Here is a 40,861-nt window from a genome sequence, read left to right as displayed (position 1 = left end):
GAAACCGGCCGCCGCAGCGGGCCGGCGATCGAAGAGGCCCCATTCTGCGCGCCAAATTTCGTTGCCGATAGAGCCACTTCACGCGCGCCCGCCGGACCACCTTGCCGCCGCGCACGCGGCCCCAAATGACAACACCCCGCAGGCCGGGGGCATGCGGGGTGTTGTCATGGCGCACGCGGCGCCCGGTCTGGCCGGCTTAGTGCTTGAGGTAGGTGTCCAGCCAGTCCAGCACCGTGTGGTGCCACAGCAGCGAGTTGGCCGGCTTGAGCACCCAGTGGTTCTCGTCCGGGAACATCAGCAGCTTGCTGGGAATGCCGCGCCGCTGCAGGGCCGTGAACGTGCCCAGGCCTTGCGTGGTGGGAATGCGGAAGTCCTGGTCGCCTTGCACCACCAGCATCGGCGTCTTCCAGTTCGTCACCAGGCTGACGGGATTGAACTTTTCATGGTTCTGCGGCACGTTGAAGTAGCTGCCGCCGTTTTCCCATTCCGTGAACCAGATTTCCTCGGTGGCGTAGGCCATGCCGCGCGTGTCGAACACGCCATCGTGGTTGACGATGCAGCGGAAGCCGTCGGACCAGTTACCCTCGATCCAGTTCATCATGTAACCGCCGTAGGAGGCGCCCAGCGCGCAGCTGCGCCCCGTGTCGAGCCAGGGGAAGCGCTGGGCCGCCGCGGCCAGGCCCAGCTTCAAGTCCTGCAGCGGCTTGCCGCCCCAGTCGCCGCTGATGGAGTCGGTGAATTTCTGGCCGTAGCCGGTCGAGCCGTGGAAGTCGATGAACACGGTGGCATAGCCGGCGCCCGCGTACACCTGCGGGTTCCAGCGGTAGCTCCAGGCGTTGCCGAAGCTGCCCTGGGGGCCGCCGTGGACCAGGAAAGCGACCGGGTATTTGGCGCCGGGCGCGGCATTCCAGGGCTTGGTGACGTAGCCGTACACGGTGTCGCCGTTGGCGCCTTTGAACGAGAACTGCTCATATTCGCCCATCTTGACGTCGGCCAGCGCCTGCGCGTTCAGCCACGTCAGCTGCACGGCCTGCTCCGGCGCCGCACCCAGTTTCTGCTTGTACAGCTGGGCGCCCGAGGCCAGGTCGGCGCGCGCCATGACCACCGTGTCGCGCTGCACGTCGAAGCCGTGCACGCTGCCCTTGCCGCTCAGCGCGCTGACCTTGCCGCTGGCCGCGTCGATGGCGAACAGGCGGTGCTGGCCCACGTCGTCGGCCGTGGCCAGCAGCTGCTTGCCGTCCGGGCTCCAGCCATAGTCGGCGATGGAACGGTCCCAGTCGCCGGCCACGGTGCGCCGCTTGCCCGAGGCCACATCCATCAGCACCAGGTGGAAACGGTCCGCCTCGAAACCGGGCCGGTCCATGGCCAGCCAGGCCAGGGTGCGGCCGTCCGGCGAATAGATGGGCTTGCTGTCCCAGGCCGGGTTGTCGGCCGACAGGTTGCGCGGCGTACCGCCGGCGGCCGGCACCTGGTAGACGTCGAAGTTGGTCGACCACGCTTCCGTCTTGCCGGCGATGCGGGCCGAGAACACGATGCTCTGGCCGTCCGGGCTGAAATGGTATTCCGCATGGTCGCCGAACGGCTTGGACGGCACGTCGCCATCCAGCGTGCCGCTCAGGCTGACGGGCGCGGCGCTGACCTTGCCGGTGGCGTCGATGGGCGCCGAATACAGCACGGCGTTGCGGCCGTCGGCCCAGGTGTCCCAGTGGCGCACGAACAGGCGGTCGTACACGTGGCCGCTGGCCTTGGTCTTGGCCTGGGCGTCGAGCCTGGCCTTGCTGCAGGCCAGGTCGGGGCAGTCGCGGAACACGGCCAGGCTCAGGGCCAGGCGGTCGCCCTGGGGCGACAGGCGGAAGTTGTCCACGTCCAGCGGCAAGTCCGTCACCCGCATCGCCTCGCCGCCGCCCAGCGGCAAGCGCCACACCTGCTGCGAGCCGGAACGGGACGACAGGAAGTAGATGGCGTCGCCCTTGGGCGACCATTCGGGGTCGGTGCTGCTGGCGTCGCTCTGGGTCAGGCGCTGGGGCACGGGCTTGGCGGCGCGCAGGTCCAGCATCCACAGCTGGGTGTTGCCGCGGTTCTTGTCCAGGTTGGTGGCACGCACGGTGTACACCACGCGGCTGGCGTCCGGCGCCAGCACCGGCGCGCCCACGCGCTCCATGTTGACCATATCTTCCACCGTGAAGCCGCGCGGCGCGGCCAGCGCGCTGGAGGCCGCCACGGCCGTTCCCAGCAGCAACAGACGTAATGTCATGGGTTGATCTCCGACGTAAGTATCAGTAAAGGCCGGCAGGACGCCGGCGAGCCGGACATGATACCAACTTCGCCATCAACGCGGTAAAAACTGCACACTATCGGGGTGCAGATATTGCTGGTGATCCACGCAAGCGCGCTTAGCGGTTGGGCAGGGCCACCCGCTTGCTTTCCATCATTTCATGGGGGTCGACCGTGCTCACGTTGTTGGTGCTCGAGCAGTCCTTGCGCACGATGGAGGTGCCGGTGGCGGCCTCGCTGCTGCGGCATTTGACGACAGCTGTCGCCGGCTCGGCCGTGGCGACGGTGGTGTCGGCCGGCGCGCTGGCGCAGCCGGACAACAGTGCCGCCGCGACAGCGGACAACAGGGAGAGGCGCAGGGGGATGTGAGACATAGCGATAACCTTCCATTCCGGATTGGGGGGGGATGCAGCGAATTATCATCCTAGCATTATTGAAAAATTCCGATACATATTTTTTCTGCCTGCCGCCAAAACTGTCACGCTGGCCGGCCGGACTACAAAAAGCGGCCGCGCATGGCGCGACCATACCAGCGCGGTGAAAAGTCATGCTAACCTGAAGTCATGGCGGTGCTCCGTGCACGCTTGGACCTCCACAGGATCGGACTATGGCAACTGGCAAGTCGATGCGCGCATGGCTACTGGGTTCGCTGCTGGCAGCGCTGGTGAGCGCGGCGCACGCGGCGCCGCAGGCGCCGCTGACGCTGTGCTTCGAGGACGTGGCGCAGCGGCCATGGAGCGTACCAGCCGCCGCCGGCCTCAATTTCGACCTGCTCAACCGGGTACAGCGCGAACTGGGCGAACAGTTCAGCTACGCGGCCAAGCCGTGGCGGCGCTGCATGGAGGAACTCAGGGCCGGTACGGTGGACGGCGTGATCGCGGCCGCCGACGCGGGGCCGCGGCGGCGCTACGCCATCGTCCCCACGCTGCCCGACGGCAGCGCCGATCCGGCCCGCGCCCTGTACCAGGATGACGTCAACGTGTTCCTGCGGGTGGGCGGCCAGGCCAGCTGGGACGGCCACCAGCTCAGCGCGCCACGGGGCGAAGTGGCCGTGCAGTCCGGCTACCTGATCGGCGCCAACCTGCGGGCCCAGGGCCTGCAGCCGCGCGAGCTGGTCAAGTCGGCCGACGACGGCTTGCGCCTGCTGGCGAGCGGCCTGTTCGACGTGGCCGTGCTGCAGGGCGCGGAAGCGAGCCGGCTGGCCCGCGCCGACCCGCGCTTTCGCGACCGCGTGCAGCAGGCATCCCCGCCCTATGCCGTGCTGGCCTTCCACCTGATGATGAGCCGCCGCGCCTACGAGCGCGACCCACAGCGCATCGAAGCGATCTGGCATGCCATCGGCGCCGTGCGCCAGTCGGCCCCCTATCGCCAGCAGGCGGCCGCGGCCGGCGTGGCGCCGCCGTAACGGCCGATGCGGCACCGGCGCAACAGCGGCCGGCATCGGCCCGCCTGGCACAGAGTGAGGCGCATATTTTTTTGCGATCTTGCCGATAATACTTGTTTTTTCCGGCATCAATCAGGCGCATAATTGCTCGCTCATGCCCCACATTGCGACGCGCTTCCGCCGGCTTAGCGCCCCGCAATACGTTTTACACGCCGGCAATGCAAGCGCCAGGATGGCCAAAAAGTTTGCAGGTTTTTTTACCCAAGTTGTGCCACACGGATAGTTGTGAACAATTGTAAAGAGACGTTGATGGCGTGCCCGACAGCGCTAAGGTGATGTTTTTTTCACCTGGCCCGGCCACCACTCAACGTATGCCTCGCAGCCGAAGTCAGACGTATTCCGGGAAAAGCTATGCTCACTGCAACCTATGTCCTGTTGACCCTGTCAATTGAACAGAAGAAAGAACGTCATTTCATCTCGCGCCTCCTGCACCACGTGCAAACCATGGCGCGCAAGCCGCAGGAACTCGACCCTGTGTACATCCAGTCCCAGCTAGACGAATTGGCCCGCTTCGCCGAAGCGCGCCACCAGCGCAAGGTAGAGGCTTGCCTGATGCCGGCCGTGCGCAACGCCACGGGCGACGCCGGCCCCCTGCTGGCCGACCTCGAATCGCTGAGCCGCCTGGGCAAGACCATGCTGGCGGCCGTGCGCAAATGCCTGCGCCGTGCCATGCGCCGCAGCGCCGTGCACGGCACCTTCCTGTGCCGCACCATCGACATGTATTGCCAGAACCTGCTGCAACGGCTGGACAAGGAAGAGCGGGAATTGCTGCCGCTGGCCCAGCGCGTGATCCGCAGCGAGGAATGGTTCGAAATCGGCAGCATGTTCCTGACCCAGGATGAAGCAGACGGAACGACCGAGCGCCAGCCGGCGCCGCGCGCACGCCCCAACTACCGCGGCGGCCAGCCACAGCTGATGCCGGCCGGCTGAAGCGCCCCGCTGCCTGCCAGACGACACTGGCGCCGCCGCGCGCCGGTGTTTCCCCGCTGACACTCTTGGGCTAGAATCGTGGCCGCATGGCGATCCCATGCTCCCGTTCACCCAACAGAATAGCGAACCTCCACCATGCGTTTTGCTTTGCCTCTTGCCGCCGCCCTGCTGGCGGCCGGCGCCGCGTCCGCGGCCACCCCCACCCCGATCACGCTCGACCAGGCCATGGCCCATCCCGACTGGATAGGCACGCCAGTCGAGGCCGCCTGGTGGGGCTGGGACAGCCGCCACCTCTATTTCAAGCAAAAACGCAGCGGTTCGCCCCTGCGCGACATCTGGCAGGCCGGCACGGCCGCGCCGGCCGTGGTCGGCGACAGCCAGCTGGCCGGCATCGACAGCCCGGCCATGGTGTACAACCGCGACCACTCGCGCGCCGTCCTGCTGCGCAACGGTGACCTGTTCGAGCGCGACCTGAAGACGGGCGCCCTGACCCAGATCGTGCGCGGCAGCACCCCGGCCGCCGCGCCCCAGTACGGGGCCGATGGCGCCCATGTGCAGTTTCGCATCGGCCAGGACTGGTACAGCTGGAGCCGCGCCGAGCGCCTGGTGACGCCGGTGGCCCTGCTGCGCACGGTCAAGGACCCGGACGCCAGGCCGGAGGCCGACCTGCTGCGCGACCTGCAGCTGCGCCTGCTGACCACGGTGGCGCGCCAGAAACAGGAACGGGAGCAGGAACGGGAACAGGGCCAGGCCCAGCGCCGCGCCGATCCTACCCGCGCGCCCCTGCCCGTCTACCTGGGCGACAAGGTCGACATCAGCGGCAGCGCCCTGTCGCCGGACGGGCGCTACCTGCTGGTGGTGACCACGCCGCGCGACAGCGCCAAGGCGCCGCGCGACAAGATGGCCCGCTTCGTCACCGAGTCCGGCTTCGAGGAAGCGGTGGACCAGCGCCAGCGCGTGGCCCACGACGGCCCCGTGCCGCAGACGCTCAAGCTGGTCGACCTGGCCACCCGCACCGTGCGCGAGCTGCCGTATGACAGCCTGCCCGGCATCGCCACCGACCCGCTGGCCGAGCTGCGCGCGGCGCAGAAGCTGCCGGCCCTGAAAGGCAACCGCCCCGTGCGCGTGGACCCGGACGACGGCGTGCTGCAATGGAGCGGCGACGGCAGCCGGGCTGCCGTCATGGTGCGCGCCATCGACAACAAGGACCGCTGGATCGCCACCGTCGACCTGGCCCGCGCCACCCTGGCCAGCGTGCACCGCCTGACGGACCCGGCCTGGATCAACTACCGCGGCAACCACTTCGGCTGGCTGCCCGACAACAGCACCCTGTGGTACCAGTCCGAAGAGAGCGGCTACTCGCACCTGTACACGCTGGCCGCCGGCGGCCAGCCGCGCGCCCTCACCTCTGGCCGCTGGGAAGCGAGCCAGCCGGAATGGACGGCCGATGGCAGCCAGGTCTATTTCATCTGCAACCCCAAGCTGCCCGGCACCTATGAAGTGTGCGCCACCGCCGTCAAGGATGGCGGCCTGCGCGAAGTGACGGCCCTGGGCGGAGTGGAAAACTTCTCACTGTCGCCGGACGGGCGCAAGGTGCTGCTGCGCTACTCGGCCAGCTACCTGCCGCCGCAACTGGCCACCGTGCCGGCCGCCGGCGGCGCGCCCACCGTGCTGACGGACACCCGCTCGGCCGACTTCAAGGCCCGCAGCTGGATCGAGCCGCAACTGGTGGCCGTACCGTCCACCCACGGCGCCGCGCCCATCTGGGCCAAGCTGTACCGGCCGGCCCAGCTGGAAGCGGGCAAGCGCTACCCCATCGTCATGTTCGTGCATGGCGCCGGCTACCTGCAGAACGTCAGCCGGCGCTACCCCAACTACTTCCGCGAGCAGATGTTCCACAACCTGCTGGTGGAAAAAGGCTACCTCGTGCTGGACATGGACTACCGGGCCTCGGAAGGCTACGGCCGCGCCTGGCGCACGGCCATCTACCGCCAGATGGGCCATCCGGAACTGGAAGACTACCTGGACGGCGTGAACTGGCTGGTGGCCCAGCACCAGGGCGACGCCGGCAACGTGGGCGTGTATGGCGGCAGCTACGGCGGCTTCATGACCTTCATGGCCCTGCTGCGGGCGCCGGACGTGTTCAAGTCCGGCGCGGCGCTGCGGCCAGTGACGGACTGGACCAGCTACGAGCACGACTACACCGCCAACATCCTGAACACGCCGGAGCTGGACCCGCAGGCCTACAAGCTGTCGTCGCCGATCGAATACGCGGACCAGCTGCGCGGCAACCTGCTGATTGCCCACGGCATGGTGGACGACAATGTGTTCTACCAGGATTCCGTGCGCATGGCCCAGCGCCTGATCGAGCTGAAAAAGGATCACTGGGAACTGGCCAGCTATCCGGTGGAACGGCACGGCTTCGTGCAGCCGGAGAGCTGGTACGACGAATACCGCCGCATCTACCAGCTGTTCGAGCGCACGCTGAAATAATGGCAAGGGTGTGGCGGCGTTGAAAAATTCACCCTTGACGGCGCCCCACACCCGCCTGCTATAATTGCGGCCCTTGGCCTGGTAGCTCAGTTGGTAGAGCAGAGGACTGAAAATCCTTGTGTCGGTGGTTCGATTCCGCCCCGGGCCACCAAGAACATCCCTCACGCAACGCCCACTCATGCCAGTGGGCGTTTTTGTTTTGTGGATTGCGGCTCCTTGGCTCCGGTCCATTTCCATTTCCATTTCCGGTTCCGGTACGAGAAGTTGCGTCAGAACCTACCCCCATCATGGCGCGCGGAGGCAGACGAAGCGATTTACGCCGACGCGAGAATTGCCTCTTTGATCCAGCCGGCAAAGGCATCCATGGTCGCCAGCGTCCGCGCCGGCAAATGGCGATCTCGGGGATACAGTATCGACACGTCGGGAGCCAGCGTCTCCCACTGCGACAGGATGCGATCGAGCTTTCCTTCACGCAATGCCGGCGCCACCATGAAGTTCAGGCTTTGAACGATGCCCATGCCGGCAATCGCCAATTGCAATCGGGCGTCCGCATCGCCAACGGCTGCGATGGTTTCCGGGTAACACGGCATGTAATTGCCGTCTTCCTCGAACTCCCATTCGAGCCGCTCGCCCGATTGCGGCAGCAGGTGGTCTATCAGGCGATGGCCCGGCAAATCCTGGGGACGCTCTGGGCACCCCATCAGGCGCAGGTAGCCAGGGGAGGCGACCGTCACGCGCCGCGGCCGCCCCAGGGGCCGGCGTACCAGGTCCTGGTCCTCCAGGCCGCCGATGCGCACCGCGAAGTCGATGCCGTCCCGGACAAAATCGCCGCGCTGATCGTTCATGACCAGCTCCACATGGATTTGCGGATGCGCCGCGAACCATTGCGGCAGGCGTGGAATCAGGATGGAGCGCGCCACGGACACGTTGGCGCTCACCCGGACCCGTCCGGCCAGCGCTTGCTGAGCGTTCGTGAGCGACGCCTCCGCCTCGTCAAGCTCGCTGAGCAGGCGCCGGCAGACCTCGAAATAGCGGCTGCCGGCTTCGGTGGGTGCGACAGCCCGGGTGGTTCGTGCCAGGAGGCGCACGCCAAGCGACTGTTCAAGCCGCGCCATCCGCTCCGTCGCGTTGGACGACGACATCCCCAATGCCCGGGCGGCCTTGCCGAAGGAAGCTGCTTCCACAATCCTGACGAACAGGCGCATGGCCGCCAATTGATCGATGCGCATTCTTTACTCGCTTATGCCGAATAATATTTTCGCATTTTACGGTCTAGGCGAGTGGTGAACAACGTCCTACATTACGGTTCATTCCCATACCTTGAGGAGAACCGAATGAACTACACCACTTTGGGCCGGTCTGGATTACGGATTTCGAGGTTGACGCTCGGGGCGATGACGATTGGCGCCGGCACCGGCATCTGGGCCTCGGTGGCCGGGCTCGGTCGCGAACAGGCCGCCCGTCTCATCGGCACAGCGCTCGACCGCGGGGTGAATCTGATCGATACGGCGGACGCCTATTCGCAAGGCCAGTCCGAAACCATCGTCGGCCAAGTGCTGAAAGACCTCGCCGCCGACGAAACGCGCATGCTCGTCGCGACCAAGGTACGGTTGCGCACTGGCCCCGGCCCCAACCAGGCAGGCCTGGGCCGTTCCCACATTTTCAATACGGTGGAGACGAGTCTCAAACGGCTGGGCCGGGATCACATCGATCTGCTGCAATTGCATGACCGCGACCTGTTGACAGCGCTGGACGAAACCCTGCGTGCCCTTGATGATCTTGTGACCCAGGGCAAGATCCGGCACGTGGGCGTATGCAATTTCACGGCGTCGGAACTGGAACAGGCGCACATGATTACCGCACAGGCACATTGGGCCAGGATCACCAGTGCTCAGGTTCACTACTCGCTGGCGACGCGCGACATCGAGCACGAGATCGCGCCCGCGGCGCGCAGGCACGGCATGGCGTTGATGGTCTGGAGTCCTTTGTCCGGCGGCTATCTCAGCGGCAAATACACCGCGCCGGACGGCCGGCCTGCCGGACGCCGTACCCACTTCGACTTCCCGCCGATTGACCCGGCGACAGCCGATCCGATCGTTCACGCGTTGCGTAGCGTTGCCCAGGAATTGGACAGCACACCGTCCCAGGTCGCACTGGCGTGGTTGCTCGGGCGCGAAGAGATAGCAACGGTCATCGTCGGGGCAAGTTCCGCGGCCCAACTGAGCGAGAACTTGAAGGCGGACGAATTGGTGCTGCTCCCCGAACAGCGCGAACGTCTGCACAAGGTCTCTCAACCCAAGCTGCCCTATCCCCACTGGATGCAGCGCCTGCATGACCGGGATCGCCTGTAAGGTAGCGGATGCCACCCGGGTCTTATTCCGGGTTCCGGATTCGAGATGCAAGAAACTCAACGCGCCGATTTGCACCAGGCCGCGCTTGCCTGCCGTCCAGTTCCCGAATGCCGGCCGGCCCGGGCGACCCGCCACCATGGTCCGACAGACCGTGACGTCCTGACGGCGGCGATCGTCACGCCGCCCGTCCCCGCTCCTGTAGCCAGTCCGTAAACAGCGTCACCCGCGAGGAAGCCTGCTTGCGGCCCACCGCAAACGAGTAACACCCCGTCTCGATCGCCGCCCCATGGCGCCGCAGCGCATCGATCTGCAGCATGGCCGCGACGAACGCCTCGGGCACGACCAGCGCCCCCAGGCCTTGCGTGGCCGCCTGGATCGCCAATACCGTGTTGTCGAACTCGCAGGTCGGCGCCAGGGCCTCGGCATCCATGCCATGCGCCCTGCTCCACGCCGGCCACAGGTCGGGCCTGGAGCGGGTGCCGATGCGCGGCAGCTCGCTTAGCCACCCCATGTCCGCCCCCGCGCGCGCGGCCAGGTCCGGCATGAAGGCCGGGCTCGCCACCAGCACGGAACGCTCGCGCAAAAAGACCTGCGCCGGCAAGCCGCGCAATTCGGCCGCGTCGCGCCGCAGGAATACGTCGGCCGGCGAGGCCGGATCGATGTCGCCCTCGACGGTGCGGATCTGCACCTGGAGTTGCGGGTGACGCTGCCGCAACTCCGGCAACTGGGGGATCAGCCAGTGCATCGCCAGCGTCACGCTGGTGTCGACCAGGATGGCGAACTGCCGCTGGGCGCCGCCGTCCGGATTGAGCACCGCTTCCAGCGCCGCCATCTTTCCGCCCACGCTCTCTTGCAGCGCCTTGCCGGCCGGCGTCAGCGTGGCCGCGCCGCCGGCGCTGCGGTCGAACAGCACCTGCTTCAGGTGCGCCTCCAGCGCCTGGATCTGTCGGCTGACGGCGCCCGGCGTGAGGTGCAGCGCCTGGGCGGCGTGGCGGAAACCGCCCTCCCGCACGACGACGCAGAAAACATACAAAGCATTGAGCGGAGGACGGATAGCCATGGGCGCGGGCAAGTGTTGAGAAAAACTCAACCCATGATACCAAAATCTCGTTTGAGCGCCAGCTCAAAAAATTTCATCATTTCAATTTGATGGCGATCGGCGCGGCCGGATTGTGGGCCGATTGCGCCCCAGACGCCGTCCGCGCACGGCCGCCGCCGGCGGCTGGCGCGCTCTGAACGGAAAGGATGAACGATGGGCGAGGCATATTGGTTTTTCGTGGTCATGGTCGTGTTCACCGTCGCCAGCCCCGGTCCCGGCGTGCTGATGACGCTGGACAATGCGATTGCCGGCGGCTGGCGGGCGGCCATGCATGGCGTGCTGGGACTGGCCATCGGCGCGGCCATGATGGCGGGGCTGTGTTCGGCCGGTATCGGGCTGCTCATTCGCTCCTCGCAGCCGCTGTTCCTGCTCCTGAAATACGCCGGGGTCGCCTACCTGTTTTATCTGTCGTACAAGACCTGGCGCCGCGGCCCGCAAACGGTGCCAGGCCATGCCGGCGGCGCGGGGAACGGCGCCAAACGGGCCGCCGGGGCGGGACGCAAGCGCCTGCTGCAAGGGGCGCTATTACAAACCAGCAATCCAAAATCGCTGTTTTTCTTCCTGTCCGTGCTGCCGCAAGCGGCCCAGGGCGCCGGCGGTGAGGCCAGCCAACCGCTGCGGCTGGCGTTGGCGGTCGCGACCTATTGCCTGGTGCTGATCCTGATCCACGCACTGTACGCCGGGCTCGCCGCCCGGGCCGGCACATGGCTGAGCCAGCCCGGCACGGCCCGCCTGCTGTCGCGCCTGAGTGCGCTCATGTTCTGCGCATTCGGGGTCACGATGGTGACCTTCACGCTTTAAGGTCCGCCATACGTCAATAGCCACGCAGCATAAATTCAATACATGACTCCGCAACTGCCTGATCGCCCACGGACAACCGGCCCGCAAGCTGGCGCAGCAGCATTGCTGGCACAGCCAGCAGGTTGGGCGTGTCCAGCACGTATTCCTGGGTGTGCAGTTGAATGCGCGCTTGCGCGCCCTGGATGATGGGCCGCGGACGAACATAGCGCGCAAGCGGAATGCACCATCGGGTGCTGGTGCGCACGAAATTACTTTGCACATCCAGATACAGCGGATGACCGGCAGCCTTATTGGGATTGACGTAAATGTCAAATCTCGCCATGGTCGCCCGTCATCGCGTCAGGATGTTCCGCTAAAAAGCGCTGGAGTTGCTCTGCGGCAGTTCCCTCGGCATCCACCTGGCGCGCGTACGCTTCCAGCGCCTCCCGGTTATCGAGTGCCCACTGGGTGCAATCATCGTACCCCCCCGGTGGCGTCCAACCGTCCGGCGCGGGGACGAGGTGGGGCGCTTGGGGCGGAGCCGTCGTCACCACCCGCACCGGTAGCAGTTCGAACCTGCCGTCGGCATGAAGCACGACGTCATACAACTTGCCCGCATATTTCTTGCCCAGCGAGATCTGGCCGCTGGCGCCCACTTCTTTCAACATATGCCCTCCATGTCTTCATGCGATCATGCGGCACCTACCGGGACGTGTCAATCTGGCGCCAGCGGCAGCCCCACTTCATATGCGGTAGCGCAAACAGCTAGACACGTGTGCGGCGCTATGGCGTCACCAAAACCATCGACATGGCCGATGGGTAGGCGCACCCCGGCAGCGCGCCCGTCGCACCAGAACAAGGCAAGCGCATCCACCATGGTGCGCGCCGCTGCTTTGCGCACCAGGATCTGGCGCCGCCGCACCATCGCGGCGCCCCGCATCACCCGGCCAGCCAGACGGCCCGACTCTTGCTTAGTGATGGATAGAAGTGATTTCAGCACCACGAAATACTTTACCAATCACACCATAATTTCAGGATAGAGGAACAACATGGCATACCTGGCACCTTCAGAGTTCGTCACCAAAATGGTCGATGCGGGCGAGTCCAAGATTTACATGGCCACGCGCGATTCGCTGATCCGCGCCTACATGGCCGGCGCCATCCTGGCGCTGTCGGCCGTGTTCGCCGTCCACTGCTCGGTGCAGACCGGCATCCCGCTGGTGGGCGCGCTGCTGTTCCCGGTCGGCTTCTGCATGCTGTACCTGCTGGGCTTCGACCTGCTGACCGGCGTGCTGGTCCTCACGCCGCTGGCCTGGATCGACAAGCGCCCCGGCGTCACGCTGCGCGCCGTGCTCAAACACTGGGGCGTGGTCTTCGTCGGCAACTTCCTCGGTGCGCTGACGGTCGCCTTCCTGATGGCCATCGTGTTCACCAACGGCTTCCAGACCGAGCCGAGCAAGGTCGGCATGACCATCGCCGGCATCGGCGAGGCGCGCACGCTGGGCTACGCCAAGTTCGGCGCCTACGGCATGCTGACGCTGTTCGTGCGCGGCATGCTGTGCAACTGGATGGTGTCGACCGGCGTGGTCGGCGCCATGATCTCCACCTCCGTCAGCGGCAAGGTGATCGCCATGTGGATGCCCATCATGCTGTTCTTCGCGATGGCCTTTGAGCACTCGGTGGTCAATATGTTCCTGTTCCCGTCGGCCATGCTGATGGGCGGGAATTTCTCCATCCTCGACTATCTGATCTGGAATGAGATCCCTACCGTGCTGGGCAACCTGGTGGGCGGCCTGGCCTTCACCGGCCTCACGCTGTACACTACCCACGTCAAGACCCTGCCAAAACGCGCGCTCAAGAAGGCGGCCTAACTTGCCGCCTGTGCCGCGGGCCGGCCGCACAGCCGCCCGCGGGCATCGCCCTCCATGTCCAAGCAACTCACCATTTCCACCGGCCAGCACTCCTGCAAGGGACGCAAGGACGTCAACCAGGATTTCCACGGCATCTACCTGGCGCGCGGGTCGCAACTGACCTGCAAGGGCATCGCCATCGCGCTGGCCGACGGTATCAGCGGCAGCGACGTCAGCCAGATCGCCAGCCAGTTCGCCGTGACCGGCTTCCTCGACGACTATTACTGCACCTCGGACGCGTGGAGCGTCAAGACCTCGGCCGAACGCGTGCTGGCGGCCACCAACGCCTGGCTCTACGCGCAAACCCAGCAAGGGCGCGGCCGCTACGACAAGGACCAGGGCTACGTCTGCACGCTGAGCACCATGGTCATCAAGTCGGCCACCGCGCATCTGTTCCATGTCGGCGACAGCCGCATCTACCGGCTGCACGGCGCCGTGCTGGAACAGTTGACGGTCGACCACCGCATCCAGGTCGCGCCCGGACAAAGTTACCTGGCCCGCGCGCTGGGCGCGGCCGGCCAGCTCGACATCGATTACCGCAGCGTGCCCATCGAGGCGGGCGACCTGTTCGTGCTGGCCACGGACGGCGTCTACGAATACACGGACGGCGCCGCGATCGCCGCCGCCATCGCGGCCACGCCGCAGCAGCTGGACCTGGCCGCGCAGGCCATCGTCGAACACGCCTACCAGCGCGGCAGCCCGGACAACCTGACCGTGCAATTGGTGCGCATCGACGCCCTGCCCAGCCCCGAGGCCGACGAGCTGGTGCGGCGCTACGCGGCCCTGCCATTCCCGCCGCTGCTCGAAGCGGGCCAGCTGTTCGATGGCTACCGGATCGTGCGCGAACTGCACGGCAGCAGCCGCAGCCACATCTACCTGGCGCATGACCCCGACAGCGGGCAACGGCTGGTGATCAAGGCGCCCGCCGCCGACCTGCAGGGCGATCCGGCCTATGTCGAACGCTTCCTGATGGAGGAATGGGTGGCGCGCCGCATCCACAGTCCGCACGTGCTCAAGCCGGTGCCGCACGGCCGCCCGCGCAACTTCCTCTATCTGCTGACCGAATTCGTCGAGGGCCAGACCCTGGCGCAATGGCTGCACGACCATCCGCGGCCGGGGTTGCCGGCGGTGCGCGCCATCGTCGGCCAGGTGGCGAAGGGCTTGCGCGCCCTGCACCGGCTCGATATGGTGCATCAGGACCTGCGCCCGGAAAACATCATGATCGACGGCGCGGGCATGGTCACCATCATCGATTTCGGCGCCGCCAGCGTGGCCGGCATCAGCGAATACGCCGCTCAGGACGAATACGCCTCCGTGCCGGGCGCGCTGCAATGCATGGCGCCCGAATATTTCCTCGGCGAACAAGGCAGCGCGCGCTCGGACCTGTATGCGCTGGGCGTGCTGGTCTACCAGATGCTGACGGGCACACTGCCGTACGGCGTCGACGTGCCGAAAGCCCGCACCCGCGCGTCCCAGCGCAAGCTGCGCTACGCCCCGGCGCCGCAACACAACCGCGACGTGCCGCCATGGGTGGACGAGGCCATCAGCAAGGCCGTCCATCCGGACCCGCTGCGGCGCTACGACGACGTGGCCGAATTCCTGTACGACCTGCAACAGCCGAACCGGGCCTTCCTCGCCCGCAAGCGTCCGCCGCTGATCGAACGCCATCCGCTGGCGTTCTGGAAAGGGCTGTCGTGCGTGCTGGCCTTCGCGCTGCTGCTGAGCCTGGCCTTCAAGGGGCACTGACGCGCGCACCGTGCCGTTCTGATAACATGGGCGGACCATCAACCATGCTATCCAGCCATCACGAGGAGACGCAAACTTGAACGACCCACACTACTTGCACGGCAGCTGCCTGTGCGGCGGCGTCGCCTACCGGGCCGCCTTGCCGGTGCGCGACGCCAGCCATTGTTACTGCATCATGTGCCAGAAGCAGCATGGCGCCGCGTCGGGCTCCTACGCCAACGTCGGCAGCGCCGGCTTCGCGTTCGAACGCGGCGCCGAGCTGGTGACGGAATACGCCTCGTCCGACCATGGACGGCGCGGTTTCTGCCGCGTGTGCGGCTCCACCCTGTTCTGGCGCAGCACGCAGGCGCCGGACCGCATCGCGGTCACCCTGGGCACGCTCGAGCCCCCGTACGACGGCCCCGTCGAGCGCGAACTGCATACCGACAGCAAGCCCGCCTGGCTGCCCACGCGCTGACAGCGCAGCGCGCCCGGCGCGGCGCGCCACCGGCCATTTAGTGCCCGCCCTCTAAGCCATCGGTTGACAACTGACCGCCAGTCATTAAACTACAAGTATTATGACTAAGGGTCATTTAACCAAGAAGGGGCGTGGCGATGAAACAGGATCTGGCAGGACAGTGGGCACTCGTGACGGGCGCATCGAGCGGCTTCGGCGTGGATTTCGCGCGCCAGTTGGCCGCGCGCGGTGCGCAACTGGTGCTGGCGGCGCGGCGCGCCGAACCCATGCAAGCGCTGGCCCGTGAACTGGCCAGCCAGTACGGCACCGTGTGCGAAGTGGAAAGCGTGGACCTGTCCCAGCCGGGTGCGGCGCACGCGCTCAAGGCCACGCTCGATGCGCGCGGCATCCGCATCGACATCCTGATCAACAACGCCGGCTATGGCCTGTGGGGCCCGTTCCTCGAGCAGCCGCTGGCCCGCACGCTCGACATGATGCAGCTGAACATGGTGGCGCTGACGGAGCTGACCCACGCGTTCGCGCACGACATGGCCCAGCGCGGGCGCGGCAAGATCCTGCTGGTGTCGTCCATCGGCGCCTACCAGGCCACCCCGACCTATGCGGCCTATGCCGCCACCAAGGCCTACGTGCTGCTGTTCGGCGAAGCCTTGCACGAGGAACTGGCCCCCAAGGGCGTGACCGTGACCGTGCTCTCGCCCGGCATTTCGGCCACCAGCTTCCTGGCCGTGTCCGGCCAGCGGGCCACGCTGTACCAGCGCCTGCTGATGATGCAAAGCGCGGCCGTGGTACGCATCGGCTTGCGCGCACTCGACCGTGGCCGCGCCTCCATCGTGCCGGGCTGGCTGAACGCGCTCACGGCCTTCGGCAACCGCTTCATGCCGCGCATGGTGCAGCGCCGCGTGGCCTATCAGCTGATGAAGAACTGAGCAGGCACGGCGGCGCAGCCGGGGAGATCGGCGGCAAGGCCGATTCATTGTAGAATCCGGAGCCATTCAACGCTAAGGAAACCCATGGGACGCCCCGTCCTGACCGAGCAAGACCGGGAGCAGCGCCGCCGCGTGCTGCTCGACGCCGCCCACCAGCTCTATCGCGAGCGCAACGCCCTGCCGCCGGTGGCCGATATCGCCAGCGCGGCCGGGCTGGCCAAGGGTACGGTGTACCTGTATTTCCGCACCAAGGAAGAAATCTTCGTCGCCCTGCTGGAAGACAGCTTCGCGCACATGTTCGCGGCGCTGGCGCCGCTGCTGGCGCAGCTGGACCTGGAGCAGCCCGGCGCGGCGGCCCGCTACGCGCAGGCGTACACGGCACTGGTGCGCAACAGCGGCGACCTGCTGCGGCTGGCCGCGCTGGGCAACACCGTGCTGGAAAAGAATTTGCCGCTGGAAGCCATGCAGCGCTTCAAGCTGAACCTGGCACAGGGCATGACGGCAGCGGGCGCCCTGCTGGAGCGGCGCGCCCGCGCCCGCGCACCCGGCTGGGGCGCCACCCTGCTGCTGCAAACCTATGCCCTGACGCTGGGCCTGTGGCAGGCGCTCGATTTTCCCGACGTGCTGCGCGGTTTCCTGCAACAGCCGGCGCTGCGGGTACTGGAACGCGACTTCCATGCCGAACTGGAAGCGGCCGTCGAGCGGCTGTGGTCGGCCGCCCTCGACTGATCCGGCCGGCGGAAGGTAACACTGCGCCCGGCCGGCGCCGCCATCACCACATCAGGTCGTCGGGAATCTGGAAGGCGGCGTAAGGATCGTCCTCCTCCACTTCGGTGGTGGTCTTGTTGACCCGCACCACCAGCGTCGCATCGCGCTCGGCGATCTTGTCGGCGATCACGCGCGGCACCAGTTCCACCCCGTCGCCCAGGCACACGATCACCAGGCGCCCGGCCACCAGGTGCTCGCGCACCTCGGCCGACACATAGATGCGCTCGATCTTGGTGCCATGGGTGAAGTTGTAGGCGATGTCGCCCTTGCCCTTGTGCTGGCGGTTCTGCTGCACCATCTGGACGATCTGGGCGTGGATGGCCTTCTGGGTGGCCGCCTCGTCGCGCTGGGCGTTCAGCTCGCGGGCCCGCTCGGCGTTCTTGCGCTGGATTTCGAGCGCGGCCAGGCGCGCCTCGTCCACGCTCTGCGCGCCGGTGCGGCGCTCCTCTTTCTTCTGCTTGCTCTTGTCCTGATTGACCTTCTTGACCTTGTTCTTGTCGACCAGGCCGGCCTTTAACAACTGCTCTTGCAAGGAAACCATGCTTACCGCTCCGTAATTAGGGTCGCCGGCCGGGCACTGCCGCCGGCCGGCGCAAAGGCGCTAGCATAGCAAACCTGGCGCCGCCACCGCCAATTGCCGGCCCCGCCACCACAGCGGCGGACCCTAGCCCAGTTCGAACGTCGTGACGCCATACTGGCGCGCCATATCCATCGCCGGCAATCCGCCCGTGTACATGCGCGCCGTCTCGAAGCAGGGCCGCAGCTGGTGGCGGGCGGCCAGCGAGACGGCGGCCGGGTTCGCTTCCGGCACATCGAGGTAGACCGGCACGCCCGGCGTCACCTGTCCCAGCAGGTTGAGGAACAGGGTCTCGGCCTGCACTGCCGTCTCGGCGAACAGGGGGCCGATCTTGTAGCCGTTGCGGCAGGGTCGCAGCACAGCATAGGCGGCCACGCCCTGCTCCCCCGGCAGGCCAACGGCGATGCAGTCCGGCTGCGTGATCCAGCACTGGAGAAAGCGGCTGCGCTCGTCCGGAAAACAGCTGCGGTCGTAACGGTGCACCTCGTCCAGCGGCAAGGACGCCAGCGGCACTGCCGCGTTGTCCACGCCGGGGCGGCCCACGGCTTCGTAGCGGATATTGCGGTGAGCCAGGTGGAAACCGGACTTGGCGTAATTGCCCTGCTGGGCCAGCACCCCGTCCAGGCCGATATTGCGCCCGGCCAGGCGCGCCATGCCGGCTTGCCAGATGGCCATGCCGTAGCCTCGTCCGCGCCACGCCGGCCGCACCATGTAGCCACCGATAAAGCCGAACGTGGTGCCGTATTGGATGGCGAAGATGCTGGCCACCGGTTCGCCGTCCACCAGCCCCAGCAGGAAGCCGCCCGGATCGGCCGCGTGGAAGCAGGCGGCATCGTTCAGGCCGGGATTCCAGCCTTCCTCGGCCGCCCAGTCGAGCACGGTTTCCAGCTCCTGCAGCTGCATGGGACGGATCAGCATCGGTTCGGGCGTCATCATGTGCTCCCATCGGTCGGCGATGTCCTACTGTAGGCGATTTCACGGCGGCGCGCCATTGGCGCACGCAACCGCCAGTCGCCAATCTGGCTGGCCCACCTGCTGCTGCGCGCACCGGCCGCCCATGCCGCGCCCACCTTGACATCCGTCCCCCGCGCACTAGGCTGATTTGATCGGCTACTCCCGGCACGACCATCCGCGACTGCCGCGGGGCGGACGAGAACCAGGAGAGACGCCATGAATGCACAAGAGAACAAGCAACTGGTGATGCAGGGCTACCGGCTGTTCCAGAGCGGCGATATCCGCAAGCTGATGGACCTGTACCACGACGACGCGGAATGGGTCAGCCCCGATTCCGAATACACGCCCTATGCCGGCAGCTACCACGGCAAGCAGGGCATAGGCCAGTTCTTCGCCAAGCTCGACGCGGCCGTCCAGCCGGTCTTGTTTGAAGCGCGCCAGTTCATCGCCGAGGGCGACATGGTGGTCGTCACCGGCGACGCCACCTGGATCGCCAAGCCCACCGGACGCCGCTTCGACAACCCGTGGGTCCACGTGTTTACCATGCGTGACGGCAAGGTAGCCCGCTTCCAGGCCTATTTCGACACGGCCCCCGGCGACCGCGCCTTCCATCCGGAACTGGCCGGCACGGCCGCCACCGTACCGCTGCACCACTGACCTCGTTCCACCTGCGCCCGCCGCGCCGGCCATGCCGGTCCCGGCGGCGCCGCACGCCCATCGCCCACCCCTGCTACACTGCCCCTGCCGCGCGCACCGATGGGCTGCGCCACGGCACACTGTCTACGTCTATTGTCTTCAGGAACCACACCATGTTGAATTTCGAGTATTACAACCCGACCAAAATCGTGTTCGGCGCCGGCACCACGGCCGCCCTGGCGCGGCTGGTGCCGGAAACGGCGCGCGTGCTGTTGCTGTACGGCGGCGCCAGCGCCGAAAAGACGGGCACCCTGGCCGACGTGCGGGCCGCGCTGGGCGACCGCGTCGTACGCGAGTTCGGCGGCATCGAGCCCAACCCCAGCTACGAGACGCTGCAAGGCGCCATCGCCCAGGTGAAGGCCGAGCGGCTCGACTACCTGCTGGCCGTGGGCGGCGGCTCCGTCATCGACGGCACCAAGTTCGTGGCGGCCGCCGCCCTGTACGAGGGCGACGCCTGGGACGTGGCGCACAGCCGCGGCGCCGTCGTCACGCGCGCGCTGCCATTCGGCGCCGTGCTGACCTTGCCGGCCACCGGTTCGGAAATGAACAACGGCGCCGTCGTCACCCGCAAGGCCAGCCACACCAAGCAGCCGTTCCGCAGCGAACACTTGTTCCCCCAGTTTTCCATCCTGGACCCCACCCGCAGCTACAGCCTGCCCCTGCAGCAGGTGGCCAACGGCCTGGTGGACGCCTTCGTCCACACGACGGAGCAATACCTGACCTATCCGGCCCAGGCCCTGCCCCAGGACCGCTTTGCCGAAGGCTTGCTGCAGACCCTGGTCGAGATCGCCCCCCGCGCGCTGGCCGCGCCCGACGACTACGACACCCGCAGCAACCTGATGTGGGCCGCCTCGCTGGCCCTGAACGGCCTGATCGGCGCCGGCGTGCCGCAAGACTGGACCACCCACATGATAGGCCACGAACTGACGGCGCTCTACAACATCGACCACGCCCGCACCCTGGCCATCGTGCTGCCGGCCCTGCTGCACGTGCGGCGCGACAGCAAGCGCGCCAAGCTGCTGCAGTACGGCGCGCGCGTGTGGGGCATCACGGACGGCAGCGAGGACGAGCGCATAGCCGCGGCCATCGCCCGCACCCGCGCCTTCTTCGAAAGCGTGGGCATCCCCACCCGGCTGGGCGGCTACGGCCTGGGACAGGAAGCGGTGGAAGCCGTGCTGGCCCAGCTGGCCGCGCACGGCATGAGCAAGCTGGGCGAACGGCGCGACGTGAGCCTGGAAGTGAGCCGCGCCATCCTGCAGCACGCGCTGTAAGAAGATGATACAGATTATTAAATCAACATTAATAATTTGACATATTTCGTTACTACTGGTTCCCAGGTGGCAGCCACTTATTCTCTGCCGCCGGGAACCGCTGGCTGTACATCGGAGGCGGCAGCTCTATACTGAGCGATGCAGTTATCAAAAACATACTGCTCATCACTCAGTTGGAGGTTCATCATGCGTACTCTACTTGCCCTGGCGCTATTGTGCGCAGCCAGCGGCGCAGTGCCAGCCCAGACCCAGCCGGCCACGTCGGACCCGGCGGATCAGGCATCCATCCCCACCCAGCGCGTAGCGCGCGCCAAGAGCCTGGTTTCGCCACGGGACTTCGTGGAATTCCGGGGCCAATACAGCATGGATAATGGCCAGGTGCTGTCCATCAGCAGCCATCGCCGCCATTACTACGCCCGCTTCGACGGCCAGCCGGCAATGGAGATCGTCGCCGTCACGGCCGATACCTTCGTCTCCACCGACGGCAGGACCCGGATGGCGTTCACGCAATATCCCAACGGCGTCGTCACCGGCCTGACGGCCACCATCGACGCCGGCCCAGTGGTCGCATGGGTCAACCGCTGACCCCGCAAAAGACGGAAAAAAATGGGGACGTACCCCTTTTTTAAGAAATGGGGACGTCCCTTTTTTTTCCTCCTGTTTTCCAAAATGGCAAAATGGGGTACGTCCCCATTTTTCCTGATTTTTTGTGCAGAGCAAAACAAGTTGTGCCGGGGATAGATTGACTGGCGGGCAGCCGGCTGCGATACTGAATTGGACGACCGTACGGCATGCCGTATGCAAGTCGATATCCCCGCCATCGCCGCGCCGGCAGTCAGACGGGCGTCACGGGGCAGATTGCTGCTTCATGCCTGTGTGCCATGACAGAACTACGAGCCTCGCTCAAGAGCAAGCACAAGTTTTCGCTCAACTGGAGCTACCTGAACGCGATCGCCAACGGGATATCGGCCATCGACCTGGGCGGCCTGGCCCTGCGTAACCTGCACGACGCGCGCCAGTTCGTGCGCGAATACGGCTTCGACCTGGACCAGCCGGCCGCCCCGGCCCACATCGCCCGCGTGCACCGGGAAGCGGTCGACTTCATCACCCATACCTTCCTCGAACCAAGCCAGGCCCAGCTCATACCGGCCGCCGTGGCCAGCCCCGACGATCCGCTGCAGCTGCTGGTCTACGCTTCCATGCGGGGCCAGCAGTCGGACTTGCTGCGCATGTGGTCGTGCGCCGTGCTCAAGGTCATGCACGGCATCTTCTACCTGGAGAACAACCTCAAGCTGCGCCACTTCGCCACCATCCGCGAGCAGGTGTTCGCCAGCCTGGACGAGGTGATCCACTGCGACGACGGCGGCCACCACTTCCTCACGGACGGCGAAGTGTGCCTGCCCCTGCTCCAGTTCGAGCGCAAGAACAACAAGGGCCGCCACAGCATCCTGCTCAAGCTGCTGCAAAAGGCCGGCTACCTGGCCGCCGACATCTACGACCACCTGGGCGTGCGGCTGATCTTCAACACCCGCTTCGAATGCCTGCTGGCCCTGCGCACCTTGCAGCGCGCCCATCTGCTCTCCGTCACCAACGTGGACGCCCAGCGCACCCGCAATACCCTGCTCGACCTGGATGCGGCCAAGCAGGTGTTCGCCAAGTACCGGACCGTGCTCGACCACAGCGACGCCTATCCGGACCAGCTGCTGCAGCGCATGGATGCGGAAATGGAACAGCTGGCCAAGCCGCAGACGCGCAGCGACAACCCGCACAGCGGCGCCGGCTTCAGCAGCATCCAGGTCACGGTGCGCAAGATGATCCATTTGCAGCCGGACCCGGCGGCCGACAGCGCCCAGGATTATGACGTAGGGTTCTTCTTCGAATATGAGATCCAGCTGATGGACAAGGCCAGCCACGAACGCAGCCTGAGCGGCCCGGCCAGCCATGAAGCGTACAAGCGGCGCCAGGTGGAGACGGCCCGCCTGCGCGTGCTGGGGCGCGCCCTGCAGGACTGGATCGCGGCCTGCCAGCCGCCGCTGGCGGCAAGCGCGCCGGACGCGGACGCCGTGCCCGCCGCCACAGCCACCGCCGGGCCAGCGCCCGCGGCCTCGGCCGCGTGCGCCGCCGCCCCCGCCTCCGCACTGACCCACTGAGGCGGCGCCGCGCCGCCGGTGTGAACAAATTGACACATTCATGACGCCGGCATCATTCGTTGCTGCATCGCACCATGCTAGAATCGTGCGATCCCCATCCACTCCATGGAACAGCAGATGAAACGTGTGATCTTCAATCAGAAGGGCGGCGTCGGCAAGTCGACCATTGCAGTGAACCTGGCCGCCATCGCGGCACACCAGGGCAAGCGTACCTTGCTGATCGATATCGATCCACAGTGCAATTCGAGCCGCTACCTGCTGGGCGCGGCGGCGGCCGATGTGGCGCCCACCATGGGCGCCTACTTCGAGCAGATGCTGAGTTTTTCCATGTTCGCCAAGGCGGCCAGCCAGTACGTGCACGAGACGCCGTTCGAGAACCTGTCCGTCATGGTGGCCCACCCGGAACTGGGCGACCTGCAGTCCAAGCTCGAATCGCGCCACAAGATCTACAAGCTGCGCGACACGCTCAATGAACTGAGCAAGGATTTCGACGAGATCTACATCGACACCCCGCCGTCCTACAACTTCTTCACCCAGTCGGCCCTGATCGCGGCCGACAGCTGCCTGATCCCGTTCGACTGCGACGATTTTTCGCGCCAGGCCTTGTACACGCTGGTCAACAACGTGGCCGAGATCAAGGCCGACCACAATCCCCGGCTGGCCATCGAAGGCATCGTCGTCAACCAGTTCCAGCCGCGCGCCCTGCTGCCGCAGCGCCTGGTCGACGAATTGAAGGGGGAAGGCTTGCCGGTGCTGGACAACAAGCTGTCGAGCTCTATCCGCATCCGCGAATCGCACGACCGCAACCTGCCCATGATCCACCTGGACGCGCGCCACAAGCTGAGCCAGGAATTCCTCGCCCTGTACCAGGAATTGCAGGCCGCCTGACGGGGCCAAGCCAAGTCAGGCCAAGCCGGGCCAGCCCCGGCCCGGACGCGGCGCACCGGACGACTCGCGCCCGGCGGCGCGCAGCCGGGCGGGCAGCCCCCCTTCCCGGCCCGGCGCCCGGGCCGAACGCCGCACGCCCCGCGGCCAGCCGCAGCGGCTACAGCAGACGACAGACTTATTCTGTCGTCATGTACTTGCTTGGTAACGCGCGCTTACCGTTCGCCCACCGCTTACGCGAATCCGCGCTAGAAAACGCCTCTATCAAAGCCCCGTTGAATTCGTAGTAGTCCGCGTCAAAGCCTTGCTGCCCGACAGCTTGCGTCATGGCTTGCTGGAACTCATTGGCTTGGAGCTTCACTGGAACATCGTATGGGTGCGGTGCTGAGTAAGTGGTATCGATGTGGGCAGCTTCGCACACTTTGACATTGAGCGAATGATAGGACCGGCATTTCGCTGGCCGCGCCGGGTACGCGCTGCACTTGCCATCTTCCAGCAATGGGCAAGGAATATTGGTAGCGATGTGCTCCGCTACGGTCAAAGGGGCAATGCGTTTTCTATTGGCCCGCGCTTGATCCAGCACAAGCCGAATTCGCTCTGGTGCAAAATGTTCCTGCATGAACGTCGCGAGATAATAAATCTCATGTGGCTGCGCCACCACGCGGATGTGGCAGCAGTAGCTACAGCCCGCCTTGCAGTCATGCGCGCGCGTCGCAGTTGCGGCGAGGGCAGCATCGAGCTGCCGATAGAAGCCCATCACCGACGGTCCCGCACGTTCTGATTTGCTCATGCTGCGGCCAGCTCCCTGACTTTCTTTGGACGGCCACCAAGTTTCCCGTTTTCACGCGCGGCGGCCGTCTTGGCGTCGGTGGATGCCTTGCCGCCCACTTTGCCCATCTGTGAAGCCATCCAGCGCTTGGAGCCAAGAAAGCCCTCCAGCAGCGCGGGGATGTAAAGGTCAGCATCGAGTTTGGGGAAGTGCACGCCCAATCCAGAAGGGCTGATCTCAGCATCGACCAAGTCTGCCGGGTGTGCATTCTCCAAACCTTGTACATCACGGGGCGCAAATGCGATTTGCAAACCGGATGCCAAAGAAATCACGATGCGCGAAATACGACGGTCATAGCGCACCGCCACCGCGGCCGGGAAAGCAGCTTTTTTTGCCGCTCCACGACGGTTCGCGGCCTCAAATGTGGTATCAGTAATGTCCATGTATCGCCGTCCATTTAGTGCATAGCTCAGCCAAATCTTTGGCGAGCGCACCGGCAATCTTCCCCAACTCCTTTTGCGAAAAACCATAGTTTTCCCGCAACTCAAGAGGCCCATCTGGGCAATGCAAGTTGCACACTGCTTCACACCCGTTACCTTGAACGTGAACATGAGCAGGCCGGTGATCGTTGGGGTAGATGACCACGCGCAGGCCAAAAATCGTCAGTACAGTTGGCATTGTATCAGAAACCCAAACCGATTGGGTTATTTGACGAGGGTGTCGCCCTCTCGCAGCGCCTTTCGGCACTGCTCAAGCTCCGGGCGGACGGTCGATTTCCCGCTGGCCGCTTCCTCGTAGATGACGCTGCAACCGGCTTAATTGAGTAACCGACCCTGCGGAAAACCCACCAGAGGAATTATGTGCTCGCAGCGGGAACAATCGGGACTTGCAACCACGCCGGCCAAGTCGTGACAGCATGATTGCTATACCTGATTTACCTATGGAGCCACTATGTCAATCGACCTCTTGGCGGCGGCTGGCGGTTCCGGCTGCTGGAAGATGGGGAGGAAGTCGGCGGCAGGGAATTCCCGCCTGTCGATGGCATCGAGGACCACGAGGAAGCGCTAGCCGGCCGGCACCGCCTCCAGCACCGTCGCCGGTTCCGGCTCCAGTTCCCGCAACAATTCCAGGCAGGCCAGGGCCGCCTTGTTCTCCACATCCTTTTCCTCGTGCCAGGCCGACACCGACACGGCCACCACGTTGTAGCCGCGCAGGGCGCGGAACAGCGCCCCCATGTCCGCCAGGCTGGGACCGGCCTTGACGTGGTACTTCAGGGCCGGCATCTGGGCCTCGGCGTCGATCACGTCCGTGTCGAAGTGCACGTAGAGCCGCTCGCGCGGCGACAGGTGCGGCAGGATGGCGCCGATGTCGCAGCGCACCAGGCCGGAATTGGCCACCGCCTCCGCTTCGCCGGGGTCGAGGTCGCGCGCGTCCGACAGCACGATGCGCTGTTCCGGGAACGGCGCCACCCCCACGGCCGAGCGCAGCGCGCCGATGGCGTCGCGGTTGTCGCGCCGCCGGTCGGGCCGGCCCACCAGCATGGCCAGCGGCATGCCGCCCAGGTAGCGGGTCTGGCTGGTGTTCCAGGTGTGGAAGTCGCCATGCGCGTCCAGCCACAGGATGCGGTCGGGCGGCCGGCCCGCCTGCTGCAGCCCGCCCAGCATGCCCAGCGACGACACGCAGTCGCCGGCGATGCTGACAGGCACGTCGCCGGCCCGCACGATGTCGCGCACGGCCGCCGCCAGCCGGCCGTAGATCTTGCCCATGCTGCGCATCTGCTCGCCCCGGTCGGCGATGGCGGTGGCGCGGCACTCGTCCACCTGCACCACCTGCCAGTCGTGGCGATCGAGTTCACACACGCGGGCCAGGCCGTCGCGCCGCTGGCCCATCAGGAACGGCACCAACAGGCGCCGCTTCATGACCAGCCCTCCGGGTCCATGCTGTAGTCCAGCGCGGCCATCATGGCTTGCACCTCGCCCTGGCGGCCCAGCGCCAGCAGGGCCGCCTCGCGCTTCTTCCAGCGCTGGCGGGCCGGCTGCTCGGTGGCCATGGTCACCGGCAGGCGCGCCTCCAGCGCCATGGGCGGCAAGCCCAGGTAGCCCGTGATGCGGGCCATGGCCCCCGCCGGGTCGGCCAGGAAGTCCTCGAAGCGCAGGCGCAGGGCCGGCACCCCGGCTTCCAGCACGGCCCGGTGCGGCGACAGCCACTGGTTCAAACACACCTGTTCCAGCGGCGCGGCCGTGAACTGGCGCCAGTTGGGCGGCAGGTCGAACTTCCACCAACGCCGCCCGAACGGCAGCACGTCCGTGTAGCCGCCGATGCGCAAGTCCACCCCGGCCCAGCGCAAGTCGTGCGAGAAGAAGCCCACCGGCGACTGCCAGCCGTCGATCAAGCCGTTGACGGCCTGGGCGTAGCCGCGCGTGAGGTGGATGTACTTGATGTCGGCGTGGGGGAACAGCTGGCGGTACAGGCCCAGGCGATACACGTCCGGCGGGGTCTTGAACAGCAACACCTTGCCGGCCGCGTCCCCGGCCGTCAGCCGGCGGCGGCTGTGGCGCGGCATGACGAAGGGCGGCTCTTCCAGCTTGAGCGGCACGTCGAAGCCGCCGGCCGCGCCGTCGCGCGCCATGCCGTCGTAGTAGGCCATGCGCCAGCCGTCGTGGCGGAACACCTTGCCCAGCACATATTCCTGCCAGGCCCGCTCGCTGCCGCAGCGCCGCGCCGCGCTGGCGCTGACCGCTTCGTCCAGCGACTGGGCCAGCCGGCGCAGCTCGGACGGCTGGGCGAACACGGACGGGAACTGCAGCAACAGCCGGTTGCGCCAGCGCCGCTTGAGCAGTTCCAGGTCGGGCGGGCCGGCGTCGGCCACGGTCAGGTCGTCGAGCACGCAGTCGGCCAGGGCGGCCGGATTGGCCAGCGCGCCGATGGCGTCGCTGTTGCTGTTAAAACCGAAACCGTTGCCGGTCAGGGCCAGGTAGGGTTCGATCTCGCCGTCCAGCGTGGCCACGCCCGGATGGCGCGCCAGCACGCTGGTGAGCAGGCTGGAGCCGGACCGTGGACTGGTCAGTATCACGGCTACCTGCCGTATGGCGCCGGCCAGGTGGGACGGCGCCACGGCGCGGATCGAGTTGACGGACCCGATCAGCTGATTCATGCGGGCCGAACCGGCGCCAGGCGCTGGATCAGGAACACGAAGAATTTCTTGGTCTCGGCCTTGTCGGCCGCCGCGCTGCCCAGCACCTGCACGCTGTAGCCGTTGGCGGCGGCCAGGGCCTGGGTCTGCTCGATGGCGCCGAAATTGGCCTGGGCGAAGTAGATGCGCCCGCCCGGCTTCAGGTAGCGCCCCACCTGCTCGAAAAAGCCGGTGTTGGTTTCGAAATTGGTGTCCCACTGGGAGCGCGCCACCACGTCCGGCGCCGGCTTGTCGCGGAACGGCAGGTTGGCCGTGATCACGTCGAACTGCTCGTCGCCCACGTTCTGGAACAGGTTCGATTCGCGCACTTCCATCACGTCGTCGTAGCCGTGCAGGGTCGCGTTGTAGGCGGCGCTGCGCAGGGCCGACGGGTTGACGTCCAGCGCCAGCACCCGGCCCGCACCCGCATAGCAGGCGTGCACGGCGATCACGCCCGAGCCGGTGCCCACGTCGAGCACGGCGTCGCCCGGCTCCACCTGGAGCTGGCGCACCAGCGGCTGGCTGTCGGTGAACGGCCAGAAGGTGCCCGGGTAGACCATGAATTGCTTGCCCAGGTATTTGATCATGCGCCCCTCGGGCGGGATGGCCTTGAATGCCTTCTGGCGGTTCTTCTGCCAGCGGTCGATCTGGGACAAGCCTGCTGCAGCGTGTACGTGTTCCATGTCATTCCTTCGCAGTGAGTCACTCGTGAAACAGAAGGGAGCGGCGCCGGCCCGGCATCGTCGAGTATAACCACGCGCGCGCCGGCGTCGAAATGCAGATTAGTTCTAAAATACCACGAAAACGTAGCTAAACAGCAACATACTTTTTGCAAGTAACGACCGTTCGCGCCATCCGTTCCGCCGTTCGTCGCAGCGGCGCCCCGGCGTGGCCGGCACGCCGTACAATGGCCGCATGCCATAACAATAATGTTGCGTTTTAGCCACGAAGGAGCTTCCATGTGCCCACCGTCACTCTCCGTCCCGCCGCCGGCCACCGTGCTGGCGCCGCTGCTGGCAACGCTGCTGGCCACGCTGCTGGCGTGCGCGCCGGCCGGCGCCGCCGACAGCGTGCGCAGCCTGCCGTCGTTCATCGCCATCAACAGCAAGGGGCCGATCAGCATCACCGTCACCGTGGGCCAGGCGCAGTCCGTCACCGTCAGCGGCAGCGACGCCTTCGTGGCCCAGCTCAGGACGGAGGTGGTGCAGAATGAGCTGAACCTCACCCTGCCCGAGCAGCGCAACGCGCAAGTCGCCAGCGGCGCGCCGCATGTCACCATCACCATGCCCTCGCTGAGCCGGCTCAAGGTGGAGGGGGCCGGCGAGACCATCGTCAACCGGGTGGCCGGCGAGCGGCTCGACATCAGCTACCTGGGCGCCGGCCACCTGGTGGCCAACGGCAAGGTCAAGCTGCTGCGGCTGGCCGCCAAGGGGGTGGGCGAAGTCGACACCCATGCCTTGCAGGCCGAGCGGGTGGACGTCAACTTCAAGGGCGTGGGCGCCGTCAGCGTCTACGCGCACGACACCCTGAACGCCATCGCCCGCGGCATGGGTTCGCTGTCCTACTACGGCCACCCGCGCGTGATCAACAAGTCGGTGCAGGGCCTGGGCAGCGTCAGCGCCGGCGACTGAAACCCTGTTGCGCCGGCCAGGCACGGAACCGTGACGCAGCCTTGTCATCGTGACATGGCCGCCGATTGCGGGTACCATCGGTAGCAAAATTGAACTGCCTGTATGCTCTCCCCAGGAGGCCGATACCATGGCTGCGCCCACCGCCCTCGCGCACTGGCGCGCGCAAATTTTTGCGCGGCTGCTGCTGGTCGTCTTCGTGCTGGGCGTGGTCACGGCCATGCCCAGCGCGCTGCTGGCCGCGCGCGAAGGGATCTGGCCGATCGCCGTGCTCGACCTGGCCGCCCTGGCCTGGACCGGCGCCATCTGGCGCCTGCGACGGCTGGCCTACACGGTGCGGGTGTGGCATTTCCTGGGCGTGATCTACATGGTGGGCGTGGGCTTGCTGCTCAAGGTGGGGCCCATCAGCCAGATCTACCTGCTGGCCATCCCCGTGCTGGCGTCGTTGCTGCTGGGCTTCCGGCCCGCCCTGTGCCTGCTGGCCCTGACCACGGCCACCGTGCTGGCCCTGGGCTACCGGGCCGACGCCGCGCTGCAGGTGACGGGCCTGCCCGCCTACGGCCTGCTGCGCTCGCTCATCATCGCCCTCAACTTCCTGTTCATCGCCGCCATCCTCACCCTGTCGAGCGCCGTGCTGCTGCGCCACCTGGCGCGCGCGCTCGAGGAACTCAACGCCAGCGCCGCCTCGCTCGAGCAAAGCCGCAACCACCTGGCGGCCGTCAACGACGACTTCCACCGGCTGGCCTTCTATGACGTGCTGACGGGCCTGCCCAACCGGCGCTTGCTGATCGACCGCATCGACACGCTGCTGGCCGCCAGCGCGCGCGCGGCCAGCTACAGCGCCGTCATGTTCATCGACCTGGACCGCTTCAAGTTCATCAACGACGCCCGCGGCCACGGCACCGGCGACATGCTGCTGCGGGCCGTGGCCGAACGCCTGCAGGCGCTGGTGCGCCAGGCCGACACCGTGTCGCGCATCGGCGGCGACGAATTCGTCGTCGTGCTGCCGCAGCTGGCGCCGGCGCTGGAAGCGGCCACGCTGGCGGCGCAGACGGTGGCCGACAAGATCCGGCACGCCATCGGCGCCCCGTTCGAGATCGCCGGCCAGCGCTACAGCTGCTCGGCCAGCATCGGCGTCACGCTGCTGCCGCAAAGCGGCCAGAGCGCGCAGGACTTGCTGCGCGAAGCCGACACCGCCATGTACCGCGCCAAGGCCGGCGGCCGCAACGGCATCGCCTTCTACCAGGCCGCCATGCAGGCCGAGGTGAAGCGCCGGCTGGACCTGGAACGGGACCTGGCGGCCGCGCTGGCGGCCGGCCGGCTGGCCATGTACGCCCAGCCCCAGGTGGACCACCACGGCCGCACCGTGGGCGCGGAAATGCTGATGCGCTGGCCGCTGGCCGGCGGCGGCTACGTGGCGCCGTCCGTGTTCATTCCCGTGGCCGAGGAGTCGGGCCTGATCCTGCAGCTGGGCCAGTGGGCCCTGGAACAGACCTGCCTGGCCGTGCTGCGCCTGGCGCAGGCCGGCCACCGGCTGCCGCTGTCGGTCAACGTCAGTCCCAGCCAGTTCCGCCAGGGCGCCTTCGTCGACCAGGTGCGCGCCACGCTGGCGGCCACCGGCGCCCCGGCCAGCCTGCTGATCCTGGAGGTGACGGAAGGGCTGCTGATCGACCAGATGGACGCCACCATCGAGCGGATGCACCAGCTGGCCGCGCTGGGGCTGCGCTTTTCCATCGACGATTTCGGCACCGGCTATTCCAGCCTGGCCTACCTGCGGCGCATGCCGCTGTACGAGCTGAAGATCGACCGCAGCTTCGTGACGGATGCGCCGCACGACACGGGCAGCGGAGCGCTGGTGCAGACCATCCTCGACATGGCGCGCCACCTGGGGCTGCGGGTGGTGGCCGAAGGGGTGGAGACCCGCTCCCAGGCCGACTTCCTGATCACCCACCACTGCCACTGCCTGCAGGGCTACCTGTACGCGCGGCCGGCGCCGCTGGAGGCGCTGCTGGCACGGCTGGCGGCCGACCATCCGGCACCCGCGCCGGCCGCGGCGGCGCGCGCGGCGACCTGAGTCGGACCGGGGCCGGTGCCGGCCCCGCCTGTATCATTTGCTTTCCCCACGGTGCTGCTGCGCATCCATGATATTTGGCCCGCGTGACAATGTGTGTAGATTGGGCCGCCTGCCCATCCTATGCTGATAGCTGGCCGTACGCATAGCCAGCCATGGGAGACCGCCATGCCGCTACCGCAACACCAACTGCAGCTCGCGCTGGTGGACCAGATCTACGAGGCGGCCACCACGCCGCCCCACTGGGCCGGCCTGTGCGCACGCATCGCCCCCGCCTTCGGCGCCGACAGCGCCGGGCTGGCCCTGCTGGACCGGCAAGGCGCGGCCCGCATGCTGGACCACAGCGCCAACTTCAGCCCCGCCCTGCTGGCCCAGTACGAACAGCATTACTGCCACGAGGACGTGTGGGCCAACCGCGCCCGCCAGCTGGCGCTGGGGCAGGTGCACTGCAGCGCCGACCTGGTGCCGGACCGCGCCTTCCTGCGCTCGGCCTATTACGCCGACTTCTGCCGGCCGGCCGGCATCTTCTACGTGGTGGGCGCGCTGTTCGCGGTGGCGCCGGGCGAGCTGGCGGTGATCGGCATCCACCGCCCGCGCCGCGCCGGCCACTACGACAACGACAGCAAGCGCCAGCTGGGCGCCCTGCTACCCCACCTGCAACGGGCGCTGCGGCTGGCGCGCCGGCTGGAGCAGGCCGGCCTGGCCCAGTGCTGCAACGCCGCCGCCCTGGAGCACGCCCGCATCGCCGCCATCGTGGTCGACGCCCGGCTGTGCGTGCTGTACGCCACCCCCAGCGCGCAGGCGCTGCTCACACCTGGTTCGCCGCTGCGGCTGCAACACGGCCGGCTCAGCGCCGCGCTGGCGCCCGGCTCTCCCACGCTGGACCAGCTGGTGCGGGCCGCGCTGCCGGGCGCGCACAGCCCGCCCCACGACCAGGCCCTGTGCCTGGCGCGGGCCGGACTCGCGCCGCTGACATTGACGGCGGCGCCGCTGCCATCGGTCCCGGGCGCGCCGCCGCGGGTGTTGCTGCTGTTGCGGGCGGCCGAACAGGCCACCGTGGCCGGGGCCGTGCTGCAGCAGCTGTTCGACCTGACGCCGGCCGAGGCGGCCGTGGCCAAGGCGCTGGCCGAAGGCTGTTCGCTGGACCAGTTCGCACTGGCGCACCAGATCAGCATGAACACGGTCAAGACCCATGTGCAGAAGGTGTACGCCAAGACGGACACGCGCCGCCAGGGCGAACTGATCGCCATGCTGCACGGCTCTGCCGCCATGTACCACGCGCCGCCTCACCCGGACGGATGACGACGGCGCCGGCGACGCGCCCTACACTGTCCTCACCGGTCGCCCGCACGGCCGGCCGGCTTTCCGCCCGCGCGGCCCCGGTCACACGGCCGCGCCTCCATTGCGACCGGAGATCATCATGAACCAGCTTCCCCTGGCTTGCCTGCTGAGCGCGCTGGCGCTGGCCGCGAGCGCGCAAACGCCGCCGCCGCCCGAAACCGTGCGCGTCCCGGCGGCCCTGCCGCAGATCGTGCTGCCGGAACGGCACTATGTCATGAGCACCGACGAATTCCTCGAATTCAAGGGCAGCTACACGCTGTCGAACGGCCAGCACCTGCAGCTCTACAACCGCGGCTACGCCATGTTCGCCGAAGTGGAGCACCAGGGTCCGCACCGGCTGGTGGCGGCCGCCGCCAACGCCTTCGTCGCCACCGACCGCCAGCTCAAGATGCGCATCGATATCCACGACGACGGCACGGTGGAAGGCGAACTGACCATGGTGGTGCCGTCCGCCCCGCTGGCCGGCGCCGATGGCGCCCAGCACCTGCAGGTGGCCACGCTGCGCTGACCTCTCCCCAAACCACGACAGGAGCACATCATGAACCAGCTCACCCTCGCCGCGCTTCTGAGCGCACTGGCCATGGGCGCGGCGGCGCAAGCGCCGGAGGCCGTGCGCATTCCGGGCGCCGCCTCGCGCATCACCCTACCCGACCATCCCTATCGCATGAGCGAAGGGGACTTGTACAGCTACAAGGGCGTGTACGACCTATCGAACGGCAAGACCCTGCGCCTGTTCGGCCGCGGCTTCAACCTGTATGCGGAAGTGGAAGACGAGGGCCCGCACCGGCTGCTGGCCACGGCGGCCAACGCCTTCGTGGCCGCCGACCGCCAGCTCAAGCTGCGCCTCGACCTGCACGACGACGGCACGGTGGCCGGCGAGCTGACCATGGTGGTGCCGGCCGGCCAGGTGGCCGGCGTGCCGACGGCGGAAACGCTGGTGGTGGCGCAGTTGCGCTGACGCCGCACGCGGCGGACCGTCCCGTTCAGCCGGCGCCGTCCAGCCGGTAGGCGCCGCTGTCGAAGCGGCGCGTGATGCGGCGGTACTCGAAGGTGAAGCCGGGCCACAGCGTGCTGTTCCTGCCGCCGCTGGTCAGGTACCAGCTCTTGCAGCCGGAACTCCACACGGTGCCGCGCAGGCGCTGCTGCAGCATGTCGTTGTAGCGGCGGCTGGCGTCGGCCCGCACCTCCACCGCCTGCAGCCCGCGCGCGCGGCGCAGCGCCAGCGCCTGCACCACGTAGCGCACATTGGCCTCGATCATGTAGATCATGGAATTATGGCCCAGCCCCGTGTTGGGGCCGATGATCATGTACAGGTTGGGGAAGCCGGGGATGGCCGCGCCCTTGTATGCCTCCAGCCCGCCGCGCGCCGCCTCGCTCAGCAGCAGGCCGTCGCGGCCCCGCACCGCCACCGTCCCCAGCGCATGCTCGACGTCGAAACCGGTGCCGAAGATGATGGCGTCCACCGGCCGCTCGCGGCCGTCGCGCCCGAGCACGCTGTTGGCCCGCACTTCGGCGATACCGTCCGCGATCACGGCCACGTTGGCGCGGGCCAGGGCCGGGTAGTAATTGCTCGACAGGAGCAGCCGCTTGCAGCCGGCCCGGTAGCTGGGCGTCACCTTGGCGCGCAGCGCCGCGTCGTGCGGGATCTGGCGCCCGATGTGGCGCCTGGCCTGCCACTCCACGGCCCGCATCAGCAGCGGCCACTTGGCAAAGGCCAGGAAGCGCGCTTCGTAGCGCACATAAGTCAGGCCCCGGTACAGCGCCTGCAGCGGACGCACCCGGCGCAGCAGCCAGCGCTCGACGGCCGTGATGGCGCGGTCGGGACGGGGCAGCACCCACGGCGCCGTGCGCTGGTACAGGTCGAGCTGGGCCACCTGGGCGGCGATGGCGGGCACGAACTGGATGGCGCTGGCGCCGGTGCCGATCACGGCCACCCGCTTGCCGCGCAAGTCGTAGCCGTGGTCCCAGTGGGCCGAGTGGAACAGCTTGCCGCGGAACTGGTCCAGCCCCGGCACGGGCGGCGCGGCCGGGCGCGACAGGGCGCCGGTGGCGATCACCAGGTTGCGCGCCGTCAGCTGGCCACGGCTGGTGCGCAGCGTCCACCAGCCGCGCGCGGCGTCATAGTCGGCCGCCAGCAAGGCCGTGTCGAGCCGGATGCGCTCGAGCAGGCCGTAGCGGCGCGCGATGTCTTCCGTGTAGCGCAGCAGTTCGGCCTGGGGCGGAAACTTGCGGCTCCAGTCCGCGTTCTGGGCGAACGAGAACGAATACAGGTGGCTGGGCACGTCGCAGGCGGCGCCCGGATAGTGGTTCACGCGCCACGTGCCGCCGAACACGGCGTCCTTCTCCAGGATGGCGAAACTGTCAATGCCCGCCTCCTGCAGCTTGATACCCATGCACAAGCCGGAAAAGCCGCTGCCGATCACCGCCACTTCCAGCTGCGGCGCGGTGTCCCCGTCCGCGGCCGGATCGCTTGCCCTGGTTGCCATATTGTCGCCTCCCTTTGTCGTTATGTGACATTACACAATGTCAGTCAAGGCACTTTACAACTGACATTATTCAATGTCAATATACGCTTCAAGAACTGACATTTGATGATGTCAATCAACCGATGGCACGATGACATGAGTGACGACATGAGCAACAACATGAGCAACAACAAGGGCACCACGGCCGCCGCCGACACGGCCAGGGGCGAGCGGGTGTATCGCGGCGCCAGCAACGAACAGCGCGTGAGCGAGCGGCGCCAGCGCCTGCTGGCGGCGGCCATCCACTGCTTCGGCACGCACGGCTATCACCACACCACGCTCAAGATGCTGTGCGCCGAGGCCGGGCTGACGGAGCGCTATTTCTACGAATCGTTCGGCAATTTCGATGAGCTGTTGTGCAGCGCCTACACCGCCGCGGCCGAGGCGATGCTGGCCAAGGTATCGGCCAAGGTGGCGCGGGCCGCGCCCAACGTGCACGAGCGCATGCTGGCCGCGCTGGACGCCTACCTGTCGGCCGTGGCGGCCGACAAGGCCCGCGCACGCCTGGTGCTGATGGAGATCGAGGGCGCCAGCGAGGCGGCCAACGCCACCTACCGCCACCGGCTGGAACTGTCGACCGACCTGATCGAGCAGGTGATCTGCGCCGGCCTGCCGGTCCGGCCGGCCAACGGCCTGTCGCCGCGCCTGCTGGCGGGCGCCCTGCTGGGCGCCATCTACCAGACGGCCAAGAACTGGGCGCTGGCCGACTTCAAGCCGGCGCGCGCCGTGCTGGTGAAAAACCTGCACGCCTTGGGCATGGCCACGGTAGCAGTCTGGCAGGCGCCGCCCGCCGCCACGACCGTCCCGCCTTCCCCCACCTCCCGCCGCCGGAGCGCCTGACATGTCTATCGCGTACACCGTTGCCGCCGCGCTGGCGGTGCTGATCATGCCGGTCCTGCTGGCCAACCGCCTGGCACCGCTGTCGGCGGCCCGCCTCGGCATGGGGCTGGAGCGCTGGCGCGCCGGCTTGCGCCTGTGGCGCGTGGCCGTGCCCGGCTTCGTCATGCCCTACCTGGAGGGCGGACGCGGTGCGCCGCTGGTGCTGGTGCACGGCTTTGCCGGCGACAAGGACAACTTCACCCGCGTCGCGCGCTTCCTCACACCCCACTACCGTGTCATCATGCCCGACCTGCCCGGCTTTGGCGAAACGACGCGCAACGCGCAAGCCAGCTACAGCATCGCCGAACAGGTGGAACGGCTGCGCGCCTTCCTCGACCAGGTGGCGCCCGGTCCCGTCCACCTGGGCGGCAACTCCATGGGCGGCTTCATCGCCGCCCAGTTTGCCGCCACCTATCCGGAACGGGTGGCCAGCCTGTGGCTGCTCGACCCGGCCGGCACGGCCGCCGCCCAGAGCTCGGCCGTGCTGGAACGCTACCGCGCCACGGGCGAGATGCCGCTGCTGCTGCGCCAGGTGAGCGATGTGCGGCAGCTGATCGCCAGCACCACCCACCACGCACCGTTCCTGCCCCATTGCGTGCGCACGGCGCTGGGCCGGCGCGCCGTGGCCGACTACCCCCTGCACTGCGCCATCATGCGCCAGCTGGCCGACGCACCGCTGCTGGAACAGCAATACCGCGACCTGGCGCCGCCTACGCTGATCGTGTGGGGCCAGCAGGACCGCATCCTGCACCCGTCCGGCGCCGCCGCGCTGGGCGCCCTGTTCCGCCGCAGCCGCACCATCCTGATGCCCGGCATCGGCCACCTGCCCATGCTGGAAGCGCCGCGCCAGAGCGCACGCGACTATCTGGCATTCCGGCGCGAACATGCACCGGCCGGGTACAGCGCCGGCCCGACGATGCAGCAGCTTGACGATGCGCAGGCTTGACGCCGCACCGGCCAGCACTACGCCAGCCCGCAACAATGCCGGCCCGGCCGGCGCGGCCACGGCCACACGATAAAACGACAACAACGGGAGACAGGCAATGCAACATTACAAGGACAAGGTGGCCGTGGTGACGGGCGCCGGCAGCGGCATCGGCCGCCAGCTCGCGCTGCAGCTGGCCGGAGCCGGCGCCCGGCTGGCGCTGTCGGACGTCAACCAGGATGGACTGGCCGAGACCATGCGCCAGCTGCCGGCCGGCGCCCAGGCGCGCAGCTACCGGGTCGACGTGTCGGACCGCGCACAGGTATTCGGCCATGCGGACCAGGTACGGCGCGATTTCGGCACCGCCCATTTCATCTTCAACAACGCCGGCGTGACGCTGGCCGGCACCATCGCCCACAGCACCATCGAGGAAATCGAATGGCAGCTGGGGATCAACCTGTGGGGTGTGATCTACGGCTGCAAGGCCTTCCTGCCCATGCTGCTGGAACAGCGCGAGGGCCACCTGGTCAACATCTCCAGCATCTTCGGCATCGTCGCCTTCCCCGGCCAGGGCGCCTACAACATCTCCAAGTTCGGCGTGCGCGGCTTCACCGAATGCCTGTGGCAGGAACTGGAAGGCACGGGCGTGGGCGCCACCTCGGTCCATCCGGGCGGCATCCGCACCGAGATCGCCCATGCAGCGCGCTTTTCCGTCAACGCCGACGCCACCGAGCGGGCCTTCGTCGCCAAGGGAGACAAAATGCTGCTCACGCCGCCGGCGGACATGGCGCGCGCCATCCTGCGCGGGGTGGCGCGCGGCAAGCGACGCATCCTGTTCGGCCACCTGGCCGGGCTGCTCAACGCGCTGCAAAAGCTGCTGCCGGTGTCCTACGGGCGCGGCATACGCCTGCTTGAACGCCTGATGTGATGGCACCTGGCCGGACCACCGTCGCGCCCCCGTGCCGCCCCGTCCGCGCCACTGTCAACGGCCCGGATGAAGGCGCACCGGCCCCGCATGCTGTTTGCGGGCCGTGGCCGGTGCTCGCCTCTGGCGTGCGCGCCGTGCTGCCGATACACTAGCGGCTGAACGCCGGCATGGGCCGGCGCCGCCCTTTCCCCTGCCGCCATGCATATCGCCTTTGAAACGCCGGACCAGCCGGCCGTGATCGACCTGATCGCCGACCTCGACGCCTACCAGCTCACCCTCTATCCCCCGGAAAGCGTGTATGCGCTGGACCTGGCGGCGCTCAAGCAGCCGCACGTGAAGTTCGCCGTCGTGCGCGACGACGCCGGCACGGCCGTCGGCTGCGGCGCCGTCGTGCTGACGCCGGCCTACGGCGAGATCAAGCGCATGTATCTGCAACCGGCCTGCCGCGGCCAGGGCGCGGCCGACCGCCTGCTGGCCATGCTGGAAGAGGCGGCGCGGGCCGCCGGCTGCCCGCGCCTGACGCTGGAGACGGGGCCTTACCAGCCGCAGGCACTGGCCCTGTACGAGCGCCACGGCTACCGCCGCTGCGCACCTTACGGCGACTACCGCGACGACCCGCTCAGCGTATTCATGGAAAAGCCGTTGGCCGACGACGCCGGCGCGGGCAAGGGCAACGGCGACAGCCTGGCGGCCCTGCGCGACGACCTGCGCCAGTTCGCGCGCGAGCGCGACTGGGAGCAGTTCCACACTCCCAAGAATCTGGCGATGGCGCTGTCGGTCGAAGTGGCGGAGCTGGTGGAGCACTTCCAGTGGCTGCCCACGGGCGCCGATGCGGAACTGGACGAGCAAAAGCGCACCGGCATCCGCCACGAGCTGGCCGACGTGCTGGCCTACCTGATCCAGCTGGCCGACAAGACCAATGTCGACCTGGCGGCGGCCCTGCGCGAGAAGATGGTGCTGAACCGCCTCAAATACCCGGCCGAACAGGTGCGCGGCGACGCCCGCAAATACTCGGACTATTAGCAGACGGGCCGGCCCAGGCACGCCACCGGCGACCGACTGGTCCAGCGCCGGCGCGCGGGAGGTACGCCCGATTTACTCCCTCCGGCAACGTGTCTCGTTTGCCCTGCCAGAGTTGTCTGGTTTTGTCTCGTTTTGTCTCTTTTTTTCGGGCAATTCGCGCCCAGTCAAAACCAGACAAAACGAGACAAAACGAGACAGTCGAACGAGACATGTTGCCGGAGGGAGGCGCCGGCGCCTACCCCACCGTCCATCGCGCCGGGTTGCTGCTGAGGACGGTGCCGTTCCCGGCTATACCAGCCTATTCGCTACTCGCCTGCGCCCGCGTCTATGCCTATGCCTATGCTTACGCCTGCGCCGCCAGCCCCAGCGCCTTGCGGATCTCGCCGCAGACGATGGGCCAGCACGGCGAGCCGGCCGACACTTCGTCGAAATGACTGCCGCCGGGCAGCACGATCACTTGCGCCGCGTCGCCGGCCGCCTGGGCGCGGCGGGCGTACTCCTCCCCGGCCCGCAACGGCGAGATGGTGTCGAACTCGCCGTGGATCAGCACCGTGCGCACGCCGCACGGCAGCAGCTCGGCCGGCGAGGTATCGGCAAACACGTCGGGCCGCGCCGCGCTGGGCTGGCCGGCCAGTTGCGCCGTATCGCGCTCGCAGCTGCATAGAATGAGGGCGGCTTCGTTGCGCAAGTCGGCCAGTCCGCCCAGGCTGATGACGACCGGTACCGGCAGCGGATAGTCCACGAACAAGGGACTGCTGCGCGGCAGGCGCGCGCGGGCGGCGGCCCATTGCGCCAGGTGGCCGCCGGCCGAATGGCCCACCAGCACCACCCGCGCCAGATCGAGCCGCCGCGGCGCGGCGAGCGCGCGCAGCCCATCGAGCGCCTGCGCCACGTCCTGGTACATGCCGGGATAGCCGCCGCCCGGCTGGTCGTGGCAGCGGTATTCGATGCTCCACACGGCCATGCCCTGGCGCGCCAGGTCGGTCGCCAGGTTGCGCATCTGCGTGATGCCACCGTATTGCACCGTCCAGCAACCGCCATGGATCAGCGCCACTACGGGGAACGGGCCATCGCCGGACGGCAGGAACAGCTCCGCGAACTGGGACGGCGCGCTGCCATAGTCCACGCGCAAGTCGGGGGCCCGGCCATTGAGGGCCATGTAGTCGTCCAGCGTCATGGGCGCGCCGCCGACCGCCGGGCTTGTGGCCGCGGTCATCAGGCGCTTGCTAATTTTTTTCAACATGCTTCCATCCTCTCGACGTCGGGTTGCAGAAACCAGATACGGTGACCGGCATGCTACACGCAAATCGGAAGATGGTGGAGCCGCCCCGGCAAGCGGGACGGCTCCGGAACGGCGGGTGCCGGATAGGCCCCCGCCCTCCCCGCCGTGCTCAGAACTTGTAGTTGGCGCGGGCGTAGTAGTAGCCGCCGTTGATGCCGAACGGCGAGAACGAGGGGTAGACCGTCACGGCCCCGTTATCCAGCCCGGCGCGCTGCTCGGCCAGCAGTCTGGCGTTCATCTGGTTCGGGTACTGGTTGAACAGGTTGTTGGCGCCCACGGCCAGGCTCCAGGCGCTGTTCACGCGGTAGCCCAGCTCCAGGTCGGTGATGGCCTTGCGGGCGATGGCGGTGGTGTAGTACGCGGTGCCGTCTTCGTTGAGCTCCTGTTCCGACGACTTGCCGTAGATCGTCTCGCGCAGGTTCACGCTCCAGGCGCCGATCTTCCACAGCGCGCCGAGGTTGATGCGCATTTTCGGCGAGGCCGTTTCCAGGTCCGAGATGGCCGTCGCGTCGAGCAGCGTCTGCGGCTGCAGCTGGGCCGGCGCCTGGTTGATCTTGGTGACCTTGACCTGGTTGTAGTTGGCCGCCACCGACCAGTCCACCTTGCC

At 67.3% G+C, this 40,861-nt stretch carries 44 protein-coding genes, 1 tRNA gene and 1 pseudogene (1 of these 46 running past the window's edge); 26 read left to right on the top strand and 20 right to left on the bottom strand.

Translation table 11 applies throughout. The annotated features are described in order from the left end of the window. Positions 1-196 precede the first annotated feature (196 nt). Both AC3WOS_RS10005 and AC3WOS_RS10000 read right to left on the bottom strand, forming a co-directional pair. Positions 197-2,254, bottom strand: a complete 2,058-nt coding sequence (locus tag AC3WOS_RS10005) for a S9 family peptidase (RefSeq protein ID WP_492715771.1) — start codon at positions 2,252-2,254, stop codon at positions 197-199. A 139-nt stretch (positions 2,255-2,393) separates the two neighbouring features. Continuing rightward, the gene (locus AC3WOS_RS10000) at positions 2,394-2,648 is read right to left on the bottom strand and encodes a hypothetical protein (protein WP_492715770.1); all 255 of its coding nucleotides are present in this window, start codon (positions 2,646-2,648) and stop codon (positions 2,394-2,396) included. Between the two features lie 233 nt (positions 2,649-2,881). Between AC3WOS_RS10000 and AC3WOS_RS09995 the strand changes: the two genes are divergently transcribed. The 4 genes from AC3WOS_RS09995 (at position 2,882) to AC3WOS_RS09980 (ending at position 7,292) form a co-directional block, all read left to right on the top strand. Beyond that, positions 2,882-3,679, top strand: coding sequence for a substrate-binding periplasmic protein (locus tag AC3WOS_RS09995; RefSeq protein WP_492715769.1), 798 nt, complete (start codon positions 2,882-2,884; stop codon positions 3,677-3,679). A 390-nt stretch (positions 3,680-4,069) separates the two neighbouring features. Continuing rightward, a complete protein-coding gene (locus AC3WOS_RS09990) occupies positions 4,070-4,648 on the top strand; it encodes a hypothetical protein (protein WP_492715768.1) in 579 nt (192 codons plus the stop codon). A 135-nt stretch (positions 4,649-4,783) separates the two neighbouring features. Further along, complete coding sequence (locus AC3WOS_RS09985) at positions 4,784-7,141, top strand: S9 family peptidase (RefSeq protein WP_492715767.1); 2,358 nt, start codon at positions 4,784-4,786, stop codon at positions 7,139-7,141. A gap of 75 nt (positions 7,142-7,216) precedes the next feature. Then, positions 7,217-7,292, top strand: a tRNA-Phe gene (locus AC3WOS_RS09980). Between the two features lie 163 nt (positions 7,293-7,455). Here AC3WOS_RS09980 and AC3WOS_RS09975 read toward each other — a convergent pair. Then, a complete protein-coding gene (locus AC3WOS_RS09975) occupies positions 7,456-8,370 on the bottom strand; it encodes a LysR family transcriptional regulator (protein ID WP_492715766.1) in 915 nt (304 codons plus the stop codon). Between the two features lie 105 nt (positions 8,371-8,475). Here AC3WOS_RS09975 and AC3WOS_RS09970 point away from each other — a divergent pair, with 105 nt between their 5' ends. Next, on the top strand, positions 8,476-9,492 hold the full coding sequence (locus tag AC3WOS_RS09970) for an aldo/keto reductase (protein WP_492715765.1): 1,017 nt from the start codon (positions 8,476-8,478) through the stop codon (positions 9,490-9,492). A 175-nt stretch (positions 9,493-9,667) separates the two neighbouring features. On the opposite strand, the gene AC3WOS_RS09965 is transcribed toward AC3WOS_RS09970, so the two are convergent. Beyond that, positions 9,668-10,552 (bottom strand): LysR family transcriptional regulator, encoded by an 885-nt coding sequence (locus AC3WOS_RS09965; RefSeq protein WP_492715763.1) that lies wholly within the window; start codon positions 10,550-10,552, stop codon positions 9,668-9,670. Positions 10,553-10,578: 26 nt separating this feature from the next. Continuing rightward, complete coding sequence (locus tag AC3WOS_RS09960) at positions 10,579-10,776, bottom strand: hypothetical protein (RefSeq protein WP_492715762.1); 198 nt, start codon at positions 10,774-10,776, stop codon at positions 10,579-10,581. Between the two features lie 4 nt (positions 10,777-10,780). Between AC3WOS_RS09960 and AC3WOS_RS09955 the strand changes: the two genes are divergently transcribed. Beyond that, positions 10,781-11,392 carry a LysE family translocator gene (locus tag AC3WOS_RS09955; protein ID WP_492715761.1) on the top strand — a complete coding sequence of 204 codons (612 nt, stop codon included), beginning with the start codon at positions 10,781-10,783 and terminating at the stop codon, positions 11,390-11,392. Between the two features lie 13 nt (positions 11,393-11,405). Here the strand turns inward: AC3WOS_RS09955 and AC3WOS_RS09950 are convergent, their stop codons facing one another. Genes AC3WOS_RS09950 through AC3WOS_RS09940 form a run of 3 tightly spaced genes read right to left on the bottom strand, consistent with a single transcriptional unit; the run spans position 11,406 to position 12,374 of the window. Continuing rightward, complete coding sequence (locus AC3WOS_RS09950; RefSeq protein ID WP_492715759.1) at positions 11,406-11,714, bottom strand: CcdB family protein; 309 nt, start codon at positions 11,712-11,714, stop codon at positions 11,406-11,408. Continuing rightward, entirely contained in the window at positions 11,701-12,039 is a 339-nt protein-coding gene (locus tag AC3WOS_RS09945) for a type II toxin-antitoxin system CcdA family antitoxin (protein ID WP_492715758.1), read from the bottom strand. Before AC3WOS_RS09945 ends, AC3WOS_RS09950 begins: the two co-directional genes overlap by 14 nt. Positions 12,040-12,086: 47 nt before the next feature. Beyond that, positions 12,087-12,374 carry a hypothetical protein gene (locus AC3WOS_RS09940; protein WP_492715756.1) on the bottom strand — a complete coding sequence of 96 codons (288 nt, stop codon included), beginning with the start codon at positions 12,372-12,374 and terminating at the stop codon, positions 12,087-12,089. A gap of 46 nt (positions 12,375-12,420) precedes the next feature. Here AC3WOS_RS09940 and AC3WOS_RS09935 point away from each other — a divergent pair, with 46 nt between their 5' ends. From AC3WOS_RS09935 to AC3WOS_RS09915, 5 genes are all read left to right on the top strand, one after another. Then, complete coding sequence (locus AC3WOS_RS09935) at positions 12,421-13,242, top strand: formate/nitrite transporter family protein (protein WP_492715755.1); 822 nt, start codon at positions 12,421-12,423, stop codon at positions 13,240-13,242. 54 nt (positions 13,243-13,296) lie between these two features. Further along, the gene (locus AC3WOS_RS09930) at positions 13,297-15,027 is read left to right on the top strand and encodes a bifunctional protein-serine/threonine kinase/phosphatase (RefSeq protein WP_492715754.1); all 1,731 of its coding nucleotides are present in this window, start codon (positions 13,297-13,299) and stop codon (positions 15,025-15,027) included. A 76-nt stretch (positions 15,028-15,103) separates the two neighbouring features. After that, entirely contained in the window at positions 15,104-15,484 is a 381-nt protein-coding gene (locus AC3WOS_RS09925; protein WP_492715753.1) for a GFA family protein, read from the top strand. A gap of 137 nt (positions 15,485-15,621) precedes the next feature. Continuing rightward, complete coding sequence (locus AC3WOS_RS09920) at positions 15,622-16,410, top strand: SDR family NAD(P)-dependent oxidoreductase (protein ID WP_492715752.1); 789 nt, start codon at positions 15,622-15,624, stop codon at positions 16,408-16,410. Between the two features lie 84 nt (positions 16,411-16,494). Continuing rightward, positions 16,495-17,139, top strand: coding sequence for a TetR/AcrR family transcriptional regulator (locus AC3WOS_RS09915; protein ID WP_492715751.1), 645 nt, complete (start codon positions 16,495-16,497; stop codon positions 17,137-17,139). A gap of 43 nt (positions 17,140-17,182) precedes the next feature. Here the strand turns inward: AC3WOS_RS09915 and AC3WOS_RS09910 are convergent, their stop codons facing one another. Continuing rightward, the gene (locus AC3WOS_RS09910; RefSeq protein ID WP_492715750.1) at positions 17,183-17,719 is read right to left on the bottom strand and encodes a DUF2058 domain-containing protein; all 537 of its coding nucleotides are present in this window, start codon (positions 17,717-17,719) and stop codon (positions 17,183-17,185) included. A 123-nt stretch (positions 17,720-17,842) separates the two neighbouring features. Beyond that, a complete protein-coding gene (locus AC3WOS_RS09905) occupies positions 17,843-18,691 on the bottom strand; it encodes a GNAT family N-acetyltransferase (RefSeq protein ID WP_492715749.1) in 849 nt (282 codons plus the stop codon). A gap of 234 nt (positions 18,692-18,925) precedes the next feature. Here AC3WOS_RS09905 and AC3WOS_RS09900 point away from each other — a divergent pair, with 234 nt between their 5' ends. The 5 genes from AC3WOS_RS09900 (at position 18,926) to AC3WOS_RS09880 (ending at position 23,714) form a co-directional block, all read left to right on the top strand. Next, entirely contained in the window at positions 18,926-19,366 is a 441-nt protein-coding gene (locus tag AC3WOS_RS09900) for a nuclear transport factor 2 family protein (protein WP_492715748.1), read from the top strand. 152 nt (positions 19,367-19,518) lie between these two features. Beyond that, positions 19,519-20,676 carry an iron-containing alcohol dehydrogenase gene (locus tag AC3WOS_RS09895; protein ID WP_492715747.1) on the top strand — a complete coding sequence of 386 codons (1,158 nt, stop codon included), beginning with the start codon at positions 19,519-19,521 and terminating at the stop codon, positions 20,674-20,676. A 186-nt stretch (positions 20,677-20,862) separates the two neighbouring features. Beyond that, a complete protein-coding gene (locus tag AC3WOS_RS09890) occupies positions 20,863-21,261 on the top strand; it encodes a hypothetical protein (protein ID WP_492715746.1) in 399 nt (132 codons plus the stop codon). Positions 21,262-21,557: 296 nt separating this feature from the next. After that, a complete protein-coding gene (locus tag AC3WOS_RS09885; protein ID WP_492715745.1) occupies positions 21,558-22,826 on the top strand; it encodes a TIGR04552 family protein in 1,269 nt (422 codons plus the stop codon). 117 nt (positions 22,827-22,943) lie between these two features. Next, on the top strand, positions 22,944-23,714 hold the full coding sequence (locus AC3WOS_RS09880) for a ParA family protein (RefSeq protein WP_492715744.1): 771 nt from the start codon (positions 22,944-22,946) through the stop codon (positions 23,712-23,714). A 175-nt stretch (positions 23,715-23,889) separates the two neighbouring features. Here the strand turns inward: AC3WOS_RS09880 and AC3WOS_RS09875 are convergent, their stop codons facing one another. The 7 genes from AC3WOS_RS09875 to AC3WOS_RS09845 form a co-directional block, all read right to left on the bottom strand. Continuing rightward, the gene (locus AC3WOS_RS09875) at positions 23,890-24,501 is read right to left on the bottom strand and encodes a YkgJ family cysteine cluster protein (protein ID WP_492715743.1); all 612 of its coding nucleotides are present in this window, start codon (positions 24,499-24,501) and stop codon (positions 23,890-23,892) included. Next, positions 24,498-24,923 (bottom strand): DUF2442 domain-containing protein, encoded by a 426-nt coding sequence (locus AC3WOS_RS09870; protein ID WP_492715742.1) that lies wholly within the window; start codon positions 24,921-24,923, stop codon positions 24,498-24,500. Before AC3WOS_RS09870 ends, AC3WOS_RS09875 begins: the two co-directional genes overlap by 4 nt. Then, entirely contained in the window at positions 24,910-25,158 is a 249-nt protein-coding gene (locus AC3WOS_RS09865) for a DUF4160 domain-containing protein (RefSeq protein WP_492715741.1), read from the bottom strand. Before AC3WOS_RS09865 ends, AC3WOS_RS09870 begins: the two co-directional genes overlap by 14 nt. A 26-nt stretch (positions 25,159-25,184) precedes the next feature. Further along, complete coding sequence (locus AC3WOS_RS09860; protein ID WP_492715776.1) at positions 25,185-25,280, bottom strand: hypothetical protein; 96 nt, start codon at positions 25,278-25,280, stop codon at positions 25,185-25,187. 264 nt (positions 25,281-25,544) lie between these two features. After that, the gene (locus AC3WOS_RS09855; protein WP_492715740.1) at positions 25,545-26,399 is read right to left on the bottom strand and encodes an arginase family protein; all 855 of its coding nucleotides are present in this window, start codon (positions 26,397-26,399) and stop codon (positions 25,545-25,547) included. Further along, entirely contained in the window at positions 26,396-27,634 is a 1,239-nt protein-coding gene (locus tag AC3WOS_RS09850; RefSeq protein ID WP_492715739.1) for a hypothetical protein, read from the bottom strand. Before AC3WOS_RS09850 ends, AC3WOS_RS09855 begins: the two co-directional genes overlap by 4 nt. After that, positions 27,631-28,335, bottom strand: a complete 705-nt coding sequence (locus AC3WOS_RS09845) for a methyltransferase (protein WP_492715738.1) — start codon at positions 28,333-28,335, stop codon at positions 27,631-27,633. Before AC3WOS_RS09845 ends, AC3WOS_RS09850 begins: the two co-directional genes overlap by 4 nt. Positions 28,336-28,611: 276 nt before the next feature. Here AC3WOS_RS09845 and AC3WOS_RS09840 point away from each other — a divergent pair, with 276 nt between their 5' ends. The 5 genes from AC3WOS_RS09840 to AC3WOS_RS09820 all read left to right on the top strand — a co-directional run bounded on the left by AC3WOS_RS09840 (position 28,612) and on the right by AC3WOS_RS09820 (position 33,650). Further along, the gene (locus AC3WOS_RS09840) at positions 28,612-29,283 is read left to right on the top strand and encodes a GIN domain-containing protein (RefSeq protein WP_492715737.1); all 672 of its coding nucleotides are present in this window, start codon (positions 28,612-28,614) and stop codon (positions 29,281-29,283) included. 127 nt (positions 29,284-29,410) lie between these two features. Beyond that, positions 29,411-31,354, top strand: a complete 1,944-nt coding sequence (locus AC3WOS_RS09835) for a putative bifunctional diguanylate cyclase/phosphodiesterase (protein ID WP_492715736.1) — start codon at positions 29,411-29,413, stop codon at positions 31,352-31,354. Between the two features lie 165 nt (positions 31,355-31,519). Further along, the gene (locus AC3WOS_RS09830) at positions 31,520-32,653 is read left to right on the top strand and encodes a helix-turn-helix transcriptional regulator (RefSeq protein ID WP_492715735.1); all 1,134 of its coding nucleotides are present in this window, start codon (positions 31,520-31,522) and stop codon (positions 32,651-32,653) included. Between the two features lie 118 nt (positions 32,654-32,771). After that, the gene (locus AC3WOS_RS09825; RefSeq protein WP_492715734.1) at positions 32,772-33,200 is read left to right on the top strand and encodes a hypothetical protein; all 429 of its coding nucleotides are present in this window, start codon (positions 32,772-32,774) and stop codon (positions 33,198-33,200) included. Between the two features lie 30 nt (positions 33,201-33,230). Further along, on the top strand, positions 33,231-33,650 hold the full coding sequence (locus AC3WOS_RS09820; protein ID WP_492715733.1) for a hypothetical protein: 420 nt from the start codon (positions 33,231-33,233) through the stop codon (positions 33,648-33,650). A 25-nt stretch (positions 33,651-33,675) separates the two neighbouring features. Here AC3WOS_RS09820 and AC3WOS_RS09815 read toward each other — a convergent pair whose 3' ends face one another. Continuing rightward, complete coding sequence (locus tag AC3WOS_RS09815) at positions 33,676-35,178, bottom strand: flavin-containing monooxygenase (RefSeq protein WP_492715732.1); 1,503 nt, start codon at positions 35,176-35,178, stop codon at positions 33,676-33,678. 135 nt (positions 35,179-35,313) lie between these two features. Here AC3WOS_RS09815 and AC3WOS_RS09810 point away from each other — a divergent pair, with 135 nt between their 5' ends. From AC3WOS_RS09810 to AC3WOS_RS09790, 5 genes and pseudogenes are all read left to right on the top strand, one after another. Then, positions 35,314-36,057 (top strand): TetR/AcrR family transcriptional regulator, encoded by a 744-nt coding sequence (locus AC3WOS_RS09810; protein WP_492715731.1) that lies wholly within the window; start codon positions 35,314-35,316, stop codon positions 36,055-36,057. A gap of 1 nt (position 36,058) precedes the next feature. Continuing rightward, positions 36,059-37,042 (top strand): alpha/beta fold hydrolase, encoded by a 984-nt coding sequence (locus tag AC3WOS_RS09805; RefSeq protein ID WP_492715730.1) that lies wholly within the window; start codon positions 36,059-36,061, stop codon positions 37,040-37,042. 97 nt (positions 37,043-37,139) lie between these two features. Then, positions 37,140-37,949, top strand: a complete 810-nt coding sequence (locus AC3WOS_RS09800; RefSeq protein ID WP_492715729.1) for an SDR family NAD(P)-dependent oxidoreductase — start codon at positions 37,140-37,142, stop codon at positions 37,947-37,949. Between the two features lie 198 nt (positions 37,950-38,147). Then, positions 38,148-38,531 (top strand): annotated as a pseudogene (locus tag AC3WOS_RS09795) (GNAT family N-acetyltransferase); the annotation flags it as partial. 48 nt (positions 38,532-38,579) lie between these two features. Further along, a complete protein-coding gene (locus tag AC3WOS_RS09790) occupies positions 38,580-38,972 on the top strand; it encodes a nucleotide pyrophosphohydrolase (RefSeq protein ID WP_492715775.1) in 393 nt (130 codons plus the stop codon). A 343-nt stretch (positions 38,973-39,315) separates the two neighbouring features. Here the strand turns inward: AC3WOS_RS09790 and AC3WOS_RS09785 are convergent, their stop codons facing one another. Together AC3WOS_RS09785 and AC3WOS_RS09780 are read right to left on the bottom strand one after the other, a co-directional pair. Beyond that, positions 39,316-40,215 (bottom strand): alpha/beta hydrolase, encoded by a 900-nt coding sequence (locus AC3WOS_RS09785; protein WP_492715728.1) that lies wholly within the window; start codon positions 40,213-40,215, stop codon positions 39,316-39,318. Between the two features lie 148 nt (positions 40,216-40,363). Then, on the bottom strand, positions 40,364-40,861 hold the 3' end of the coding sequence (locus AC3WOS_RS09780) for a TonB-dependent receptor plug domain-containing protein (protein WP_492715727.1). It continues 1,983 nt past the right edge of the window; only the last 498 of its 2,481 coding nucleotides appear in the window; its start codon lies beyond the right edge, outside the window; it ends in the stop codon at positions 40,364-40,366.

The sequence above is a fragment of the Rugamonas sp. FW305-51 genome (assembly GCF_058786935.1).
Note: the sequence above shows the minus strand (reverse complement) of the source record. Positions and strands in the feature narration are given on the sequence as shown.

What these genes read in the sequence shown, in the direction of transcription:
- AC3WOS_RS10005 (WP_492715771.1), bottom strand. Translation starts at nt 2,254, where the DNA reads ATGACATTACGTCTGTTGCTGCTGGGAACGGCCGTGGCGGCCTCCAGC.
- AC3WOS_RS10000 (WP_492715770.1), bottom strand. Translation starts at nt 2,648, where the DNA reads ATGTCTCACATCCCCCTGCGCCTCTCCCTGTTGTCCGCTGTCGCGGCG.
- AC3WOS_RS09995 (WP_492715769.1), top strand. Translation starts at nt 2,882, where the DNA reads ATGGCAACTGGCAAGTCGATGCGCGCATGGCTACTGGGTTCGCTGCTG.
- AC3WOS_RS09990 (WP_492715768.1), top strand. Translation starts at nt 4,070, where the DNA reads ATGCTCACTGCAACCTATGTCCTGTTGACCCTGTCAATTGAACAGAAG.
- AC3WOS_RS09985 (WP_492715767.1), top strand. Translation starts at nt 4,784, where the DNA reads ATGCGTTTTGCTTTGCCTCTTGCCGCCGCCCTGCTGGCGGCCGGCGCC.
- AC3WOS_RS09975 (WP_492715766.1), bottom strand. Translation starts at nt 8,370, where the DNA reads ATGCGCATCGATCAATTGGCGGCCATGCGCCTGTTCGTCAGGATTGTG.
- AC3WOS_RS09970 (WP_492715765.1), top strand. Translation starts at nt 8,476, where the DNA reads ATGAACTACACCACTTTGGGCCGGTCTGGATTACGGATTTCGAGGTTG.
- AC3WOS_RS09965 (WP_492715763.1), bottom strand. Translation starts at nt 10,552, where the DNA reads ATGGCTATCCGTCCTCCGCTCAATGCTTTGTATGTTTTCTGCGTCGTC.
- AC3WOS_RS09960 (WP_492715762.1), bottom strand. Translation starts at nt 10,776, where the DNA reads ATGACCACGAAAAACCAATATGCCTCGCCCATCGTTCATCCTTTCCGT.
- AC3WOS_RS09950 (WP_492715759.1), bottom strand. Translation starts at nt 11,714, where the DNA reads ATGGCGAGATTTGACATTTACGTCAATCCCAATAAGGCTGCCGGTCAT.
- AC3WOS_RS09945 (WP_492715758.1), bottom strand. Translation starts at nt 12,039, where the DNA reads ATGTTGAAAGAAGTGGGCGCCAGCGGCCAGATCTCGCTGGGCAAGAAA.
- AC3WOS_RS09935 (WP_492715755.1), top strand. Translation starts at nt 12,421, where the DNA reads ATGGCATACCTGGCACCTTCAGAGTTCGTCACCAAAATGGTCGATGCG.
- AC3WOS_RS09930 (WP_492715754.1), top strand. Translation starts at nt 13,297, where the DNA reads ATGTCCAAGCAACTCACCATTTCCACCGGCCAGCACTCCTGCAAGGGA.
- AC3WOS_RS09920 (WP_492715752.1), top strand. Translation starts at nt 15,622, where the DNA reads ATGAAACAGGATCTGGCAGGACAGTGGGCACTCGTGACGGGCGCATCG.
- AC3WOS_RS09915 (WP_492715751.1), top strand. Translation starts at nt 16,495, where the DNA reads ATGGGACGCCCCGTCCTGACCGAGCAAGACCGGGAGCAGCGCCGCCGC.
- AC3WOS_RS09910 (WP_492715750.1), bottom strand. Translation starts at nt 17,719, where the DNA reads ATGGTTTCCTTGCAAGAGCAGTTGTTAAAGGCCGGCCTGGTCGACAAG.
- AC3WOS_RS09905 (WP_492715749.1), bottom strand. Translation starts at nt 18,691, where the DNA reads ATGATGACGCCCGAACCGATGCTGATCCGTCCCATGCAGCTGCAGGAG.
- AC3WOS_RS09900 (WP_492715748.1), top strand. Translation starts at nt 18,926, where the DNA reads ATGAATGCACAAGAGAACAAGCAACTGGTGATGCAGGGCTACCGGCTG.
- AC3WOS_RS09895 (WP_492715747.1), top strand. Translation starts at nt 19,519, where the DNA reads ATGTTGAATTTCGAGTATTACAACCCGACCAAAATCGTGTTCGGCGCC.
- AC3WOS_RS09890 (WP_492715746.1), top strand. Translation starts at nt 20,863, where the DNA reads ATGCGTACTCTACTTGCCCTGGCGCTATTGTGCGCAGCCAGCGGCGCA.
- AC3WOS_RS09885 (WP_492715745.1), top strand. Translation starts at nt 21,558, where the DNA reads ATGACAGAACTACGAGCCTCGCTCAAGAGCAAGCACAAGTTTTCGCTC.
- AC3WOS_RS09880 (WP_492715744.1), top strand. Translation starts at nt 22,944, where the DNA reads ATGAAACGTGTGATCTTCAATCAGAAGGGCGGCGTCGGCAAGTCGACC.
- AC3WOS_RS09875 (WP_492715743.1), bottom strand. Translation starts at nt 24,501, where the DNA reads ATGAGCAAATCAGAACGTGCGGGACCGTCGGTGATGGGCTTCTATCGG.
- AC3WOS_RS09870 (WP_492715742.1), bottom strand. Translation starts at nt 24,923, where the DNA reads ATGGACATTACTGATACCACATTTGAGGCCGCGAACCGTCGTGGAGCG.
- AC3WOS_RS09865 (WP_492715741.1), bottom strand. Translation starts at nt 25,158, where the DNA reads ATGCCAACTGTACTGACGATTTTTGGCCTGCGCGTGGTCATCTACCCC.
- AC3WOS_RS09855 (WP_492715740.1), bottom strand. Translation starts at nt 26,399, where the DNA reads ATGAAGCGGCGCCTGTTGGTGCCGTTCCTGATGGGCCAGCGGCGCGAC.
- AC3WOS_RS09850 (WP_492715739.1), bottom strand. Translation starts at nt 27,634, where the DNA reads ATGAATCAGCTGATCGGGTCCGTCAACTCGATCCGCGCCGTGGCGCCG.
- AC3WOS_RS09845 (WP_492715738.1), bottom strand. Translation starts at nt 28,335, where the DNA reads ATGGAACACGTACACGCTGCAGCAGGCTTGTCCCAGATCGACCGCTGG.
- AC3WOS_RS09840 (WP_492715737.1), top strand. Translation starts at nt 28,612, where the DNA reads ATGTGCCCACCGTCACTCTCCGTCCCGCCGCCGGCCACCGTGCTGGCG.
- AC3WOS_RS09835 (WP_492715736.1), top strand. Translation starts at nt 29,411, where the DNA reads ATGGCTGCGCCCACCGCCCTCGCGCACTGGCGCGCGCAAATTTTTGCG.
- AC3WOS_RS09830 (WP_492715735.1), top strand. Translation starts at nt 31,520, where the DNA reads ATGCCGCTACCGCAACACCAACTGCAGCTCGCGCTGGTGGACCAGATC.
- AC3WOS_RS09825 (WP_492715734.1), top strand. Translation starts at nt 32,772, where the DNA reads ATGAACCAGCTTCCCCTGGCTTGCCTGCTGAGCGCGCTGGCGCTGGCC.
- AC3WOS_RS09820 (WP_492715733.1), top strand. Translation starts at nt 33,231, where the DNA reads ATGAACCAGCTCACCCTCGCCGCGCTTCTGAGCGCACTGGCCATGGGC.
- AC3WOS_RS09815 (WP_492715732.1), bottom strand. Translation starts at nt 35,178, where the DNA reads ATGGCAACCAGGGCAAGCGATCCGGCCGCGGACGGGGACACCGCGCCG.
- AC3WOS_RS09810 (WP_492715731.1), top strand. Translation starts at nt 35,314, where the DNA reads ATGAGTGACGACATGAGCAACAACATGAGCAACAACAAGGGCACCACG.
- AC3WOS_RS09805 (WP_492715730.1), top strand. Translation starts at nt 36,059, where the DNA reads ATGTCTATCGCGTACACCGTTGCCGCCGCGCTGGCGGTGCTGATCATG.
- AC3WOS_RS09800 (WP_492715729.1), top strand. Translation starts at nt 37,140, where the DNA reads ATGCAACATTACAAGGACAAGGTGGCCGTGGTGACGGGCGCCGGCAGC.
- AC3WOS_RS09790 (WP_492715775.1), top strand. Translation starts at nt 38,580, where the DNA reads ATGGAAAAGCCGTTGGCCGACGACGCCGGCGCGGGCAAGGGCAACGGC.
- AC3WOS_RS09785 (WP_492715728.1), bottom strand. Translation starts at nt 40,215, where the DNA reads ATGTTGAAAAAAATTAGCAAGCGCCTGATGACCGCGGCCACAAGCCCG.